The organism is Holdemanella hominis (assembly GCF_014306155.1).
GTDB lineage: Bacteria > Bacillota_I > Bacilli_A > Erysipelotrichales > Erysipelotrichaceae > Holdemanella > Holdemanella hominis.
In genome coordinates this window covers 1-57671 of the sequence record NZ_JACRWH010000003.1, presented here as the reverse complement: position 1 = coordinate 57671, position 57671 = coordinate 1, and the positions used below count along the sequence as shown (strand labels likewise).

Here is a 57671-nt window from a genome sequence, read left to right as displayed (position 1 = left end):
ATATTGCCTTAATGGCAGAAATGGGGTTCAAGACATATCGTATGAGCATTGCGTGGTCAAGAATTTTTCCAAATGGAGATGATTTGGAGCCGAATGAAGAGGGTTTGAAATTCTATGATGATGTATTTGATGAATTATTAAAGTATGGTATTGAGCCATTGGTGACAATGTCTCATTATGAACCACCATTAAATTTAGTATTAAACTATGATGGTTGGTATTCTAGAGAAGTGATTGGTTTCTTTACTCGTTTCGTGGAAACAATTTGTACTCGATATAAAAATAAAGTGAAGTATTGGCTAACTTTTAATGAAGTGGATAGTATGATTCGCCATCCTTATACGACGGGTGGACTTGTTGAAGATCGTTTTGAAGGTAAAAACTTCGAAGAAGTGATTTTCCAAGCTATGCACCATCAATTTGTGGCGAGTGCTTTGGCAACAAAGATTTGTCATGAAATTGTTCCAGATTCAAAGGTGGGTTGTATGTTGACTAAACTTACATATTATCCATATACTTGTAAGCCAGAAGATGTATTGGCTGCGCAACAAAAGATGCGTTCTACGTATGCCTATAGTGATACGCAGGTATTTGGTGAATATCCAGCTTATTTATTGTCTTATTTTAAAAACAACAATATTAATATTGTCAAAGAAGCCGATGATGATCGTATTATGAAGGAATATCCTGTAGATTTCATTTCATTCTCTTATTATATGTCTAGTTGTGAAGCTGCAGATAAGACGGGTTTGGATGTAACTCCTGGAAATACGATTTTGGCTGTTAAGAATCCATATTTGGAAACAAGCCAATGGGGTTGGCAAATTGATCCATTGGGATTGAGAATTTCATTGGTTGAATTGTATGATCGTTATCGTAAACCATTATTTATTGTTGAGAACGGTTTGGGTGCAAGAGATGTATTAACCGAAGATAAAAAGGTGCATGATCAGTATCGTATTGAATATTTGAAAAAGCATTTTGAATGTATGTTAGATGCGATTGTAGAAGATGGTGTTGAACTTATGGGCTATACTTCATGGGCATGTATTGATTTGATTAGTGAATCAACAAAACAAATTTCAAAACGCTATGGATATATCTATGTGGATATTGATGATTATGGAAATGGAACTTATAATAGATATAGAAAAGATAGTTTCTATTGGTATAAGAAGGTTATCGAAAATAATAGTGTAGATTTTGAATAATAGTAGAATGGAGCAGGGAAATGAATTACGTAATTAAGAAAGTTTTAAATTCAAGCGTCGTTCTTGTGAGTGATCATGAGAACAATGAGTTCATCCTGCTTGGTAAAGGAATTGGTTATGGCAAAAAGGTTGGTGAAAGCATAGATCAAAGTGCTTCAAATCAGATATTTGTTCCTGTGGAAAACACAAAGTCTAAACAGTTTGAAGAATTGATGGATGATATTCCAATCGATATTTTGACGATTACACAAGAAATCATTGTGGAGGCACAAAAGCTTTTGGAGTGTGAGTTCAATAAAAGTCTATACTTGATTTTGGCAGATCACTTGAATTTTGCGGTGCAAAGAGTTCGCGATGGGATTGTCATTACCAATCGCGTGTTTTGGGAAATTAAAAATTATTATCCAAAAGAATTCAAGGCTGGTTTAATGGCTATCTATATGTTTGAGGAAAAGCTTGGCATTACACTTCCTGAAGAAGAGGCGGCCAATATTGCCTTCCATTTTGCGAATGCGACAATGGGTAAACAAGAGAGTCATGATACGATGAAATATGCCAAAGTCATTGGTGAAATTATCAATATTGTGATTTTTTCGCTGAATCGAAATGTGGATCGGCAGAGCGCTCACTATATGCGTTTTGTCACACACATTAAGTTCTTTGTCGAAAGATATTTCACAAATAGTATGTTGAATAATCAAAATGATTTGTTGTATAACCAAATGAAGAGTGCGTATCCAAAAGAGATGGCCGTCGCATTAAAAATTAAAGCTTTCTTAGAACAAAAGTATGGTACTCCATTAACGAATGAAGAAGTAACATTCTTAGTTGTTCATATAGCACGTATTATGAAAGGGTAGAATTAAGCAATTTAGTTCTACCTTTTCTTTTATCTTTCTTAAATCGAGAAAAAAAACAATAAATTTACTGGATTTAATGTTGTTTTCACATGAACTCTTTATAATTAAAAGTGCTACTGGATGTAGTAACGGTGAACCCTCTGAATGAAAAGGATGATATCTTGAGTTCTCGATGATTCCGATTTTGCAGGAGGACGTGTTGTATGTATATTTATCTATACATTGATGTAGCCATGTGTTTAATGGTCATAGTAGAAATACTAAGAATTGCATTATTAATTATAGAAAAATGTAAAAGACACTAGTTCACGTATTGAGCCACGAATTACTAGTGTCTTTTGACATAAAATAATTCAGATGGACCACTGCATCCAGTAGTCTTTCTGTATTTGTATTATAGCTATAAATAGAGGATTATGCAAATGAGGTAGTTCTTTTGATTAGAGTTTGTTAATTATTATAAAGGTCATATAAATATAAGGAGAAGGGGTAGACATGAACAATGAAATAATTAAGTTTAATAATGGAAATTTAGAATTAGACGTTACGGTAACTCCAGATAAAGATACTGTGTGGTTATCTGCGAATCAAATGGCATTGTTGTTTGATCGTGATGCAAAAACAATTCGTAAGCATATTAATAACATATTTAAAGATCGAGAAGTTGAAAAAGAGAACAACACGCAAAAAATGCGTGTTGTTGGAGTTAAGCAATCTGTTCCATTTTATTCTTTAGATGTAATTATTTCCGTTGGGTATAGAGTAAAATCACAAAACGGAATTATCTTTCGTAAATGGGCAACATCTATATTGAAGGACTATATGATAAAGGGATTTACAGTTAATGAAAAGAAACTTGAGGCTTTAGATAAAACTATCCAAATACAGTCTAGAATGCTTGCTTCTGCTTTAAACATTGAAGAAAAAGAAGTGTTGAATGTTGTTGATGCCTATTCGAATGCATTAACTCTTCTAGATGATTATGATCATGGAACGATTCCTAAACCGGATGACATTGCTTCTGTTTATCAGTTAACCTACGAAGAAGTCGTGAATTGATTGATTCTATGAAATATGGAAACTATTCAAATGTGTTTGGTGTTGAAAAAGAGTATGGAAAGCTTAATGGAATCTTAGCGGCTATCTATCAATATGTTTTTGGAACTGAATTGTATCCAAGTATTGAAGAAAAAGCTGCAAACCTACTTTACTTTTTAATCAAAGATCATCCTTTTGTGGATGGTTGCAAACGTATTGGTGCATCCATATTCTTGGAATTTCTAAATAAGAATAAACATCTGATTATCGATGGAAAACAGATTATTTCAGACAGTGCTTTAGTTGCAATTACATTAATGATTGCGAGTCTAGACCAGAAGAAAAGGAAACGATGGTCAAACTTGTCATGAATTTTTTGAAATGTGAATTTTAAAAGACATTATTTCGTGTAAATTAGTATCTTTTGATAGGGTGTTGTGATTTAAAAAGAGGGTTGTTCAAGATTGACAACAAGTCTTAAATTCGGAAAACTATCATCAGTTAGACATCTCTGACAAGAGGTGGAGGGGTTGGAAGTGCAGTGAGTGAAGTACTTGCACCTGAAGGAGTCGTATGCAGACAATATATGTTAGGTATGCAAAATGTGTTTGGCAGAAGTGGTAATCCTAAGGATTTATTGGATACTATGAGTTGGACGCTAAGCATATCGCAGATAAAATAAAGAAAATTGCAGAAAAGTAATATTTAATATAACAAGTCACCTGATAACCGGGTGACTTGTTTAATGTTTATAAAAATTTTTTAGAAATTCATGCGATTTAATAATGTTTTCACATTGAAGTTTTATAATTGGAATTGGCTACTGTGTACAGTAGGGTGGTACCTCTGAAATTAAAAGTAATTTAGCTTGCGTTCTCGGCTCGATTCCGTTTATTGTAGGAGGTTGTCATATGTATATTTATCTTTATATTGACGTTGCCATGTGTTTAATGGTACTAGTAGAAATACTACGACTTATGTTAATGATTATAGAAAAATGCAAAAGACACTAGTCCGCCCAATCGCAAAGGAATTGACTAGTGCCTTAGCATTAGAATGATTTCAGAGCAACCACTGTATCCAGTAGTCTTTCTGCATCTGTATTATACCGATAAAGGAATGTTTATGCAAATCTGTTGGTTGATAGTGTGATGCTATACACTATTATAGAAAAAATAAAAGACATTCGTTCATCCAACTCGCAGCGTATTAAACCAGATAAAGGAGCGCATGTCTAAACTGATTGTGTTGACAACAAGGCTTAAATTCAGTAGTATAATCATCGGTTAGTCACCTCTAACAAAGAGATGGCTTCTTTTATGGAACAAGAGTTAGTATTTTCTAACTTGGAGGCATAGTGAAAAAGATTCTATATATCATGATTGGATGCATATCATTAGGGTTAGGGATTATTAGTGTAATATTACCGATTCTTCCAACGGTTCCTTTTGTGTTGCTTGCAGCTTTTTGTTTTGCAAAATCAAGTAAAAGATTGGATGGTTGGTTTAAGAATACGAAGTTGTATGAAGAGAATAATATTAAGAGTGGTATGACGAAACGAGCAAAGCTTCGTATTATGTGTTCAGTAACTTTATTAATGAGCATTGGATTTATCATGATGGGATTGAAGGGTATTGTGGTTGGCAATATTGTTTTATTGATTGTTTAGATTTTTCATATGGTTTATTTTACATTTGGAGTAAAGACTATATGAGAAGGGTTTTGAATTATTTACTCGCAATTAGCTTTGTTTTGACTATTATGGTTCCAATTACAGGAATCATAGTTCATAAATTGGCTTCTACATTATTCTTAGTATTGGCTTTGATTCATGTTTTTCTATATAGAAAGAGATTGGATTTGAAGTATTGTATTAACCATAGTATCCTTTGTTTTAGGGATACTAGGATTGATTATGGTTGAATATCCAATGATATTAATTCTTCATAGAACAGTGTCGATTGTATTAATAATCTTATTAGCTATTCATATATATAAGTTTCATAGAAGACTTGCCGTTGCATAATGTGACGGCTTTTATGATGCTTAAGGTAGATGACAGATGAGGATTATGAATTGTAGGAATGTGTATTGAATAAGCTAAAATAGTAGTGATGTAGTACTGGATTGTGAAGAAGTAAGAGTGTTAGTGGGTGAGTTTGAAAAAGATCGTAATGAATGGATAAGAGTTCTATCGTAAAAGACTGAATGATTCAAAAAATGACAAAGTTTTTGATGTGTTGGATGATAACGTTTTATATATTCTGAGAAAAATTTGTTTGATTTAGGATGGTATTATAATTCTAAGATGTTTTCAATTTGAATTGCCAAATTTTTGGGGTAGGAGTTTGTTCTTCTCAAAGAGAAAGTGAGCAAATAAAAACAAATTAATTATGTCAATTTTGGGGATGATATTTTGTATTCAGAACAAGAATATATAAATTGGATGTTTCGTATCGTGTTGGCTACTTTATGTGGTTGTGTTATTGGTTATGAGAGGACGAGTCGAAATAAATCGGCGGGCATTCGAACACATGCGATTATTGCACTAGGATCTTCAATGTTTATGATTATTTTTAAATATGCGTTTTTTGATGTGTCGACGGCGGATGGAGCTAGAGTGGCAGCACAAATTGTTAGTGGAATTGGATTTCTTGGTGCTGGCGTAATCTTTGTGAAAGATGATTTGATTCAAGGGCTCACTACAGCAGCTGGAATGTGGACTACTTCTGGCATAGCTGCATGTATTGGTACTGGATTGATTTTTATTGGTGTTTTTGCGACATTATTTCTAGTCGTTCTTCAAAAGATATTTCATTATCCTTTCTTTAATCAAATTGATCATCCTAATGTATTGATTCAGACAAATATTGTTTCTGACAAAGATGAAATATATAAAATATTTGAGAAGTATGGTATAGAGGTCAATGAAATAAAAATTGATAGGAATCTAGATTTAATGACTTTTGATACAAATAATAGGTGGATTGAACATAAAAATGAATTGTATCAGGATTTGATGTCAATTGATGCAGTAACAAAAATATCTATTCTCTAATTGATAAAGAGACAATGTTGTTCCCTTTTTCATTTATGTATCATTGTGTGTAATAAACAAACTATAGGATGGAGATGTGTTATTATGATGACAGCTGAGGATTTTGATTTCTTAGAGAAAGTATTTAATAAGCTTAGGAGTGCTAGAAATACTAAGAGTAGTGTAAGGCTGAATCGTGCAGAGATTAAGATCATATTAAAGAATCAAGAGGATATTATGGATATGTTGCCTGATATGTTTGATGATGATGAGGATAAGCCTGGTTTGTTGAATTAGAGGTATGGATCATGTTGAGTGATAAGGATTATGAATTGTTGGACGAAGTATTTCAAAAATTAAAACAGGCTGATAATACTTGTAGTGATGTAGTACTAGATTCTGAAGAAGTAAGGGTTTTAGTGGATGAATTTGATGATTTCAATCATGAGTTGGTTGAGATTAAGAAGATTGTTGATGAGTTTGAAAAAGAGATAGGCATGAAGGAATAATAAAGAGGTTGCAGCTATGTTGTTACAACCTCTGTTTTTATAGATATTTCATTTTGAATGGTTTGATCATACTGATACATATGACATCATCTAAATTCGCATATTTTACTGGGCAGATCTTATTGAATTTAGTTTGATCTGCGAGAATAAATGCTTTGTTTGATTGATGAATAACTTTTTCTTTAACAGCAGCTTCCCATTCGTTTGTAGTAGTGATTTGAGCTTTTTCATGAATTCCATTAACACCTAGAAAAGCACAATCAAAATAGAAATTGTCTAATTGATTGAATGTTTGAGCACCCGTGATAGCTTCCGTACTTTTACGGATAAAACCAGGTAGAACGATTGTTCGAATATCTTTTTCCATTAATAGGGAGAGGTGTGGAATTCCAATTGTGACAACAGTGATATTTTTACTATGGATAAAAGGAATCATTTCATAAGTGCTGCTTCCAGCGTCCAAATAAATCGTTTGATTATCTTTGATTTGAAGAGCTGCTTGTTTAGCTATCCATGTTTTTTCACTAATTTGTTCATTGGATCTATAAACCATAGGAAGTTCATTAGCATCAGGGTTCAGTGTTACACCACCATGGAATCGTTGTACGAGTTTTAAATCTTCCATTTGTTGAAGGTCTCTTCGAACTGTCGCAATGGAAGTTTTACATGCGATTTTTAGATCTTCGTTATATACTTTTTTATTCTTTTGACATAAATCGATAATGATTTTCCATCGTTCTTGTTTTACCATAATTCAATTATAAATATAAAACGATCAAATACAATGATTGTTTTCTTAAAACAATTGATATTTGATTGTTTTTGTATTTAAATGGCATTAATTAAATTATTAGTAGAAACAATAAGAGGTACAATATGAAAAAAATAATGGTAAGAGCCGATGACTTAGGATTTTCTAAAGCGATAAATTACGGTATTTATGAAACAGTAAAGAATGGTGTTATTAAGAATATTGGATTTATGGTCAATATGCCAGACAGTCTTCATGGTTATGAATTAGTAAAAGATTATGATATTTGTCTAGGCCAACATACAAATGTATGTGTGGGAAACCCTATTAGCGATTCTGAAAGTATTCCAAGTTTAGTCCATGAAGATGGAACTTTTAAAACAAGCAAGATGTATCGTAGCACAAAAGAAGATTTTGTGAATTTAGATGAAGCTATTCTTGAAGTGGAAGCGCAATATAATCGTTTTAAAGAAATAACAGGAAAAGAACCGGCTTATTTTGAGGCGCATGCTGTAATGAGCGAAAACTTAAATAGGGCCATTGAAATTGTGGGGAATCGGCACAATTTAAAAACTTTGATTATGGGATGTGAAAAGGTGAATGGGCAAGATATGCATATGTATATGGACAGTATGTTTCCTGGTTATGATCCAATGGTATCCTTTAAAAAGATGGTCGATGAGGCAAAAGATGGATTTAATATGATGGTTTGTCATCCTGGTTACTTAGATCAATATATTTTATCGGTTTCCAGTCTAACAATGCCTAGAGTATTAGAAGCGGATTTTTTAACGAGTGAAGAATTAAAAGCATATGTAAAAGAAAATAACATTCATTTATATACATATGATGAGGTATAGTGCATGGCCCATTTAACATGTAACTTTTTTTCAAAATCACTCATGCGCACAGTCGATATTGCGGTGATTTTGTGCTTATAAAGTACATGAATGTCTGCATTAGATGAGACTGTTATGGTTGTAAGTATAGAAAGCGAAGGTAAAGTATGATATATACAATAACTTTTAATCCAGCATTAGATTATGTTATCCAGGTGGATCATTTTAAAGCTGGTCAAATTAATCGAAACAAAACAGAAAATGTGTATTATGGAGGAAAGGGAATCAATGTTTCATGTATATTAAATGAATTATCAGTTCCTAGTACAGCATTGGGATTTATTTGTGGATTTACAGGTAAAGCATTAAAGGATGGTTTGCATGGTTTGGGTATTCACACAAATTTTATTGAAGTTGAAAAAGGAATGACCCGAATAAATATTAAGATGAAATCGGATGAGGAAACAGAAATTAATGGAAAAGGTCCAGTGATTGAAAAGAAAGATTTTGATGCATTATTGAAAATTGTTAAAACATTTAAAAAAGGCGATATGGTGATTTTATCAGGAAATATTCCATCGAGTCTTCAATCAGATTCGTATCAAAGAGTTATTAAGGTTTTAAATGAGGGTGTTGATTTTGTGGTGGATGCAGAAAAAGATTTATTGATGAAGACATTACCTTATCATCCATTCTTAATTAAACCTAATAACTTAGAATTAGAAGAAATTTTTGGCATAAAATTAAAAAATAAAGAGGATATTGTAGCTTGTGGAAAAAAATTACAGTCATTAGGAGCTCGTAATGTATTAATTTCAATGGCAAAAGATGGTGCGATTTTAATTGATGAAAATGGTACAATATATCAGCAAGGAGTTTGTAGAGGTACGGTTGTAAATTCAGTAGGTGCCGGGGACTCAATGGTAGCTGGTTTTATAGCAGGTGTGTTAAAAGAAAGAGATTACTCTAAAGCATTAAAACTTGCGACAGCTTGTGGTGGCGCAACAGCATTCCATTCTGGTTTAGCAACATATCCGCAAATCATGGAGGCCATGAAAACATTGGAGTAGATTATGGAAACAAAACTTAGTGAGTATATAAAGGAAAATACAATTAGTGGAGAATATGAAAAAAACAGTGCGCTTATTGTAGGTAAAGTATTGGGGTTTTCACGAAATTGGGTCTCACAAAATTTGAATGATTACTATAATACAGGGGCTTTAATTAAAATTAATTCTCGCCCAGTACTCTTTTTGGATAAAGAAGTAATTTCAAAACAATATAATACTTCTCTTCCTAAAAATATTTTTGGATCTATTGAAGAATTAATGGAATTTTTAGAAGTGGAAGATAAAAAAGATTTTCAAGCTTTGAATGGATATGATGGTTCTTTAAGAGGCGTTGTTGAAACTTGTAAAGCTAGTATTAGTTATCCACCTAATGGGTTACCAACATTATTGTATGGGCAAACAGGAACAGGAAAGAGTTTGATTGCAAGAAAAATATATGAGTATGGAATCAATCAGGGGATTTTAAAAAAGGATGCTGAATTTGTCCATGTCAATTGTTCAGAATATGCCAATAACCCAGAACTTTTAACCGCCTATTTATTCGGATATAAAAAGGGAGCTTTTACTGGTGCAGACCATGATAATCCTGGCTTGATTCATCAAGCGGATGGCGGTGTGTTGTTTTTAGATGAAGTGCATTGTTTAAAACCTGAATGCCAGGAAAAGTTATTCTTGTTTATGGATAATGGAAGTTACAGGCAGATTGGTGATAATGAAAATGTTTATCATTCAAATGTGTTTTTAGTGTTTGCGACAACAGAAGATCCAAAGAAAGCTTTATTGAAAACATTGTTAAGACGTATACCTATTCAAATTCATATACCATCTTTGGAACAGCGTGGATTAAAGGAAAAGGCGGATTTGATTGTTTATTTACTGGAATATGAATCAAAACAAATCCAAAAGGAAATTAGAATTTCTTCATTGGCTTATCAAACGTTATTAAATACTGTTTTTGAAGGGAATGTTGGAGAATTAGAAAACTGTATTCGACAAACATGTATGACAGCTTTATTTATGAATAAGAATAAAGAATATATCGAAATTAATAATTTACATTTACCGAATACATTGAATTTTGCGAATCGCACGATTTCTTTTATGGAACATCATGTGTTGACAATTGATCAATTAAAAGAGGAATCGAAAAAGGATACAGATAAAACGGTATTAAAAGAAGTAGATAAATGGACGGTTAAGCTTCAAAATAATGAAATCTTGATTGATGAGTATTTTGATCATATTTATTTACATGTAAGTAAACAAATTAATCAGATTTTATTCTCTGATCAGAGTGAACTATATGCTTCAAACATAAATATTATTGATTCTTTAAAAGCAATCATTGAAATGGTGAATCAAAAGTATCGATGTAATTTAAAAGATAAAGATATTAATGTGATTTGTATGTATTTAGTGGATTATTTTTCTAATTATTCTACATACTCTAAATTAAATACAGATTCTTATGATGTTTTTATTGGTTTAATCAAGAAATATTATGTGAATGAATATAAACTTGTTTCAGCAATGAATGAATTGATAGAATCACATTTAAATTTATATGTGAATGAGTTCTTCTTGTCGTGTTTAGCGTTATATTTATCTAAAGCTTTAACATTATCTGAACAGCAACAAAGAGTAGGTGTGATACTTGCCCATGGATATGCGACAGCTTCTTCAATAGCTTCCAGTGTAAATGAGATGTTGGGGCAATATGTGTTTGAGGCAATTGATATGCCTTTGGATACAACAACAGACCAAATATTGGTTAAGTTAAAGTCTTTTATTGATAGATATACGAAAATAAAAGATTTGATTTTATTGGTGGATATGGGATCTTTAGAAAAAATATATGATCATTTATCACATATAACCAATTTTAACATTGCCATCGCAAATAATGTTTCAACTAAATTTGCGTTGTTCGTTGGTGAGGGCATAAGTAAAAATGAGCCATTGAAGCACATTTTTGATGAGTCTATTGGAATGTTGGATACAAATTACAAAATTACAGAACGCAAAGAAAAAGAAAAAATTATTTTATGTTCTTGTGCAACGGGAATGGGTACGGCTGAAAAATTAAAAGAGATTTTAGAGGAGTCTTTACCTGAAAAGATTCCTGTTAAAGTCTTGACGTATGATTATTCTACGTTGGTAAAAAATCAATTGGAATCGGATTTCTTTGATCGTTATGAAGTGATTTGTATAATTGGAACATTAGATCCTAAGATTCCTAATTTAAAGTTTGTCTCTCTAGAAAACTTTATTATGAATGAATCATTCGATTTTCTATGGACTTATTTTGAAGGTATGATTACACCTGCAGAAATGAATCAATTCCAACAAAACTTATTAAAGAACTTCTCTTTAACGAATATTATTATGAGTTTGACTTTCTTGAATCCAGATAAGTTATTGGAATATGTAGCGGATTCATTGAATGTTCTTCAAAGGGAGATGAACATAGTATTCTCTAACAATATCTGTTTTGGATTATATGTACATATTTGTTGTTTGATTGAAAGACTTGTATTGAAAGAAGGCATTGATGTATATACAAAATCAATCGACGAGTGTTCTTTGTTGTTTAAGGAATTTTATTACCAATTAAAAGAGTCATTCCAAAAAGTAGAAAAGTATTATCGTATAGATATTCCTGTAGAAGAAGCGGAATATATTTATATGTACATCAATAACATGAAAGAGTCACAATCAAATGAAGATGATGAATAAATTCATTGTGAATGGCAATGAAGTAAATGCATATTACAGTTCAAATGATATAAATGATGTATTGATTCCATTACTTAAAAGATGGATTCATATATATGAAACAAAGAAAAAAAGAGTCATAGTATATTTGGCAGCTTGTCCAGGGAGTGGAAAAAGTACTTTGGCTTTGTTTCTAGAAGAGTTATTTAAATCATTAAATGCTTCTTGTACATTTCAAACAATTGGAATGGATGGATTTCATTTTTATAATGATTATTTGAAAAAACATGATTTATTGAATGAAAAAGGGAGTCGTAATACGTTTGATGTAGAAAAATTAAAATCTTATATTTTAAAAACAAAAGAGGAAGATTGTTTCTGGCCAATATATTCTCGAATGGTTCATAATCCAATTGAAAATCAGGTGTATATTCAAAGTGATATAGTACTAATTGAAGGAAACTATTTATTATCTAAAGATGCACCTTGGAATGAGTTGTTACCTTTGTGTGATGATTCAGTATTTCTAAATGTAGATCCAAGTATACTAAAAGAGAGATTGATAAAGCGAAAGAGTTTATCAATTGGACTGGATAAAGCCATTCATTTTTATGAGCAATCGGATTCTAAGAATATTCAGTATGTATTGAATTCTAAACAGTGTCCAAATATTGAAATTGAACTATCGACAAGGTAGTTCTTTTTAATTTAGAATAGAAACGAACGACAGAATAGAAATTAGTGTCTGTGATTAGTGTCTGTGGATGGAATTTAGAGTGTTAAAAAAATAATTTTAAAAAATTTTTGAATAAAATAATCGCTTTATTAGGCTTAAAATGAATGATTTTGATTCAAAAGACACAAGTTGGCACGACTTTTGCTATATAAAGGGTGAAAACAAGAAAGGAGATAATTAATATGAGTATTGTTTTAGGAAGAATTGATTATCGTTTATTGCATGGAATTGTAGCCACTATGTGGGCACCTCAATCAGGAGCACAACGTGTTATGGTTATTGATGATAAGACTGCAAATGATCCTGTCATTAAAGAAAGCATGCGATTAGGAAAACCAGCAGGTATGGCTTGTTCTATCATCACTGAGGAAACAGCTATCAATAATTTCAAAGCTGGAAAATATGATAGTCACAAAGTTTTCATTGTTTGTGAAAAGCCTGAAATATTTTTGCGCTTACAAGAAGCTGGACAAAAGATTCCTCGTATCGTAGTGGGCATCACTCGTAACAATAAGACAGAGGGAACTCCAGTAAGTTCACGAGCTAGTATTTTGGATTCACAAAAGGAAACATACAAAAAGTTAATTGAAAATGGTACAAAAGTAGATGTTCAATTTACAACTACGGATAAGGCTGAGCCATTAACTTCAAAAATCAGCTTATAAAATTCATAAAGGAGAAGAGTAAAAAATTATGACTGCCGTTCAAATTATTTTAATTACGTTGGTCGCGTATTGGAAAATGACTGATACTGTGACCCTTCAATTGTTTGCGTTTAATACAATTGTTTGTGGTTGGTTAGTAGGACTGATCATGGGAGATGCTGCAACAGGTTTATATATTGGTGCAACACTTCAGTTAATGTCTATGGGAGTTGTAGCTGTTGGTGGATCTTCAATGCCGGATTATCCTGTAGCTGCTATTATTGCAACGGCTATTGCATGTTCGACAGGACGTGGAATGGAAGCTGGTTTAGCAATTGGTCTTCCAGTTGCAATGTTAGGTGTAAACTTCGATGTTATTTATAAAATTTTCAATGGTTTCTTAATGCACAAAGAAATGAGTTTAATTGATGAAGGTAAATTCAAATCATTCTTAAACTTAGTTAAAGTATCACCTTTATTCTATGGTTTATGTTCAGCATTACCAGTATTCTTATGTGTTGCGATTGGTCCAACAGTTGTAAATGCAGTGTTAGACTTCATGCCAGCATGGTTCACAACTGGTTTATCAGTTGCTGGTGGTGTTCTTCCTGGTGTAGGTATGGCAATGTTATTGATGTACATGCCACTTTCTAAATATTGGTCATTCTTAATCATTGGATTTGTTTTAACAGCTTATTTAAATGTTCCAGTATTAGGTGTAGGTGCAGTTGGTTTAGCTGCTGCTTACGAAGTTTATAAAAAAGAAATGAGAGCTGCAACTGCTCCAGCAGGTGCTGCTAGTTCTTTAGGAGATCTAGAAGATGAGTAAGGAAAAAGTTTTAACTAAAAAAGATTGTCGTCAGGCCGCTAAACGTTGGTTGATTGGTATTTCAACTTTTAACTATGAAACACAATTAGCTCCTTCTTATGCATTTGCAGTTTATCCTTTATTACGTAAAATGTATCCAAATGATGAAGATTTTAAAGCTTCATTAAACAATGCAATGAAGTACTATAATACAATGCCTTGGATCTCACCATTTGTTATGGGTGCTGCTTTAGGTATTGAAGACGAGGGTGGAATTGATTCACTAGAAGCTGTAAATAACTTTAAAGTAGGTATCATGGGTCCTTTAGCTGGTATTGGTGATACAATTGGTTGGGCAATGATTCCAACAATCTTCGGTTCTATTGCTGCTAGTATGGGTATGCAAGGAAATCCTCTAGGTATCATCATGTGGGCTGTATTCACATTCGCATTCTTAGCTATTCGTATTCTTGAAGTTGAATGGGGATACAACATGGGTATTAATGTTGTTACTAAATTAGGTCAAAAAATCACTGTATTTACTGAAGCTTGTTCTGTACTAGGTTTAACTGTTGTTGGGGCATTGATTGCTTCTGTTGTTAACTTGTCAACAGGTTTATCATTCACAAATGGTGATGTAACAATGAATGTTCAAGATTTAATTGATGGAGTAATGCCTAAATTATTACCAGTTGTCGCAGTTGCTTTAATTTATTTCTTCATGAATAAAAAACAAGTGAAGATGACAAAAATGATTTTAATCATCATCATTTTATCTTGGGTTGGAGCTGCAACTGGAATATTTACTGCTTAATAACAAAAGTAGCTAAAGGAGAAGCGCTCCTTTAGCTATTTATTTGTGAAGAAATAGGGGAGGATTACAATGAGAAGATTTATATTTGCATCTCATCATAAATTGGCTTATGGGCTGAAAGATACTGTTGATTTTTTAACAGGAGCAACAAAGACTATTTATGATATTAATGCATATTTGGATGATGAAACAAAAGACATTGACACAGTAGTAGCTGAATTATTTGCTTTTTTTGATGATGAAGATGAAGTTGTTGTACTCGTTGACATGATGGGAGGAAGTGTTTATCAAAAATTCTATCCTTACATGTCAGACAAAGTTCATGTGATTTGTGGAATGAACTTGCCTATGGCTTTATCTCTTGTTTTAGCTCCAGAAGATGAGTGTTTAACTTCTGAAAAAGTAGAACAAGTATTAATGGACTGTAAAAATCAATTGGTGTATGTCAATAAAATGGCTGCTAGTGTTGATGAAGATGATGAATAGGAGGCAACTATGCTAATTAATCAAATGATTGAAAATATTAAAAAGTATCATAAAGGATATGGAACGATTGATGAGGCAACTACGAGAGATCAAATTCTTTATGGGGATGCCAATCAAGAGTGTACAGGTGTTGTAACGACTTGCTGGGCTAGTGTGGATGTAATTCGTTTTGCGATTGAAAAAGGTGCTAATTTTATTATTTGTCATGAAGCCTTGTTTTGGAATCATGGTGATCATACAGATTGGCTAGAAGAATCTAAAAATGAAGTATATTTAGAGAAAAAACAATTGTTGGATGATCATGGAATTGTGGTTTGGAGAAATCATGATTACATTCATTCAGGAATTCCATATAACGGATCTTATATTGATGGTATTTTCCTTGGATTAGCTAAGAAGATGAATTGGGATAAGATGATCAAAAACACAGTAAATTCAATGGATGATACGCTTGAGTGTTCTACAGCATATGAATTTGATCATGCGATTGAGGCTACAGATTTAGCTAAGCAATTGGTTGATACTTGTAATTTGAATGGTATTAAATTAATTGGAAATGATCAGGCTAAAATTAAAAAGGCTGCTGTATTATTCCATGTATTTGGTGATGCTAAAGAACAAATTGTGAATACGGATAAGAGTGATATTGACTGTTTATTAACTATGGAATTGATTGATTTTACTTATGCAGAATATATTCGTGATAGTGGCTGCTTAGATAAGAATCGTGTTGCACTAGGTATGGGACACTTTAACTTGGAAGAGCCTGGAATGGAATATATGTTAACGTATTTGGATGAGGCTGCTCAGTGTCATGTTCCTGCTTGGTTTAAACAGAGTGGTGACAACTATAAATATATTGTGAAGTAATATGAGATTTTCAAATTTTAGAGATTTACATGATGTATATCCAAAAATAAGAGAAAAGAAATTATTTCGTTCAGAAGCTCCATTTGATTTTCAAAAAGAAGATTGGGATGAACTTTATAATCTTGGTGTTCGTACAATAATTGATTTTCGTTCAGACTCAGAAAGAGAAGAAGATAACTATGTGTGTGATCCAAGATTTACGCGTCATAATTGGTGTTGTTTAATGCCAGAAACAGGAATCAATGATTTTTATTTTCCTAGACTTGTGACAAAACAATCTTCTACGGAGGAAATAATTGGTTTATCTTCTTTTATAGTCAATGGATATAAAGTTATTCCTTTCTCAAATACGGCTTACCAAAACATGTTTTCATTAATGGAAACAACAGATGATGGCATTTTATTTCATTGTGGTGGAGGAAAAGATCGTACGGGTATATTTGCAGCATTGGTTTTATCTTTGTTTGGTTGTGACAAACAAACAATATTCGATGATTATTTAAAGAGTAATGAATCGGTTAAAAATCATTTAATGCCTAAATTACTACAGTCTGATTATCCACAACCAGTAAAAGATACTTTGATGTATGTATGTTCGGTTCATACTGAATTATTGGAATCTTCATTTGAAGCCATATTACAAAAGTATGATTCATTAGAAGAATACTTTGATTCGGAATATAAATTGAATCGTGATTTATTGTTTAAAAAATATGTAATCTAAAAATAGGAGGACGAATATGCAGGATCCTAGATATATCAAATCGGATTTAAAGACAAAATTATTGAATCCAGAAAAAGAAAAACCATCAAGATGGTCATTTTTAAAAGTGTTGCGTGAATATAGTACTTTAAAGCAATTTTATCCAGAAATTAATCCATATGCAGAAGTTTATAAATTTAGAGAAGATGTATATTGTATTTTCTATGATGGTATTCGTACTGCTGAAATGTGGTGTTATTTAATTGATGGACCAGAAAAAGCGTTGTTAATTGATACTGCTTTTGGATTGGGTGATTTAAAAGGTTTAATTCATAAATTAATTGGTGATAAAGAAGTTATTGTTTGTAATACACATGCTCATGTGGATCATATTTCAGGTAATAGTCATTTTGATAAAGTGTATTGTCATTATGCAGATCAAAAGACGATTCAAGAACACCAAAAACCTGAAGATACACTGGATTTCATTTTGGATGAGAATAAAGAACCTTGTTATACATGGTTTGATAAAAAGGATTTGCCACCTTATACGCTTTATGAAGTTATTGGAGTGGAAAATCATCATTTGTTTGATTTAGGACAAGGACATGTTGTTGAATTGATTCATTTACCAGGTCATACGGCAGGGCAATCAGGATTTTTAGATCATAAATCAGGATGTTTCTTTATTGGAGATGTAACAAGTGCGTTTGGTGATAATAAAGAATATCCACAGTTCTGTACAATCAATTCATTAAGAGATGCAATTCAAGATTTTATGCCAAGAATTGAAGAAGTGTCAGGTCTTTTCCCTGGTCATGGAACGATTGATTTACATCCAAAAACACTTCAATATATTATGGATACCGCCAATCGTATTATTGCACATCCGGATTGGTATGATACAAAAGTAGATTTTTATGGCACAGATATGTATGCTCGTTTTATTTATCAAATGGGTAGCGATTTAAAATATACTGCTGAAGCTGTAATTCCTGAGTAGGTATTAATCATGAAGATTAAAGACGTAATTGAATGTTTAAAGAGTGAGGGTACTTGGGTACGTTGGAATCGTTGTACAAGGGATCGTGTTTTATTTGGTGATGATGATCAAGAAGTAAAGAAGATTGGTGTTTGTTGGGTGGCTACAAATAGGGTGATTGAACAGGCATTGGAAAAGGGAATTAACTTTATTGTTTCTCATGAGAATATTTTCTATACTGCGGGTACGCATTTGGAAACTAAATTAGTAGAGTCTATAAAATATAAGAAAGACTTATTAAGTAAGGGTAATATTTGTGTGTATCGTTGTCATGATGTTTGGGATTCTATTCCTGAATATGGTGTGAGTGATGTATGGGCTAAAAAACTTGGCTTTGATTTTAAGGATAGAGTGATTAACTCATATTATCAATCTGCAAATATTCCTAAACAAACTGTTTCAGAATTAGCAACGCATGTGGCTAATGTATTAAAAGAAGATGGTGAAGAGGGAGTTTATGTATTTGGAGATGTAAATAAAGAAGTATCTCATTTAGCCATTGGTACTGGTGCTGGAACGGATATCTTTGAAATGTTAGAATTCAATCCAGACGTAGTTATTGTGGCAGATGATGGAATCACAAACTACAAAGATGCTCAATATGCGATTGATCATGATTTGCCTATGATTGTAGTGAATCATGCTGGTTGTGAAATTGGTGGTTTAAAAAACATGGTGAATTATTTCAATGATAAGCTTCCGAATCTTGATGTAGAGTATTTGGAAGAAGGCTTTAAAATTTCATATTTTAAATAAAAACAAAACTAGGCGATTTGCCTAGTTTTTTAAGGGAAGGAAGATGATTTTGAATAATAAAACGAAACGTATAGTTGTATATGTTGTGGGAATGTTTATTTTAGCTTTAGGATTAACACTAAATACAAAAGCGAATCTTGGTGTATCTCCTATTATTTCAGTACCCTATAGTATTTCACAGATAACAGGATTGAATTTTGGAGATTTAACATTTATTGAATATGTAGTGTTTGTGTTTATACAAATCTGGATTCATATAAGTGAAAAAAATAAAAAAAGAATTTTATCTGATTTATTACAGTTACCACTAAGTTTAATATTTACAAGATTATTAAATATCTATTCGACTTATATTCCCACATCCAATCAATTTGGAATCCAATTACTAATCTTAGCTATGGCCATCATTTGTACAGGAGTAGGTGCTGCCATGTCATTAAGTATGCAGTTTGTCCCAAATCCAGGAGATGGAATTGTGCAAGCATTGGCGGGAAAGTTTAATAAAAGTGTTGGTCTTACAAAAAATATATTTGATTGTATATGTGTATGCATGACTATATGTATCAGCCTGATATTTGCACATACAATATTAGGAATAGGAATTGGCACTGTAATTGCGGTACTAGGAGTAGGTAGAGTAATAGCTTTATTCCATCATATGTTTGAATCACAAATCATTGAATTGGTTCAAGGATAAATAGAAAAGGAATTATAACGAAATAAGTAAAATGGTATCCATAAGGAGGACAACAACGTGACAGTTGTGATCCTTACTTGTGGGAACCGTTTTAGTTTATGTATTTTGATGCTACTCTATTGTATTTTTGCAACCTTTCTTTAATCAATTTGTGAAAGCTGTTCACTGTATTTAAATGATTGAACTTATCATAAGACTCATGACTGATTAACACTTTCTTAGTACAGTTCTTATTTCCTAAAAGTTCGTTGTAACTGTTAGAACCATCTAGTATTACAAAAGATTTTGATTCAAGACATTCACCAAATCTTAATAGATCTAGAGATGATGGCTTGCCATAATTTAATGTTCTGGCAATTGTATGACCAAATCTCTGTATTGCAGAGATGATACATACCTGGTGATTAGACAAGCCTCTTTTTGTAGCAGGTGTTCCACGATGTTTCGGTTCTACTCTATCAATTTTAATTACCTTACGATTGTATGGAGTATATTTTTATCCATTTCAACTTCATTCTACCTTGACTAACCGATAGTTTATGGCGCATATTAAAAACATTATGTTCATTCCATTTAGATTGATCTTAGTGAGAATAAAAAGTAAGCTGATCATGGTCAATAACAAAACGTTTTCCACATTCTTTACAACGAAGCATCTGCTTACCAGAGTTGGCAAAGCCACTTTTAACCAAATGAGGGTGATAACATCCGCGTTTAGGACAGTATTCAAAATGATAAGTATCCATTTTACTGCTTGTATCTAAAAAATCAGTGATTTCACAATCAATCTTTTCAATTTGAAAAGATTGTAACGCAGCAATTGTATCTTAGTTTAAATATTTTGAATTTTTTTGTCATAGGTGTATTCTCTCTTTCGGTTACACCTATACAACAAATTTTAAATAGACGCCATTAATGTCGGTTATATTGACAAGTCACCAATGTATCTGTTAAGCCTATAATTAATCTTATTATCAGTTATATTCTAAGTTTGACAGTCACTTTTTAATCATGAGATATCTTTTTTTAGAACATAAAAGTAAAAAATAACTGAGCATAGATGTTTGGAATTCTGTTTTATTTTTGTGAGTACCTATTTGAAAATTTCTAAGTATTTTCTTGCTTTCTGACCATAACAAGTTTACCAAATTTATAGCTTATTTATTAACGTTCTCAAAGTTAAACTATTAATTGGGGACGTCACGTGGTCGTATATTATATTTTTTAAATATACGTAACAGGTTACTGTTTTCACAACAAAATACAGAAAACCGTTAACCTATTTACATTTTTATTTTGTAAATTATACTAAAGTTGTATACATTAGATTAATTCTTCGAAGATTAAGTCATATTAAAAAGGAGAACAAAATAACTATTATGAAAAAATATTCGGTTGCAATTTGCGGTGGAGGAAGTACTTATACTCCAGATATGATGGAATTATTGTGTATGATGCAGAAAGATTTTCCACTTAAAAAGTTGGTACTATACGATATTGATAAAAATCGACAAGAAATTGTTGGGAAATTTGGAGAAGTAATGTTTAAAGAATATTACCCAGAGTTAGAGTATTCTTATACTTTAGATCCGAAAGAAGCATTTGATGGTATTGATTTTGCATTTGTTCAAATTCGTGCAGGTGGAATGGATCAAAGAAATAATGATGAAAAAATTCCATATGAATTTAATTGCATTGGACAAGAAACATGTGGGCCTGGAGGATTATCATATGGTGTTCGAAGTGTAGTTCAAATGATTGATTTGATAAAAGATATTCGTACTTATTCAAAAGATGCGTGGATTATTAATTATTCGAATCCTGCTGCAATTGTAGCGGAAGCAACAAAGCGAATTTTTCCATATGATAAAAAATTAGTAAATATTTGTGATATGCCTACTTCAGTTTTAGATGCATATCTACCATTGATTAATGTGAAACGATCACAAATATATCCTAAATACTTTGGCTTGAATCATTTAGGCTGGTTTACTGGTTTATATGATAAGGAAACAGGTCATGATTATTTACCTGATTTACTACAATATGTAGAATCACATTATGAACAAATTCATGAACAATTTGAAAATAAAATTAAAGGCAAGGATGATCATTGGGGAATTACTTTTTTGAATCATTTAGAAATGTTACACGATTTTCCTTATTCTCTACCAAATACATATAACTTGTATTATATTTATCCAAATAAATCATTGACTCATTATAGTTTAGAACATACACGTTATGACGAAGTTATTAATGGAAGAGAAAAAATGGTGTTTGAATATTGTAAAAAAATTACTGAATTAGGAAGAATGAAAGGAACTGAATACGACATAAGTTCGAAAATCAATCCAAATTATGCAGTTGACAATCCACAAGCTGCAGCAACTGTATACGCAGATAATGATGTGCATGCCGCTTATTTAGTTGAACTTGTATTATCCATTATCAATAATTCAAACGATATTGCATTGGTAATGACGAAAAATAATGGAATTTGTCCAAACTTAGATAATGAAATGATGTTAGAAGTTGCATGTCGTATTGGAAAAGAAGAAATTGTTCCACTGAATTATGGCACGGTTCCAGCTTTTGAAAAGGGGTTATTAGAAAATCAATTTGCATGCGAAAAACTATTGGTTGATGCAATTTTGGAAAAAAATTCTTTGAAATTGCTACAAGCGTTTACTGAAAATAGAATTGTTAGAGATGCTGAATTAGCGAAAAAATTAATTCAAAGATTTATTGATGTAAATGGCGAATACTGGCCACAGTTTAAATGATAAGGAGCTAAAAAGAAAATGAATAATTTTACAAAATGGTTAGAAGAAAAAGTCTATCCAGTTGCAGCTTTTTTTGAACAAAACAAATATTTATCATCTATTCAATATGGAATTATGTTGACGATTCCTCTATTATTGGTAGGAGCATTTGCATGTATTATTAGTGACTTTCCATTGGATAGTTACCAAAATTTAATGGTAAATATTTTTGGTAAAGATATTTGGCAAAACTGGAATTGGAACGTATTAAATCCAGCTACATTCGGCTTGATTGGAATTATTACAATGCTTGGTACGGCATATGAGTTATGTAGAAAAAACGAAATTTCTCCATTACCAGGTGTTGTAACTTCTTTAATGACTTATTTCCTATTGATTGCATTAGATGAAAATGGAATGCTATCAGTGAATGAATTTGGTGCATCTTCATTGTTTTTATCTATCATTGTTGCAATTATATCGGTTGAAATTTACACATTATGCATAAAGAAAAATATCATTATTAGGTTACCTGGGAATATTCCATCATTTGTACAAGATCAGTTTGTTGCATTAATTCCATCGTTGATTTGTGCGATTGTATTTTTGATTGTCCGCTATCTAATTATGATAACACCATTTGAAACGGCTTCAAATTTAATTTACGGTTTATTGCAAGCACCTTTAACAGGGTTAGGAACTTCTTTTGTTGGTACGATGATTGCAACATTCTTGAATTCATTCTTATGGTTCTTTGGATTGCATGGAACAAATGTTGTTTCAAGTGTTATGACTCCTGTATGGTATGCAGCACGTGATGCGAACTTAGCTGTATATCAAGCAGATCCGTTAGCCTTGAGACCATATATTGTAACGAATGATTTTTCAAATATGATTATCTTTTTAAGTGGAACAGGGTTGACTTTACCTTTAGCTGTAGAAATGGCTTTATGTTGTAAATCTGAGCGTATTAAGACTATCGGTAAAGGAGGATTAATTCCTGGAATATTCAATGTGAACGAACCAATTATTTTTGGCCTTCCTTTGGTAATGAATCCAGTCATGGTAATTCCATTTGTATTAGTTCCGATTGTATGTACTTCAATTGCATATTTTTCTATGGCTTTGGGAATCGTTCCATTACCAACTGGTGTTGCGGTTCCTTGGACAATGCCATTCTTCTTTGGAGGATGGATGATGTGTTCTGATGTTCGTGGTGGAATATTACAAATTGTAATTTTGGTTATTGCTGGTTTGATTTATTATCCGTTTATTAAAACATTGGATAAAAAATATGTAGAAGAAGAACAGGTGAATAAATAAATAAGGAGGTAGAACACAATGTTGAGACGATTTATAGCATATGTACTAGATTGGTATATTATGTATTTCATTATGAATTTAATTTTAGTTATTTCATATTATATTCAAGAAGGTATTGTTGTTAGTAATTTAATTCCAATTCAATATTTTAACTCGAGAACGCAAATACAAATATTATTGATTTTATGTGTTTTCTTTATAGTTTATACTTGTGTTCTACCTTTATTGTGGGATGGAAAAACAATTGGAAAAAAAATATGTAAAATTAAAGTAAAATCGCTTGGTAAGTTAACTTTTACTCAATTAGTTGTTCGTAATTTATTTGGAATTGTTATCCTAGAAGGATGCTTAAATCCTTTGAGCAACTATATAAGAAACGTATTTTTGTTATATGTATCGCGTGATTTAGTTCAATATATGGTTTATTTTTCGGCTTTTATTGGCATCGTTTCAATAATCTGTATGTTTGTCACTCCAAAGAAAAAAATGATTCATGATTTAATATCAAAAACAGAAGTTGGTGTGATATAATACTCCAACAGAGGAGATTTATGAATATTAAAGAGATTGCAAAACAAAACAATTTGAGTCAAACAGATTTAACGATTTTAAATGAAATTTCGAATCGAATGTTCAAAGGATATTACAAAATTCCAATTCGAGAGATTGCATCTGCTTCCTTTGTGTCAACGACTAGTGTTATTCGTCTTGCTAAAAAACTTGGATACGAGGGATATAGTGAATTATTATATGCGTTGAAGATTGATAGTACAACTAATGTTGACTATAAAGCATCTGATGCTATTCGTTCGATTATCATTGAAGAACGTTCATTAGATGTGATTGATAATTTTATTCGTGATCTTGCAAGTGGTGAATATGAGAGAATACATGTTATTGGGATTGGCTATTCAGACTATATTGCACAATATTTAAGAGATAAGCTATTGGAATTGGATTATTTTTCAACAAATAAAAGCCCTTTGGATTTTTTGAATTCAAGAAAATCTTTGATATTATTTGTGAGTGAATCTGGAGAAACGACAGATCTTATATTTATTGAAGAACGATGTAAAAAAATGAATTACAAGATATATGCGCTGAGTTCTACAATCAACAGTACACTATGCAAACATGTAAAGAATCATATTGTCATAAAAAATGGTAAAAAAAAGAACAAGGCGCCAAATTACTTTATTGGAAATAGTATAAACTTAATTGAAAGTGTATTAGCGATATTAGAGTCATATTTAAAGGAGGAAAAAGATGATTAATGTATTATTAATTTGTTCACAAGGTGCATCTACATCTATGATGTGCAAAAAAATTAAACAAGAAGCAGAAAAAAATGGAGTGGAGATGAATGTGAAAGCAGTAGCTATTGCTGTTGCTAATGATTATATTTTGGATTCAAATATTATTTTATTAGGACCACAAATTCGTTATATGAAGCAAAAGGTACAAGATGCTTCTGGTTCTATTCCAGTACTTGATATAGATATGCAAGCATATGGGATGATGGATGGATCTAAAGTTTATAAACAAATCATGGAGAATTTAAAATAATGAATGAAGTATATGAACAGACATGTTTTCAAATCATTTCGTTTGCTGGAACAGCAAAAAGTTGCTTTTTAGAAGCGATTGAATGTGCGAAAGCAAAAGGTGATCCTAGTGAATTGTTAAAAGAAGGTAATGACGCGATTCAACAAGCTTCAATTTCACATCAAAAGGCACTAACATTAGATGCAAATGGTGAACTGGAGGTTGGTTTATTGTTGATTCATGCAGAAACTATACTTTCTAGTGCTGAAACAGTAAGAGATTTGTCGCAAACAATAATAGATTTATTAATAAATAAATAAATAAATAAATCCATTATTGACTTATATTTAAAAAAGAGTTATTAAAATATAATATTTTTAATAATTCTTTTTTTGCCTATTTTATACTTTTATTAAGATTGGTTAATTAACATATATTTACTGAGTTTTCCACGCATTCAGAGACACACCGTCCAGCACTGAGAGCCACTCATTTCATCATTTAGAGCCACACAACCCATAAATCAGAGCCGTTTCTACACTTTCAGTTGTAAGATGTATTTGTAGAATATTAAGTTCTATAGATCTTGCGAATTGGAGGTGTTTTTTTTGTGCGAGATTTAAAACAAATTCTTGAACTGATGTTTGAGAATTTCTGTTTTTCATTATATTAATAAACGAAATATTGATGTAGTCACAAGATTCATTTCAGATTTTACATATGACGGAAAATGGTACGTGTGTAGCGCATCATCGGTGTATCTATAGCGGTCAACCGGTACATCAATTTTTTGATTTAATTTCTTATTGATTCACCTTTAAATTCTAGACGATATGCTTCACATATAACTCGATCTAAACACGCGTCAGCGTATGTATAATCCTTAAATAAATCGTACTATTCTTTTACTGGGATTTGAGAAACCAACACTGTCGATTTTCTTTCTTCTCTTGAATCGAGAATTTCAAATAGATGTCTACATTTTTTGGAAAAAGAAAAAGAACCCGACGCATCAGGTTCCTTCTAGGTGTTGTCCGAAGACGACCACCGCAATTCATAGCAATAATATATTACACCGAATAACATTATGCAAGAGGTTTTAAGATTGACTAATAAAATTTTGTAATTGCCGCAGGTGTGCTCGCTGCTGAGTCCCTAGAATTTGATTGCAAATAAAAATCACGGCCAATTTGATATAGCCGTGATTAAATAATGATTTTTAAATTCCACCCATATTAGAATAATAGTGTTCTAGATCTTCCTGCATTTGTGATTTAACTCTATCCCAATCTTCTTTAGTCATCTTACTGTACAGAGCATGATTCATTGCGATAATACTTAAATCTTTTGAATAATATAAGAATCTTTTTCGTTCAAATTTCTCAAATGGATTTGTTAACATATTTCTGCAGATTGCTTTTCTATCTTTTAGAGTAGTTTCATTGTATGGACATGTACTACGATCAACCTGTAGTCCTCTATCGATTCTGTCTTGATAGAATGCAATATAGTCATTCAAAACATCATCTATTTTAGCATCACCGATTGAATCAATATTTTTAACAAAGGATAACAAGAATGGCATTTTATAAGACAATGAATAATCTCTTTCTTCTAAGAATTCAAAGAAGTCTTGTTTGATTGTATCATTGTTGTGTTCTTTTATACCTAGTTCTTTTCTGTACTTTTCAACATCATCAGGACTAAATAAATATAAAGATTTACTTCCAAATTTGTATTCTACACTAGGCTTGATTTTTCCTTTTTTAATCCAACTTGTTACAGTTCCGGTATTGATAAAGTATTCTCGTGCGAGTTGTTCTTGACTTAGGTAATCACCATACTTATCTTCAAATGTGTTGATATCCACTTCAGTAATACGCTCAATTCGTTCTTCAATTCCATCCACAACTAACATCTCGCCAGGTGTGTAATTTGTTATCGTGATATCACCAAATGGTACATAATATGGATTCGCAAATATAGTATGCATATTACAAGCTTTGATCATAGCTCCATATTCATCAACAACATCAATCACAATCACATTTTTCTTTGTATCAGTTTTTCGTAGCCCTCTACCTATTTGTTGTAGATACAGAACTTTAGAAAGAGTAGGTCTAGCCATAACTAAAATGCCAAGCTCAGGATAGTCCCATCCTTCAGAAATCATGTTACAAGTACAAAGGAATCGGATTTTTTTGTTTTTGAAATCATCCATGACAGATGTAGGATTTTTTGTTTGTCCAGTATAGCTAGACGCAACAATTCCTGCTTTATTAAGAAGGCGAGCCATTTCATTTGCATGAGAAACATTAACACAAAAGATAACACCTTGGCGTAAGCTAGCTTCTCCAGAAGTGAGGTATTCTTTAAGTACATCTACAATTAATTCATTTCTAGAAGTTACTCGTATCCTTTTTTCTAAATCTGCATTTACATAATCTTTACCATTAAAACGAACTTTAGAAAGATCAATATTTGTTTCAATTCGATATACATTTGCCTTGGCAACAATCCCTTTTTCCATAGCTTCTTTTAAAGATAGAGAAGTGGAATAGCTTCCAAACACAGTCTCTAATTTTTTCTTATCTGGTCTTTGGTCTGTTGCAGTCAATCCTATTGTGAAATCTGCATTATAATATTGAATAACTCTTTTTAGTATTGGAGCCACCGCATGGTGAGCTTCATCAACAACTATATAATTATAATAATCTGAAGATAATTCTGTATAATGTCTTGCCATATATGCATAGGTTCTTATATCAATTTTATCTTCTAGTTCAGGTAAAGAATTATGCACTCTCTGATTCCAGTCTGCCAAAATATTGATTCCTGGAACTAATATTAATCCTTTAAAACTTTTCTTATTCTTGGCAAACTCACGTAAATCTTCCTCAACAATTTTTGATTTACCAGCAGCTGTTGGTAATACAATCAAAAATGCTTTAATTCCAGCATCTCTTCTTTTCTGGATTTCTTGTAAACTAATGGATTGATGTTCATATAATTCAACGGATCTGTCTATTTTTAAACCGTTATCAATAAATTTAGAAGCATCATTTCCAAAATATTGTTTAATATCATCTTCAATGCGATTTTCAAATGCACAATCTTCAGTAGAAAAACGGAATAATTTGATTCCCCATGAGGCACATGTGTTTTGTTTTGTTAATTGTTTTTTATATTTTTCTTCACCAATAATTTGAGGGTGATGATACGTTACACCGTTTTCTTCCACTGCATATTTTTCATCTTTTGTTCGCACAAAATAATCAAGGAAATAATTCTTTCCATTTTCATCACAAATACCATATTCTCTAGAAATGTATTTAAGTGCATTCATGCCATAAGCATTTGAAAAACTCTTCTCGAAATGCAGTTCTAATGGAGATACATCGGATTGTTCACTTCTGTCTCCAATACTTCTTGTATAACTAGTAGGCAATACAATTTCTTTTCTAGAAAGATATTTATCGACTTCTAAATGAGAGTAGCCTAAGAAACGGAAAACTCTATTAAACTGGTGCATATAATTATTTTGCTTATCTGTGATCAGCATATATGAAAATACAGGATCATTACTCTTGTGCTCACAAATATCTTCATCAATAATGACCATATCTTTTCCATTATCATAGAAATTAGATATTCCACCATTTGGATATTTGATTTTTTCTCTTAAAGAAAAATCAGTATGTTCAACTAAGAATGGGTCTTTTGAAGGAGTAGATTCAACCATTTTTCTTCCTCCCTTCCTGGTCTTACATCTGTTGTAATCCAGTATTCTTTAATTATTAAGGTATCTACATCATGAATGAAATCTTTGAAAATATCTAAAGTGAAATCTGTGAAGAATCTTCCATTTCTTTCACCTTCGAAATCTCCGTATTTAAAGGATGTATAAATAATTCCATCATCTTTTAAAGACTTACTCATTTTTGATAAGACATCTTTTAATTCGGATTTTGGTAAATGTAATATAGAAGAGCATGCCCAAATTCCATCATAGTAATTTTGTTTATCCAAATCTTGAAACAACATGTGTTTTACTTGAATACCAGTATATGCACTGGCACTTTTACATAATTCCAAAGATCCATCAATGGCTTCAACATCATAGCCTGCTTCAATAAAACATTTAGTATCTCTTCCAGATCCACATCCAAAATCTAATATTTTATTTCCGGATAATTCTTTTAGAAATTTATCTTGTATATCTTTTAAATCTGCTGATACAGTTCCTTGAATAAAGGATTCAGCATTCTTATTATAGTAGTCCAAAGTTTTGTTTATCATATATACCTCTAATACCATCTAATACTGTGTATATAATATCTTGAAGTTGTATTCAAATCAATTTAAAACAAAAAACAGGAACTTTGTGTGTTCCTGCATTTATAATTTTAGAATTCTTAACAAAAAATAGAGCTGGATTTGAGTAAGTTGTGAAATGGTACCAGCTCTAATGCTAAAGGGTTGATTATTTAAAATAACCAACATTGATATATTACCATAATATTAATTTTTCATCAGCAAAAAAAACATTTTTTGTGACAAAATAAAAGGACCGGAATGGGCCCGGTCCAGAAATGGGAATGTTGAGAAAGTTAATTGAAAGGGTTAGAGTCTTAACTTAATCAACATAATTACTATAACACGTTTCTATAGGAAAAGAAAGCATATTGTTATCAAATGTACACTTGAAAATAAAAATAAAAAATGTAATCATTTACAAATTGCGGTATTATAGCTTCGGGAAGAGTAGGTAAAAAATTGAAAGATCAAAATTGTGCTTATTGCATGGAAGGTGAGTTAGTCGCTGCTTTCGGAATTAAAATTTGTGAACTAGAAAGTTCAAAAGTGTATTTGTTTAAAGAACAGTCTCATCCTGGTCGTGTGATTGTGGCTCATAAGAAGCATGTGAGTGAAATTACAGAGTTGACGGCCCAGGAAAGAGCTGCTTATATGGAGGATATTAATAGGGTAGCTTGTGCTATGCACGAAATCTTCATTTCCATTTAGTTCCTAAATATAAGGATGGATATGAATGGGGCGGTGTATTCGCTATGAATCCAGGCGAAAAAAGTTGTCGGATGAAGAATATCGGGACATTGTTGAAAAATATCGTGCTGTATTATGTAAATAAAGGAGCAGTCGCTCCTTTTTCTATTGTTCACTATGATTTTTTCTAAATTGAATAGGTGAAATGCCTGTTGCTTTTTTGAAGGCTTGGGCAAAATAGGATTGGCTTGTAAATCCTATGATGATGGATATTTCTGAAATTTGAAGATTGGTTGTAGAAAGTAGAACTTTAGCTTCTTGAATCCGCTTTTGAATCATGTAGTTAATGGGGGAGATTCCCTTATATTGTTTAAAGGCATGTACAATGTGATATTTATTTAAGAAAGTGAGTTCACTTAAAGTGTCTAGTGTGATATCTTCTTTAAAGTGAGCATCAATATATTTTTCAATATAGACACAGTCTTTGTTGGCTTTATTAACGGGTGAAGATTTTAAACTAATGTTGGCCCTACGCATCAGGTTGATCAGTAATACTTCTAGTAAGTTTTGGCATAAGGATTGATATTCAGTATCTCTAGCCTTAACTTCCATTAGAATGGTTTTTAGATAGAATAGTACTTCGTGTTTGTATTCATAATAGTTGGCAATACTGCAACCCTGTTCTTCATATTCTTCTTTTGAAAAGAAGGTGATGCCTTCAATTCCCATAACAATGTATTCGAAGTTGACATTTTCAATACCACGCTCGGTATGGGATACCAATGGATTGACAATAACGAGGTCGTCTTCTTTTACGGGATAGTTTTTGTTGTCTAAACTTAAAAGTCCATGGCCCTTTGTCACATAGAACATTTCTGTGTATAAATGGGTATGTAGGGTGGAATTCCATTCGTGATCGAACTTGGATTCGGTTATATATAGTAGTTTTGGTCGGGCTTTGTTGAAGTCGACTTGGTCAATTTGAAAGCGTTGTGTACTCATAAAAACACCTCTTTTTGTATTATTATATATTATTTTCTATTGTTTATCAATTTTGTTGTCAAAATTATTAAATCGCAATATATCTAAAATATAGAGCTATATTTTTATGATAAATCGCTTTCAAATAGACTATACTAGACTTGTCAAAAGAGGTTCATACGAATTTATGAGGAGGTAAAGTATGAAAAAAGTTATAACTGCTGGGTTATCATTTGCGATGGCAGCATCTATGCTAGCAGGATGTTCTAGCAAACCAGCTGAAAATTCTGATTCTGGAGATAAGCGTGTATTAAAATTTGATTCTTTCTCTGGTGGTAATGGTGAAGAAGTATTCACAAAATTGGCTAAGGCTTTTGAAAAGGCAAATCCGGATGTAGATGTTCAATTGCGTTTTGAAAAAGAATTGCCTGATGTATTGAATAAAGAAAATGCGAAGGGTGAATATTCTGATGTTGTTTACTATAACTTAGGTCAGCCTTCTGGATATACTGAAACTCAATTAAATACTCATGAAGTATTGGATATTTCAGATGTAGTTGAAGAAGTTGGTATGGATGAAAACTATGCAAATAGTAGTATCGTACAATATTATGGTGATGGAAAATCTTATTTGATGCCACTTAAGACAACTCCAGCTGGATTCTTCTATAATACTGAATTGGTTGGAGAAGGAAAGAAATATGAACTTCCAACAACTTGGGAAGAATTCTGGGCTTTAGGTGATCAAGCTAAGAAAGATGGTATCGCATTATTTACTTATCCAACAAATGGTTATTTTGACAACACATTAAATGCATTGTTGAAAGAAACTGGTGGAGAAGAATTATTAACGAATGTATTAAATTATGACAAGGATGCTTGGAATACAGATGGTGCTAAACAAGCTATCGATATTTTAACTAAATTAGTAAGTCCTGATTATTTATATTCTGATACAGTCGCAAATGCGAATGCGAAAGATGGTTTCACAATGAACCAACAGGCTGTCATTGATGGAAAAGCGTTATTCATGCCTAATGGTGACTGGGTAGTTAATGAAATGGCAGATACAACTCCTGAAGATTATCATTGGGGATTACTTCCATTGCCTGCATTAGAAAAAGATGGTGAACGTTTTGTTGGTTCTATGACTGAACAAGTATGGATTCCTGCTCAAGCTAAAAACGTAGATGATGCGAAAGCATTCTTGAAGTTTATCTATTCTGATGAAGGTGTTAAGATCATGGCTGAAGGTGGAAACATTGTTCCAACTACACATATGTCAGACACAATTGCGGCTATGGAAGATGGATATACAAAAGAATTCTTCTCTGTATATGACACTGCTTCTGCTGCATTAGGTGCATTTGCTCCTTACAACACAGATAACTTACCAGACTTTGACCGTGCTGCAACAGTATTTGGTTCAATTGACTCTTTAGCTACTGGTGAATTAACTGCAAAAGATTACCAAAGCAAATTAGTAGATGCTTGGGCTAAATTATCTAAAAACAAAGCTGTAACTGAATAATTAAACTGAAAGCGATGAGCAAATTGTTGCTCGTCGCTTTTTAAGAGATGGGAGGTAAACTCATGAATAAAAAGAAAGCACAAAATCGTTTCGTATTTGCGTGTCTTGCACCAGCCGTTATTCTAGTCGTCATTTTCATGGTGATTCCAACAATTGATGTATTTAAGACAGCATTCTTTAAAAAGAGCAATTTCGTAAGTGATGCCACTTTTGCCGGGTTCTTCAACTTTAAGGTTCTTTTTAACGACATGCGTTTTATTGAGGCTATGCAAAATACAATCTTGTATGTTGTATTGATCACGATCATCACTTTGGTGTTGGCCGTATTGTTTGCGACATTATTAACTCGTGAAGAGTTTGTTGGAAAAAACTTCTTCCGTGTTATTTTCTACATTCCAAACATTTTGAGTATTGTTGTTATTGTAGGTATTTTCTCAGCTATTTATCAACCTACGAATGGTATTTTAAATACGTTCTTTGGTATGATTGGACTTTCGTCTTTACAACAACAATGGATGGGAAATCCAGATGTTATTAACTATTCTATAATTGGTGCCCTTGTATGGCAGGCCATTGGTTATTATATGGTTATGTATATGTCGAGTATGTCGAGTATTCCAGAAAACCTATATGAGGCTGCAAGCCTTGAGGGGGCTAGTAAAGTCAGACAGTTCTTTATGATTACTTTACCTTTGATTTGGGATAACATTCGTACAACTTTAACTTTCTTCGTAATTTCTACAATCAACTTATCATTTATGTTCGTTCAATTGACAAGTGAGGGAAATCTAGGAAGTGAAGTGGCATTGAACTATATGTATAACAATGCGTTCGCTGGTAAATACGGATTTGGTATGGCCGTTGGAGTATGTATCTTCGTATTCTCATTTGCCTTATCAGCCATCATAAATAAGATCACTGAACGTGATGTATTACAGTATTAGGAGGATGAGATATGAAGAAACATAATTTTCCTTTATACAAGATCTTTGTTTATGTGGCACTGATCACATTAGCTATTTCGATTATTGTACCCATCGCATGGGTATTCCTTGCATCTTTAAAATCGCAATTGGAATTGGTGAGTGGAAATCCATTTGATCTTCCAAAACAAATATTGTGGTCAAACTTTGCGGATGCCTTTGTGAAGGCAAGAATGGGTGATTATTTATTAAATACAATCATTGTAACAGCACTATCATTAGTCATTCTATTGGTGGTGGCTCTTCCTGCATCGTATGTTTTGGCACGATTTGACTTTGTGGGAAAGAAATTCTTTAATGGACTTTTCATGGCTGGACTTTTCGTAAATGTGAACTATATTGTTTTGCCAATTTTCTTAATGTTATTTAATGCGGATATTAAGCTTGGAATTGACTTTTTCTTAAATAGTAAGTTCTGGCTTTCTGTCGTGTATGCGGCAACGGCCCTACCTTTCACAATCTATTTGTTGACAGGTTATTTTAAAACGTTGCCTAAGGCGTATGAAGAGGCGGCTCGCATTGATGGTTGTGGCTACTTTAAGACAATGACTAAGATTATGATTCCCATGGCAAGACCAAGTATTATTACGGTTATCCTATTTCAATTCTTGGCTTTCTGGAATGAATATATTATCGCATTTACTTTTATGGATAAAGAAAATGCTACGTTGGCCGTTGGTGTTAAATACTTAATGGCGGATGCGAAGTCACAGGCAAACTTTGGTGTCATGTATGCTGGGTTGGTAATTGTTATGATTCCAACGTTAGTTCTTTATATTTGTGTTCAAAAGAAGATTACACAGGGCATGAGTATTGGTGGAATGAAAGAGTAAGGTGTCTAATATGAGAGATGAAAATAAAGTAATGAACATAATTATGATCGTTTTATTCTTTGTGTTCTTAGGTATGATCATTTGGGCACAGAAGACGGTAAGTGTTCGTAATTTAATGATCGAAATCGTTGGATTGACAGGCTTACTAACATTATTGTTTCTATACAATCGAAAACATAAATAGGAGGAAGAAGTATGGCAGAATTATCATTGCAGCATGTTGATAAAATATATGACAACAATGTTCAGGCTGTATTTGACTTTAATTTAGAAGTGAAAGATAAAGAGTTTATTGTGTTTGTAGGACCAAGTGGATGTGGTAAATCAACAACACTTCGTATGATTGCTGGTTTGGAAGAGATTAGTGCCGGTGATTTCTACATTGATGGAAAAAGAATGAATGATGTGGAACCAAAAGATCGTGATATTGCGATGGTATTCCAGTCTTATGCGTTATACCCTCATATGAGTGTATATGAGAATATGGCCTTTGGTTTGAAATTACGTAAGTATAGTAAGGAAGAAATTGATAAGCGTGTGCATGAAGCTGCTCGTATTTTGGAGATTGAACCTTATTTGGATCGTAAACCAAAAGCTTTATCAGGTGGTCAAAGACAGCGTGTTGCCTTGGGGCGTGCTATCGTTCGTAATGCGAAGGTATTCTTAATGGATGAGCCACTTTCAAACTTGGATGCGAAATTGCGTGTACAAATGCGTTCGGAAATCATTCAGCTTCATGAACGTATTGGAGCTACTACCATTTATGTAACACATGATCAAACCGAAGCCATGACGATGGCCGATCGTATTGTTGTTATGAAAGGTGGTTATATCCAGCAGATTGGTACGCCTAAAGAAATTTACAATAATCCGGCAAATTTATTCGTAGCTGGATTCTTGGGTGCGCCTGCAACGAACTTTGTTAAGGGTACGTATGCAAATGGTTTCTTCCAAGTGGAGGATATGAAGATTGAAATTCCTTTGATGTATAGAGAAAAACTTTCTAGTTACCAAGGAAAAGAAATTATCATGGGTATTCGTCCAGAAGATTTGCATGGTGAGGGTATAGTGGCCGATACATATCCGAGTGCTAACTTTGATTTTGAAATTGAAGTGGCCGAACTATTGGGCCATGAATATATTTTGCATGGTACTTTAAATGGACAAAAAATGTGTGCCAAAGTAAATTCTCGTTTGGAACCCGAAGCACATTCAACAATTAAATTAACAATGGATTTATCAAAAATACATTTCTTTGATATGGAAACTGAAAATAGAATTGACTAGTTTAGGAGAAAATAAAATGATTGAAACAGGCAGAGTAACTGTACCGACAGATGTTGATGTAATTGATGCAACAATTGAGATTATTAATCGATGGAAAGCCGATGCCATCCGTGACTGTGACGGAACGGATATGCCAGAAGAATTGCGTAAGATGGATATTAAGCAATATGCGACTTACTATACGACAAGAAAAGATAATGCGTGGGCAAAGGCAAATCCAGATGAAATCCAACAGATGTATTTGATGAGTGATTTTGTGACCGCAAAGTCAACCGAATTAAAAATTCAAATCATGCAGCATTTCTATAAGGATCAATTAAAACCAAACACAAAAGATAATCACAGATGGTGGGAAGTCATTGACCGTACGACGGATGAAGTCATCACAAATTGGGATTATGATGAAGAAACGGGTGAAGTGATTATTCATGATACAATTCCGTATCATGCGTATACTGTCAGTTTCTTGGCATTTGTGATTTGGGATCCTGTACATATGTATAATGCTCTAACGAACGATTGGCAGGGTGAAGAACATCAAATGACTTTTGATGTTCGACAACCTAAAACACAAAAATATGTATTGGATAAATTTAGAAAATTCTGTGAAGAAAGAGATGATGTAGACGTTGTTCGTTTTACAACTTTCTTTCACCAATTCACGCTTCAATTTGATGAATTTGCACGCGAAAAATTTGTAGATTGGTTTGGATATAGTGCTTCTGTATCTCCATATATTTTGGAACAGTTTGAAAAAGAAGTGGGCTATCCATTTAGAGCTGAATATATTATCAACAAAGGATTTAATAACTCAACTTTCTGTGTTCCAACTAAGGAATATCGTGATTTCATGGATTTCCAACAACGTGAAGTTAGTAAATTAGCGAAGAAATTTGTAGATATTTGTCATGAATATGGAAAAGAAGCCATGATGTTTTTAGGTGATCACTGGATTGGTACAGAGCCATTTGGAAAATATTTTGAATCCATTGGATTGGATGCGGTTGTAGGATCGGTTGGTTCTGGTACAACACTTCGTTTAATTTCCGATATTAAGGGTGTCAAGTATACAGAAGGAAGGTTCTTACCATACTTCTTCCCAGATGTTTTCCATGAAAATGGTGATCCATTAAAAGAAGCTAAGGTCAATTGGGTAACGGCTCGTAGAGCTATTTTACGTAGTCCAGTCGATCGTATTGGTTATGGTGGATATTTAAAATTGGCATTGGATTTTCCTGAATTCATTGACTATATTGAAAAGGTATGTGACGAATTCCGTACGCTATATTCTCATGTGAACCAACAAGTTCCATTAAACTTATTAAAAGTGGGTGTAATTAATAGTTGGGGAGAACTTCGTCGTTGGGGAACACACTTGGTTCACCATGCCATTTGGTACAAACAAATCTATTCATATACAGGTGTAATGGAGGCGTTGAGTGGTTTCCCATTTGATGTTCATTTCATTAGTTTTGATGATATTCGTAAAGATCCAACAATCTTAGATGATATGGACGTTGTGATGAACATTGGTTCTGCATACACTAGCTTTAGTGGTGGAGCCGAATTTGATGAACCCGTGATTACAGCTCTTCGTCGTTATGTAGACCAGGGTGGTGGATTCATCGGTGTTGGTGAGCCAACAGCTATTAACCGCAACGGTAAATTCTTCACTTTATACGATGTGCTAGGTGTGGATAAAGAATTAGGTTTTACAATGCATACAGACAAATACAATTGGCAAGTACATCCAGACCACTTCATTACAGAACAATTAGAACATGAAGATTGGGGAGAATGTGTAAATGATGTATATGCTCTTCCAGAAACCGAAATCTTGGCTGAAAAAGATCTACATGTTAATTTAGCTGTAAATGAGTATGGAAAAGGTCGCGGTGTGTATATGAATGGTCTTCCATTTAGTTTTGAAAATGTAAGACTATTGTATCGTGCAATCTTCTTTGCGGCACACAAAGAAGAAGAAATGAAACGCTGGTATTCCGACAACTACAATGTGGATATCAACGTATATCCTTCTACAAACAGTTTCTGTGTTGTCAATAATACATACGAACCACAGACAACTACCGTGTATAAGGGTGATGGAACAAGTTTCGAAGTTGAATTGGATGCTTGTGAAATCAAATGGTTTGAAATTTAAGAATCAGTCAATCAAAATCAGAACGAGCCAGCTGGTTTTGAAAAGCTTTGGAGCAGAATATCTGCTCCTTTTGTCATTTGTGACTTGCATCATATAATTTTTGAATGTCACTAGGAAGCTTGTCTGGAAGCATAGCCTGAAGGTATTCTTCTGTACCATCCTCCATAGCTTTTGAGTAGTACCAACATTTAAATTCTAATAAAGATAGTGTTTCTTGAAGACTTTTGATTTCAGCTTCTACAGCCTCTTTTCGAGCTTTAAACAACTCTTTTCTCTTTTCAAAACTTGCACTTCCTTCAGAAACCCAACTAAAGAATTGATTGATTTCTTTAATGCCAAGACCAGATTTCTTTAAACACTCAATAAGATGTAAAGCTTCAATTTCATGATTGCTGAAATAGCGAATATTGCCTTTGCGAACTAAATGAGGGAAAAATCCTTCTTTATCATAATATCGAAGGGTAGAAATGGGTAAATCAAACATTTCAGATACTTGTCCAATTGTATACATAGTGATTCCTTTCTCGACCTAAAGTCAGATTTAGGTATTATACTAATATCAGGAGGTAATTGTGTCAATAAGGTTAAGATGACAAAGAGGCGCTATTGATGAGGGGCATGATAAGGAAAGTCAATTCAGTATTGTATAGGTTGCTTATCTTGTATAAAGAGTGGTTGTTGTGTATTAAAAGATGATGTGGCAGACATTATGGAAAAGGTAAAGGAAGCTGAGATCATTGTATATGCAACGCCTATCTACTATTATGAAATGTGTGGTCAAATGAAAACATTACTAGACCGTTTAAATCCACTTTATAATAGTGATTATGCATTTAGAGATATCTATATGATTGCAACGGCTGCCGAAGATGAGGAAAGTGCATTTGAGAAAGCTTATAATGGACTTCAAGGTTGGGTTGACTATTTTGAAAAGGCAGAATTAAAAGGGATTGTGACTGGTGCAGGTATTGGTGATGCGAACGATGCGATAAATCATAAAGAAGTCATGAAAAGAGCAAATGAGCTTGGTAAGAACTTGTAATGTTCCGTTAAATGGCTTTGGATTGTTCCGATAAAATGATTAACAATAGTCCAAAATAGTTTGAAATTATGCTAATTTGGATTTTTTCTTGTGTGTATAAATATTACGAGAAGTTGATGATTTATACACAACAAAACAAAAAGATAAAAATAGGGAACATTTGCGTGTAATATGATTATAAAAGTTCCCTAAGTTTTAATTGTAGTTGTTGCGAAAAGTTGAAGTTCTTAGATGACTCATGATATAATACATTCGAATGGCGAGGAGCTAAATTCAATTTAAATTAAAATGCAGGGTGAGGAGCCCGAACCGAGGATGACTTAGAACTCATCCTCATTTTTTTAATTAAGTACAAGAAAATATAGGGAACTTATTAAGTATTATATGTAATAAAAGTTCCCTAAGGAGTGAAATTATGAATGATTTGGTTAAAATACAGGCGTTATTAGAAGCTAAAGCGGATTGTCAAGCTAGATTGAACTTATTACCTTATGATGGTTCTCCTGAAATAAAAGAACAAAATGGTTTCGTTATATTTAAGTGGCTTTCATCTCCACAGCAAGCTATGGAGTTTTCGCCACTTAATTATAACAATATTCTTGTCGATTTTGTTAGTGATTATCCACAGATTGGTTCAGATTGCTAAAGCAATTTTAAATCTACTTCATATAATTGAAGATATGGACAAACAAATACATAAAATGAAAAGACATAAGAAAAAACTACCTCGATATTCCGGCAAGAAATTAAAGTAGTTTTTTCATAACTATACATTTTCTCAAGGAGAACTCCTTATTAGGTGCTCTCTTTTCATTTATATTGTACCACATTGAATTGTTTTATCAATGGAAATACTAAAATAAATATTGCATTGATGGAGATAATATGGTGATATAATACCTTATTGTAGAGGGCATGAAATGAATTTTAAAAGGGCATTAAATAAGGAACAAACAACTTGTATCAATGGAATTTTTGTGTTGTTTGTGTTCTTATCACATTTTGGACAATATGAAACTATGCCATGGAATAATCTTTTATTGGCAATTGGACAACTCATGGTTGCACCATTCTTGTTCTATTCGGGATATGGCATTATGGAACAAATTAAAAGAAGAGGTATTGTGTATATTGACAGCATGCCAAGAAAAAGGATATTGAAGTTTTATATTCACTTTTGTATGGCATTATGTATTTACTTGTTTTTATCATTCTTATTAGGAAAGGATTATTCCTTTGTTCGTATTGTATTCTCATTTACGGCATTAAGTTCGATTGGAAATAGTAATTGGTATGTGTTTGCGATATTAGCAATGTATAGTATTGTATATATCTCGTTTAAACAATGTAAGAAACATAGTATGACTTCATGTATAGTATTTACCATTCTATATATAATTTTGATGGATGTAATAAAGAATCAAGCTTGGTGGTACAATATCATTCTTTGTTTTCCTGCAGGTATGATTCTATCTAAATATAAAGATCGGGTTTGTTCCATCATTCGAAAACCTGTATTCTTTGTATTTATGATTACTTTAGCTTTTAGTTTATATTGTCTTCACTTACCAATACTCGTATATGAAATAATTTCGATTGCGTTTTGTTTCTTGATTGTGGATATATGTGCATATAAAGAAATTAAAAATAGTTTATTTCATTTCTTGGGTCAATATGTATTTGAAATCTACATACTTCAAAGAATTTCAATGAACTTGTTTGATCGATATTTAAATGACTGGATCTATCTAGTGATGTGTATTCTAGTCACTTTAATTCTTGCCTATTACTTTAAAAAGCTAGAGACAAAAGTGGATGGGTTACATTTTTTTAAAAATTTTAGTTGACAAAAAATATCATTTTCCTGTATATTTTTTTGTGTACAAATCGTACAGAAATTGACCGCCTAGATATAGGCTAAGGCTACACGGACGCCCGGGTCAAATGCCGAAGACTTGTTGAAGAAGCAAGAACCGTATTTAGGGAATACGGAAGGGTGTTTACCCTTATTGATTGAGTTAAAAGCTCAGTTTTGTAAAGTACAATATACCTTATAAAATGGTCAATAAGCTGGAATTTCTGTTACGAAAAGTATGCAGATAGATGATGGACGAAGATAGGTGTATATTGTGCGCCTATCTTTTTTTGTTTAGTAAAGGAGAAGAGGAATATGAAAAAGATTTTACAAGCAAGCCTTAGTGCAGTATTGGTGTTGAGCCTAGTGGGTTGTGGTTCGACAAAAGATGAGGCCATCTATCAAGATTCGATTGATGCCTACGTGAATGAAATTGATATGGACTATGCGTATGACTTCACAAAAACATTGTCTACAGATACTTCATTACATGATAATTCACTTGGATTTAGAACGAGTGGTTCCGATGCAGAACATAGAACCGCCAATTATTTGGCCAAGGAAATGAAGGCCATTGGTTTAAAGAATGTAGAAAAGATACCTGTGAATGTGGATAAGTGGCAGTATAATGATGCTTCACTTACGATTGAAGGAACAAATATTGATTTGATGTCCGTATCGTATATGGTGAATGGTACAGATGAAAATGGGATTACAGCACAAATCGTAGATTGTGGTACTGGTTTTGCGAAAGACTATGAAGGCAAGGACGTTGAAGGTAAGATTGCGTTAGTTGGTGTGGATCAATTTAATGAGTCTTGGATTGGCGGCTATATCTATGAGGCTTATGAACATGGCGCAAAAGCATTAGTCACATACGATTTGGATGGATATGGAAGATTTAGTGATGATGATCATCAGATTCAGGATGTTTGTGCAGAAGATATTATGCCTACGACAATCATCACAATGAGTGAGTACAAACAAATCAAAAAGGCTTTAAAGCAAGGTCATGATATGGTCACTTTAAAAGTGGATAGTGTGATGGAAGAAGGCAATGGTACAAGTTATGATGTGGTTGGCTATATTCCTGGTAAATCACATGATCAACAAATTATTTTTGCCGGACATTATGATATGTATTTTACTGGTTTTCAAGATGACTGCAGTGCTATTGGAACCATTATGTCAATGGCTAAGACAATGATCGATAGTGGCTATGTGCCTGAAAATGATATAGTGGTTGTTGCGCATGGCGCTGAAGAATGGGGCGCAACAGGCACTGAATTTGACTGGACAAGAGGAGCCTATGAATTGATCAACAATGTACATCCTGAGTAGGCTAATAAAACTTTAGCTTTATTTAACTTTGAATTGGATGCCTATGATAATGGTTCAGATACATTCATGGTGACTTGTGTTCCTGAATATGCGTCTTTAGTGAAAAGCTTAGTCGATTCAGGTGCATTGGATGGTGCTGTAAAAGAATATAAGAATGGTATTTCTGCAAAGACATATGATACAACGACAATGGAAGATGGTGTTTCCTATAGGAATGCGGGAGTTCCTTATTTCTTGAATACAACTGATACTTGTTCTGGAGAAACAAAGGATGATGGTGAATATACTTGGACACAACTTCATTATCATACAGAATCCGATAATACGGATACGTATAGTGAAAAGGTGATGAAGGCTAATATTGCGGTATTTGGAAGTATGGCTATCGCTATCGATCAGCTTCCAGCTATGTCTTTAAATATGCAGGCTACCATTGATGATTTAAAGGAAAGCTTTAATGAAGATTTAGCTTTGGAAGCGGGTGTTTCTAAAAAGGATTGGGACAAGGCTTTAGCTGTTTCCGAAAAAGAAGTGGATGCACTAAATAAAGAGGGGCAAGACATTAATGATCGTTATGTAAAGGCGATAAACTCTAAATTGGATATTACTTCGATTCAAAAAGAAGGAAAACCCTACAATGAAAAAGTATTAGACTTATTTAAATACGTACAGGATAACTTTGTCGGAATTGTATTCTCGAGTGATGTTGTGATGAAACACGTGGGATATCAAAACAACATTGAATATATGGATGAAATTATTCAAGATTTGAAGAAAGACAAAGTAAGTGATGCATTGGATGTGGCATACCAATTAAATGGTTTGTGTGAATACAATTATTACTTATTCTCACCAAATGCGGCTGCTAAAATTGATGCGCATGCAGATAAGGCGGTTGAAAACAATAAGTGGTGGGGCAATGATAAAGGCTACTATTTCACAAATACAAAAAACGCTACAACATCTTTATTAAATAAAGAAGATGGAGATGATGTAAGTGAAGAAATTAAAGTATATGAAAGTGCTAGAACGAAACAGTTAGATTATTATAAAGAAGTGCTTGAAAATGAAATCTTGGCAATGAACAAGATAGATCAATAAATACAATGGCTTGGCTATATATGCCAAGCTTTTTGGTGTGTGCCGGGCATGGCATGAGTTCAGTTGGAGATAAACCAACCACAGGTAGTTACCGCCAAGTGTAGTGAACCACAAGCCGTTGACAGTGATGTCATGGGTGAAGAAAGTGGTGTAGCAATTCTTTTGAGCGTACGCACAGAAACTTGATGAGGCCAAATGGTGGATGAGATTGCATTACAAATCGAAGTCCAAAAGGTAAACGTAAAACCAAGACAGTAAATCAAAACGTTGTGAAAAAAATAGGACCCATGTCTTACCCCGGGAGGTCTCATGGACAAGGAATTCTAGTAAACTTTAAAATCAGTTGAGATGGTACTAATATTGTGTAAAAGGATGATTTTGTGTTCTTTTAGAATGCTAAATCGTATCTAATTCAACGAAAATAATACGTTTTAGATCAAATAGGAACTATTGAACGTAATTCACAATGCTTTCACATTGAAGTTTTATAATTAGAAGTGCTACTGGATGTAGTAACGGTGAACCCTCTGAATTAAATAAAGAAATCTGCTTGAGTTCTCGGCAGATCCTTCAATTTATTTCAGGAGTACGTGTTTTATGTATATTTATCTATACATTGATGTTGCCATGTGTTTAATGGCACTAGTAGAAATACTTAGAATCACATTATTGATTATAGAAAAATGTAAAAGACACTAGTTCACATCACCACAATGGATTACTAGTGTCTTTTGACATTGTAAATTCAGAGTGACCACTGCATCCAGTAGCCTTCCTGTATCTGTATTATACCGATACAGGAAAGTTTATGCAAATGATGTTTTTGCTAGATGGAGTTTTCAACTTTAATATGATAAATTATATAAAAGTGAGGCTTTTGACTATGAAGAAAGTGCTTTTTATCTGCCATGGGAGGAGTTTCTCTTTTGCCTAAATCTTCTTATTTTATGCGGTTTTCCACACGATAGGAGAGTACATTACAACGATTTTACAACTTTTGAAAAGTGTTCCGATATGATTTAATATAGAGATGTTTTCAGCATAAAAAAGAAAGTTATATGCAGGTTATATATACAAAATTCGAAATGAAATTAGTATAGGTAGGTGAAACGATACAAAGAATGAACGAATATAAAAAAATGGCTATAATGGATATTATACAATCCTCGAATACAATTGAAAAAATAGAAAAATTTAAGGCATATAAATTCCTATTAGGCGATTGTCGAATATTTTTGTTTGATGAAGAAGGTTCGAATTTCGATGATTCTGTAAAAAATAAGAAGATAGGAAAGTTTGGGATTTGGGGAATAGGAGATTATACGAAAACATGGATTTTGGATTCGAAACATCTTTTCGAAAGAAGTCTAGTACGTGTTGGTAAAACAATAGATTTTGATTTAAATATTCTTACATATTTAAACAAAGTAATGATGGGACATAAAATAAATCTTGATGAAAATGAATTTTTGAATTATCTTAGTCATTTAAAAAATACAGGATTTCAAATCGGAATGACAACAGCACTTATGGAGAGAGTGCAAACCAAGATTGATTTGAGGATTCTTTCAGAGATGATAACATCTTTTGTGAAGTTAGATAATATTTCAACGATTAATAAAGATATGGGAAATATTTATTTATCGGAAGATGATTATATGAGAATAAAACAAATATATGATATGGCACTTGCTCAAGAAAAAAATTTAGAGCAATTTAATATAGTATGTTGCTGTATTATGAAAGCATATTTAATAAAAACTTACGATAACTCAGAAAAAAACAAAAAAGTTGATATGTTTATAAAATATTGTTTAGATGTCTTGAATTGTTATTTAGAAAAAGAAATTGTAATATTATCTTTATATATAATGGATGATAATAGAACTCATAAAGTATTTAAAAAAATAAAAAATAATAATGATGTGATAAAAAATATCTTAAATGTTGCATGGGATATTTATCATATTAGGTTGGTAGAACAGATTATGTTAAGAGATAATATGAAAAATACAGAACAAGTTATTCTTTCGTTCTTTGGAACTGCAGATAATGGAATTATTGATGCTATGCAAGTTAATCCAGTAAAGGCTTTTGTTATAGAAAATGATTATCCGATTTCAATTCATCAAATGAACATTAACGATATATGTAAAAATCGAGAACTTTTGGATAGTGGATACTTAAATGCAAGTGTAAGGGCAGAAAAAATTAAGAATTTAGATTTTAAGCAAATTAGAGAACGTTTAGAAACAGAGATTTTAGAAAAAATAATGTAGTTGATAATGTGTTTTTGTATGATAAAATACTATCTGTTTTACAACTTTTGACTGCCCAAACATGAGAATTTATAAGAAGATACAGAAACTACAAGAAAAATGAAAGTTGTAAAAAGCCTTTAAATACAAGGAAATACGACGATTTAAGGAGATATAAGAACATGATTAAAATACTTTTCATCTGCCATGGGAACATCTGCCGTAGTGTTAGTGCTGAGTATATTATGAAAGATTTGGCAAAGAAAAATGGAGTCGAACTATATGTTTCTAGTGCAGCTACAAGTCGTGAAGAAATTGGTAATGATATCTATCCTCCGGCTAAGCGTAAACTAAAAGAAAAGAGGATTCCATTTTCTAGACATTACGCAAGACAAGCTACAATGAGTGATTATTTGTCGTATGATTATTTAATTTGTATGGATGAAAATAATATGCGTAATCTAAATCGTATGTTCAATAATGATCCTGATCACAAGATTTATAAATTATTATCAAGAGATGTTTCGGATCCTTGGTATAGTAATGATTTTGAAAAAGCTTATAATGATATTAATGAGGGTTGTAAAGCCTGGTTGGAGAAATTATCATGAAACAGAATCTACATACGCACTCCATCTTTTGTGATGGAAAAGATACGATTGAAGAAATGACTTTAGAAGCCATCTCAAAGGGCTTTGACATTCTTGGGTTTTCAGGTCATGGATATTTGGACGTGGATACAAGTTCCATGCGAGATACTTCAGGATATATTTCAGAGGTTGAGAGAATTAAATTGAAATATTCTTCATCTATTCAAATCCATTTAGGCATTGAAGAAGATATGTTAGGAAGAATTGCTGAAAAAGCTCCATTTGAATACGTGATTGGAAGTAAACACTTTTTAGGTGAGACTGCTGTGGATTATTCAAAGCCTGTATTTGATTCTTTATTTGAATCCTATTCTGGTGACTATAAAAAGATGTGTAAAGACTACTATTCAGACTTATCGGATATGTATGATTGGCAAGAAGTGGATATCATTGGACATTTGGATTTGATTACCAAATATAATGAGGACGAGTCTTATTTTCAATTTAATGATAAAGACTATATGAATATTGTTTGCGATTGCATTGACCGATTGTTGATCAACGATAAGATTTTTGAAGTGAATACAGGAGCTATCGCCAGAGGCTATCGTAAAACACCATATCCATCTAAGAATATATTGGAATATTTATACGCAAAGAATGCGCGTATTTGTCTAAACAGTGATTGTCATGATAAGAACTATTTGGATTGTGCTTTGGAATCTAGCTTAGACTTGATTCAATCTTGTGGATTTAAAGAACTACAGATATTAACCAATGATGGTTTTGTACCAGTTAAAATTAAATAGAGTAGACAGTGAAGGTGTTCTTGTGATAATCAATTAGACCTTCACTTTTCATTTTGGAAAGCTCTTTTGATAAGGCACTTCGTTCTACGTTTAAATAGTCAGCCATCTGTTGACGATCAAGCGGAATCTTAAAGGTAGAATTTTGTGTTTCTAGTTTCATAAACGATAAGTATGACAACACTTTATTGCGAATGGTTTTGTTGGAAATATGGAATATGTGTTGTGACAACATCTTGTTTTTATTTGAAAGTATTTGAATCATTTGATTCTTTAATTCTGGGGATTTTTCTAAGGCTTGAACATCTAAAAATTGAATCGTACAATCCTCGATGGCTCTTACATATACATACATAGGTGTTTTGGTTAGGGCATAGCTTTCCGCAAACATTTGATTGGGACCTATACGTGACAATAGGGAAACATTGCCTAAAAAGTCTACAGTTTCTATGACAACACTTCCTTCTTTGACAATGCCAATGGCTTGAGGAATATCTTCTATATGATAAATAATTTCATTTTTCTTGTATTTTTTTAATTGTAAATCCATAAATATCTCCCTTTCGTGGTTTAAACAACATAAATTTAATGTATTATACACTAAAATAAGTTCATAAGAAATGAGGATGATTCTATGTTAAGAAAAATAATTCAAATTGATGAAGATAAATGTACAGGATGCGGTATCTGTGTGGATGCCTGTCATGAAGGAGCCATTGGCTTAGTGAATGGAAAAGCGAAATTAATGCGTGATGATTATTGTGATGGACTAGGGGATTGTTTACCAACATGTCCTACAGGTGCTATTTCATTTATTGAAAAAGATACTCTAGCTTATGATGAAGAGGCGGTAAAAAAGAATATGGAAAAGCGCATGCAAGAATCGGGCACCATGCATTCAGGATGTCCTGGGTCTATGATGCATACACTGAATCCAGTTGTATCAAGTCCATCGATTGATGTATCAAGTCCATCGATTGATGTATCAAGTCAACTAACATCTTGGCCTGTTCAAATTAAGCTAGCACCTATCAACGCACCATTCTTTCAACATGCTAAGCTTTTAATAGCTGCGGATTGTACTGCTTATGCCTATGCCAATTTCCATCAGGAATTTATGAAAAATAAAGTGACTCTAATAGGATGTCCAAAACTTGATGGTGTGGATTATTCAGAAAAGCTTTGTGATATTATTCGTATGAATTCGATTGAAAGTGTAACCATTGTTCGTATGGAAGTACCTTGTTGTGGTGGACTTGAAAATGCGGTTAAGAAAGCTTTGCAGGAAAGTAAAAAGTTCATTCCTTGGCAAGTCGTAACCATTTCAATTGATGGAAAAATTTTAGATTAAACCTTAAAAAAGTGCAGTTAACGTTACAGATACTGCACTTTTGTCATTTTCTGACACGTTAAACAAAAAAGTATCACCGTAGTGATACTTCAATGATTATTCCTTTGTGATTTCTTTATAGCTAGCTAGACCATAAGCACTATCTGCAAGTGTACCTGCATTGACAATAGCTTGTTCCATTGCTTTTACGGCCATGATTCCAACTAGATCTTGTTCTGCAGGAACTTTATTCGATGTCATCGCAAAAATAGTATCTCCATCACTTGAAGTGTGGACTGGACGGATACATCTTGCATATCCATTATGCGCCATACTCGCAATCTTATTCATTTGTGCTTTATTTAAATCCGCATTTGTGATGATACAACCAATTGTCGTATTCATACCACAAGAATTGATCATCTTTTCAGCTGCCTTTAAGATTTCATCTTCACTAAACAATCTTGTGTTTGTGTTTTTATCGTAGATACCTGCAATTGGTTTGTCTGAATTAGGATAGAAAATATCACCACACGCATTCACAGCTACAATAGCTCCTACTTTTAATGGACCCATTTGTAGGGCTGAAAATCCAAGTCCTGCCTTCATCGCATATTGAGGGCCAAAGAATTTACCAACACTAGCCCCTGTTCCTGCACCTACATTTCCTTGTTTTGGATCATTTTTTTCAGCTTCCATACAAGCATCATAACCCATTTGTTTGTTTGGATACGCTTTAGAATTACCTACACCACAATCAAATAGACAAGCTTCACATACGATTGGAATATAGATATTTTTCATGTCAAAACCAATTTCGTGTTCGCTCAAATATTGCATAACACCACTACTTGATTCTAAACCAAAAGCACTACCACCTGATAATGTAACCGCATGAATCTTTTGAACCATGTTCTTTGGATTTAATAAATCTGTTTCACGAGTGGCTGGACCACCACCACGTACATCTACACCAGCTGTGGCTCCTTCTTTACATAAGATGACTGTACAGCCAGTCGCATTTTCTATATCTTGTGCACTACCAATTTGAAATCCTTCGATCTCATTGATTTGAATTGTCTTCATTTTTTGATCTCCTTTAATTCATATAAATCATTTCTACGTACCTTCCAATAAGGCATCCTTTTTCTTACTTTTTCAATGTCGTTTAAATCGATATCTACAACTTTGTATGCTTCTTCTTCACCCAACTCCACTACAACATTGCCAAAACCATCCACAAGAATAGAGTGGCCTCCTGAAGTATAGTTTTTATACGTGTACTTAGCTGGGGCAACCCCACACAAAAAGACTTCATTTTCTAAGGCGCGTGTTTGAGTAAATAGCTTCCAATGTTTCTTTGTAGCCTGCTCATTAAAGGCAGCCGGACAAAATAGAATTTGTGCTCCATTTTGAGCTAGAATCCTAGACACTTCTGGAAAGCGAATGTCGTAACATAATAAAATGCCACATCTTCCCCATGGCGTATCAAAACATTGTAGGTGATTTCCTGGTACAAACACTTCATTTTCGCAATAATCCTGTCGATTATGAAATTCAAAAAGATGTGTTTTATCATACGAACAAACAATGTCGCCATCACAATTTAATATGTAACAGCGATTGTATTTGTCAGCACAAATGGAACCAGCCACAATCCATATCCTATGCGATTTAGCTAGTTTTTTTAAAGCCATCAAACTTTCATCATGACGCAAATACGCTGTTTTAAGTGCATCATTATGATAGGGACAATTCCACATTTCACAAAGAACTAAAATATCACAGTCTGGAATATTTTTTAGTTTAGCTATATTTTGTTGGTTATCCATTGAAACAGACATTTGGTACATACAGATCTTCATATAGATTATGATAGGCGAAAAGTGACTACTTTTCAAGGTGTGCAAAGACTAACATGTGTTTATTTACTACTGGTTTGAAATCGTTTACAATGATTTTAGGAGGTTTGTATCATGTATAAAATTATAGAAGTAAAACAAAGTGTATTTGAAGATAATAATAAAGATGCGAACAAATTAAGAGAAGAATGTAAAGATAAAGGTGTGTTCTTATTGAATGTTATGTCAAGTCCTGGAGCAGGGAAGACAACAACTCTATCTAGAACGTTAGAAAGACTAAAAGATACAATGAGAATTGGTATTATGGAAGCGGATATTGATAGTGATGTAGATGCCAAAACCATCAGTGAATATGGCACACGCACGATTCAACTACATACAGGTGGTATGTGTCATTTAGACGCAGATATGACTCGTCAAGGATTGCATGAAATGGGTATGGAAGATTTAGATTTGGCTGTACTTGAAAATGTAGGAAATTTAGTATGTCCTGCTGAATTTGATACGGGATCCACTAAAAATATGGCTATCTTAAGTGTTCCAGAAGGAGATGACAAACCTTTAAAATATCCATTGATGTTTCAAGTGTGTGATGTGGTTTTAATTAATAAAGTGGATGTATTGCCATACTTTGATTTTGATGTAGAAAAATGTAAAGAGAATATTTTGTATCGTAATCCAAATGCGAAAATTTTTGAGGTGTGCGCAAAAACGGGTGAGGGAATTGATGACTGGTGTAAGTGGCTTGAAAATGAAGTAAAGGCCTGGAAGGAATAATATGACATATCGAGATAATATTGATAAACTGGCAAGGCGTATCACGGATCGTATTCCAGCTAAAGTAAAAAAATTATCCCAAACAGACCCTGAATATGAGTGTTTAAATGAAATCTTAAATGATGAACAATGCGATTTATGTTTGTGTTTTGAAGTGCGTAAACCACTTTCTTTTGAAGAAGTAGTGAAAAGAAGTGGATGGCCAGCGGGAAGAGTAAATCGTGTATTAAATGAAGTATGTGACATTGGAATGATTGAATACAACTGGGAAAATGAGAATCATCATAAACAGTTTGTGCTTCCTCAATTTGTTCCTGGAGCAGCTGAATTTATGGTTATGAATAAAGATCTTGTGGAAGAACATCCAATTGTTGCGGATTTCTTTGAAAAGATGACGCGATTACCACTTGAAAAGGTAACGCCAATGGTTCCACCTGGAGGAGCGGGTATTGGTATGCATGTTATTCCTGTGGAAAAGGCGATTCATGCAAATCAGCAAGCGGTAAGTGTAGAAAAGATTTCGCATTGGTTGAATAAATACGATAAATACGCACTTTCTCCATGTTCATGTAGAAGACAACAACGTGTTAGAGGTGAAGGAACTGGTGATGTTGAAGCGGATGTTTGTATTGCGGTAGGTGATATGGCAGATTATGTTGTACAGACAAACAAGGGTGGACATTATTGTACGTATGAAGAGGTTATTGAGACTTTAGAACGTTGCGAAAGAAAAGGTTATGTTCATCAGATTACCAATATTGATGGAGAAGATAAGATTTTTGCGATATGTAACTGTGCACATGGCGTATGTAATGCATTAAGAACGAGTCAATTGTTTAATACCCCAAATATGTCGGCAAGTGCTTATAGGGCTCATGTGGATAGTGAAAAGTGTGTTGCGTGTGGAAAGTGTGTGGAAATTTGTCCTGTAGGAGCGGCAAAATTGGGTCAAAAACTTTGTACAAAAGCTGGACCTGTATCGTATCCTAAACAGGAACTTCCTGATGATGTAAAGTGGGGCCCTGAAAAGTGGAACTGGAATTTTAGAGATACAGCTAAAGTCAACTGTTATGAAACTGGAACATCACCTTGTAAGAGTGCATGCCCTGCACATTTACCGGTTCAAGGCTATATTAAGATGGCGAAAGAAGGTCGCTATTTGGATGCATTAAAGTTAATTAAAGACTTTAATCCATTTCCAGCCGTATGTGGAGCTATTTGTAATAGAAGGTGTGAACAACAGTGTACGCGTGGATTGATTGATGAGCCTTTGGCTATTGATGAAATCAAGAAGTTTATTGCCGAACAAGAACTTTATGAAGATAAGCGTTATATTCCTTTATGTGAAAATGTCGAAGGAAAATTTTTCACAAATAAGATGGCCATTATTGGTGCAGGTCCTGCTGGTATGAGTGCCGCTTATTATTTAAGAATAATGGGCTATCCTGTCACAATATTCGAAAAGGAAGAAAAACCAGGCGGTATGTTGGCATATGGTATTCCTTCTTTTAGATTAGAGAAGTCTGTGATTGAAGCTGAAATTGAAGTGTTAAAAGCTATGGGTATTGAGTTCAAGTGTGGCATAGAAGTAGGTAAAGACATTTCGTTGGATGATTTAAGAAATGAGGGATATGAAGCATTCTATGTGGCCATTGGTGCTCAAGGATCAAGAAAATTAAATATTCCAGGAGAAGATAATGCGATGGTTGAATCTGGAATTGATTTCTTGCGTAAGGTGAATAAAACAGAAAATCCAAATCTAATTTCTGGCGATGTGGTTGTCGTTGGTGGTGGAAATGTTGCGATAGATGTAGCTCGTGCCGCTTTAAGAAGTGGGGCTGAAAAGGTACATTTATATTCTTTGGAACAAGAAGCTGAAATGCCGGCAAGTTTTGAGGAAGTACAAGAGGCAAAAGAAGAGGGAATTCTTCTTCATTGTGGAGGGGGTCCAAAGGAAATCTTAGAAGATTCAATTGTATTTAAACAATGTGTAAGTGTAAAGGATAAAACAGGAAGATTTAATCCAAGCTATGATGAAAGTGTTTTGGAAACTATACAATGTAGTCATGTATTACTTTCAATTGGACAAAGTATTATTCCAATTCAAGGATTGGATGTAGAAGTAAATACAAATGGAACAATCAAAGCAGATGGTACAACACTTCAAACATCTGTTGAAGATGTATTTGTGGGCGGTGATGTGTATACAGGTCCAAAATTTGCGATTGATGCGATTAGTCATGGTAAAGAAGCAGCTGAATCTATGCATCGTTTTGTTCATAAGGGGCATTCTCTAACAATTGGAAGAGACTTACATTTATTTAATGAATTTGATAAGAATAACGCATTGATTGATATTGATTTTGATCATGCCAAACGACAGATACCTGGTATTAAAAAGGGGTTTGGTGAAAAATCCTTTAGAGATTTACGTTCAACATTTACAGAAGAACAAGTTAAGATTGAAGCCAATCGATGTCTTGGATGTGGTGCAAGTATTGTGGATACCAATAAGTGCATTGGTTGTGGTTTGTGTACGACAAAATGCGAATTTGATGCGATCCACTTAACGCGTGATATCAAAGATGGCGCAAGAATGGTTAAGGCGGAAGATAAGATGAAAGCTATCTTGCCGTATGCAGCTAAACGCCAAATCAAGATTATTCGCAATAAGAAGAAATAGTATGCATGAATTAGGAATTGTTGTACATATTTCAAAAACATTGGAAGAACTTGCACAAGAAAATAATATTACAAATATTCGTAGAGTGACTTTGCAGATAGGAAAAGTAAGCGGAATTGTTCCTGAGTATTTAGTGGATTGTTGGAAATATTATAAGAAAAAAGTTCCTTTAATTGAAAACTCAACACTAGAATATGAATGGATTGAAGCCATTACGATTTGCGATGAATGTGAAAAAACATATGATACGATTCAATATGGAAGAGAGTGTCCATATTGTAAGAGTGAACATACAGTTCTTTTTCAAGGTAATGAGTGTCTCATTAAGGAGATTGAAGCCGAATAAGCGTCGAAAGGCGCTTTTTTTTGCTTTTTTTAGAAAAAGTCTTTTTTTTTGCGTATATGAGTATGTAGGAAATGCCTACTAGAATTGAGGTGCTCATGCGTAGTGCAAATTTATTAAATGATTTCGCCTTCAAGTATGTTTTTGGCGAAGATTGTAAAGAGGCTAATGATGCCTTAAAATCATTACTTACGGTATTTTTAGAAAGGAAAGTCCATCATGTGGTTGTTAAAAATCCAAGATTGGATTTGTTAGTTGAATTTGATGATCGAACGATGGTGGATTTAGAAATGCAGTTAAGACAAACTCAAGATCATCTGCCGATTCGCTTTAGTTATTATTTGGCTAGACTTCATAGTTCTCAAGAATTGGAAGGAAAATATTATGGAGAGTTAAAGGAAACAATTGTCTTAGTGTTCTTTAATGTGAATTTAATTGATAATAATAGAATGTGTAACACATTCACATTGAAAAATGAGGATGGCTTATCTTTTGTGAAAGAAACAGAAGATCGTATGAAGATACGAACGGTTGAAATGGCAAAGTTGGATGTAAACAAGCCGCTTAAAGAAATGAATGAACAGGAAAAGATGATTTATTACTTTTTGAATTGCCACAAGGGAATGGATGATAGTAAAATTAAGGTCATGATAGAAAGTGATGGGGTGATTCAAATGTTAGAGAAGCGTGTAGAAACCATATCTGATGATGGTTGGAAAAAAATAATAGAAGATTTTAGAAAACTACATGAAAATGAAGAGCGAATGGAACGACAACTTGAAGAGGCTCATAAAGCACAAGAAGAAGCCAAAAAGGCATTACAAGAAGCGAATAAATTAAGCCAAGAAGCTGATAAGAAAGTAGAAGAAGCAAATAAACAAGTGAAACAAATGGTTCGTAAGATGTATGAAGATGGTTTTAGTCTTGACCAAATTTCTGAATATTGTTCACTAAATGTGGATGAAATTCAGGTGTTGATAAAATCATAAATTTTCTGTTGCATTTAAAAAAATGTTTGTTTATAATAAAGCCATCCTTTGTAAAGGCAATGAAAAGAAGAAGTAGTCGTGGATGCTGCTGATAGTGAGTTCCTGATGGTGGAAATGGAACAGTAAGCACAGGGTGAACGTGTCTTAGAGCTAAGCTTTCGAAGATTGAGGAAGCTTCGGATACTCCCGTTATGAGTTAAGGGCTTGTACATTAGTGCAGGAAATAAGGTGGTACCGCGATTTTATAGTCGTCCTTGTATATTCAAGGACGGCTTTTTTTTATTAGAAGGGAATGGTAGATATGAAAAAAGGATTTAAATTAATTTCGGCATTTTTAGTAAGTTTTATGATCATGATGTCTAGTGTTATGCCTGCATTTGCCGATGAAACAGATACATCAACAACAGGCGATTTATTAGACAAGATTCAAGAAAGAGGAGAATTGATTGTAGGTACATCTCCTGATTTTCCACCTAATGAATTTATTGACTCAACAAAAACAGGACAAGCGCAATATGTAGGTTCTGATATTGAATTAGCAAAATATATTGCGAAAAAGATGGGTGTTAAATTAACAATCAAAGCCGCAAGTTTTGATACAGTTTTGGCAAATCTTCAAACTGAAGAAATTGATTTAGCAATTACTGGATTGGCTTATACACCAGCACGTGCGCAACAGATGGAAATGTCTATTGGATACAATATGACAGAGGATACTGGTGGGCAGGCTGTTATTATCGCAAAAAAAGATGCAGATAAATATAAGAAGTTAACTGATCTAACTGGCTTAAAGGTGGCTGCTCAACAAGGATCAATCCAGCAGCAATATACAGAAGATCAAATTCCGGACGCAAAACTACAATCCATTTCAAGTATTGATGATGGTGTTGCCCTATTAAAGAATGGTACGGTACAAGCTGTTGCATGCTCTGAAGGTACAGCTGATGAATATATTGAAAAGAACTCTGAACTTGCGAAGTTAGATGAATTATTCAATATTGATCAAGATTATGCAGGTAATCGTGTAGGTGCTCCTTTAGGTGAAAAGAGATTGATGAAAGAAGTCAATAAAATTTTAAAGGAAGTCAATAAAAAAGGTTTATATGAAGAGTGGTATAAAGCGGCTAAGAAACAGAGTAGTGAACAATTTACTTTAACAGCGACTGGATTCTTTGGAACATGTGTTCAAATTGTTCAATATTGCTGGCCACAATTATTAAAAGGTTTAGGAATCACTTTAGGACTTGCTGCTATTACTGTTATTTTTGGTACAATTATTGGTGGATTATTTGCCCTAGTAAAACTATCAAAGAATAAAATCGTACAAGCGATTGCGGGTGTATATGTAGAATTGATTCGTGGAACACCACTATTACTACAATTATGGTTGTTCATCAATATTTTCTCTTATTTGACAAATGGAAATATGCCAATGATCGTTAGTGTGATTATTGCCCTTGTCATTAATTCAAGTGCATATGTGGCTGAAATTATTCGTTCAGGTATTCAATCTGTGGATAAAGGGCAAAGAGAAGCGGCTAAATCACTTGGTATGTCAAATGTACATATGATGACTAAAATCATTATTCCTCAAGCTATCAAGAATATCTTGCCTGCCTTAGGTAATGAATTCGTTATGATGATCAAGGAAACATCTTTGGCAAGTACATTCTATATTGGAGAATTAATGACTGTTAACAGTGTTATTAAATCGGCTACTTATAAATCCATTGAACCATTAGTAATTGTTGGTTTGATCTACTTTATTGTTACATATTCATTATCAAAATTAATTAAATATATGGAAGGGAAGTTGAGTGTCAGTGACTAAGGAACTAATTGTTGTAAAAGACTTACATAAAAATTTTGGAGATCTTGAAGTATTAAAAGGAATTGATCAAACAATCCATCAAGGAGAAGTTGTTAGTATTATTGGACCTAGTGGTTCAGGAAAATCTACTTTCTTACGTTGTCTTAACTTATTAGAAAAACCATCTAGTGGACAAATTATTTTCGAAGGTATAGATATTGCAGCTGAAAATGTTGATATTGATACACATCGTAAAAAGATTGGAATGATCTTCCAACACTTTAATGTATTTCCACATTTAACAGTTTTAGAAAATATTACCATCACACCAATTCTAGAACTTAAAACACCAAAGGCCCAAGCTGAAAAAGAAGCAATTGAATTGCTTAAAAAAGTAGGCTTGGAAGATAAGAAGGATGAATATCCAAGAAAATTATCTGGTGGACAAAAACAGCGTCTAGCTATTGTTCGTGCTCTAGCTATGCATCCAGATGTAATTTTATGTGACGAACCAACAAGTGCATTAGATCCAGAAATGGTAAAAGGTGTACTAGAAGTCATTAAAGAATTGGCAGATCAAGGAATGACAATTGTGATCGTAACACACGAAATGGGATTTGCTCGTGAAACAAGTGATCGCGTATTATTTATGGATGAAGGTATTATTCAAGAACAAGGAACTCCAGAAGATATCTTTGAACATCCACAAAATCCAAGAACCATCAAATTTTTATCGCAAGTACTATAAGCTTGGGCACATGCTCAAGCTTTTCTGTACGACAGGCAGTCGTGCTTATAGTTGATAATCAATCACCGATTATCAACTGTTTTATTTTAGAGACAATAAAGTACAAGATACTCGTAACACTATACAAAAGTCATTGA

The 57671-nt window shown here is 33.1% G+C and carries 59 protein-coding genes and 1 other annotated feature (1 of these 60 running past the window's edge); of the genes, 50 read left to right on the top strand and 9 right to left on the bottom strand.

Going from position 1 to position 57671, the window contains the following annotated elements; translation table 11 throughout:
* From H8911_RS01700 to H8911_RS01660, 9 genes are all read left to right on the top strand, one after another.
* Positions 1-1211 carry the 3' portion of a glycoside hydrolase family 1 protein gene (locus H8911_RS01700; RefSeq protein WP_186998506.1) on the top strand. It extends 256 nt beyond the left edge of the window, so 1211 of the gene's 1467 nt are visible here — the last part of the coding sequence; its start codon lies off the left edge, out of view; its stop codon occupies positions 1209-1211.
* Positions 1212-1231: 20 nt separating this feature from the next.
* Entirely contained in the window at positions 1232-2071 is an 840-nt protein-coding gene (locus H8911_RS01695) for a PRD domain-containing protein (RefSeq protein ID WP_186998505.1), read from the top strand.
* A 495-nt stretch (positions 2072-2566) separates the two neighbouring features.
* Positions 2567-3130, top strand: coding sequence for a RhuM family protein (rhuM, locus tag H8911_RS12610; protein WP_255466247.1), 564 nt, complete (start codon positions 2567-2569; stop codon positions 3128-3130).
* The gene (locus tag H8911_RS12605) at positions 3127-3480 is read left to right on the top strand and encodes a type II toxin-antitoxin system death-on-curing family toxin (RefSeq protein ID WP_186998550.1); all 354 of its coding nucleotides are present in this window, start codon (positions 3127-3129) and stop codon (positions 3478-3480) included. Before rhuM ends, H8911_RS12605 begins: the two co-directional genes overlap by 4 nt.
* 170 nt (positions 3481-3650) lie before the next feature.
* On the top strand, positions 3651-3791 hold the full coding sequence (locus H8911_RS01680; protein ID WP_186998504.1) for a hypothetical protein: 141 nt from the start codon (positions 3651-3653) through the stop codon (positions 3789-3791).
* Positions 3792-4466: 675 nt separating this feature from the next.
* Positions 4467-4778 carry a YbaN family protein gene (locus H8911_RS01675; protein ID WP_369410289.1) on the top strand — a complete coding sequence of 104 codons (312 nt, stop codon included), beginning with the start codon at positions 4467-4469 and terminating at the stop codon, positions 4776-4778.
* A gap of 777 nt (positions 4779-5555) precedes the next feature.
* Positions 5556-6167: an MgtC/SapB family protein gene (locus tag H8911_RS01670; RefSeq protein WP_186998503.1), complete on the top strand. Its 612-nt coding sequence runs from the start codon at positions 5556-5558 to the stop codon at positions 6165-6167.
* 84 nt (positions 6168-6251) lie between these two features.
* The gene (locus H8911_RS01665) at positions 6252-6443 is read left to right on the top strand and encodes a hypothetical protein (protein WP_186998502.1); all 192 of its coding nucleotides are present in this window, start codon (positions 6252-6254) and stop codon (positions 6441-6443) included.
* Between the two features lie 11 nt (positions 6444-6454).
* Complete coding sequence (locus tag H8911_RS01660; RefSeq protein ID WP_186998501.1) at positions 6455-6655, top strand: hypothetical protein; 201 nt, start codon at positions 6455-6457, stop codon at positions 6653-6655.
* Between the two features lie 37 nt (positions 6656-6692).
* On the opposite strand, the gene H8911_RS01655 is transcribed toward H8911_RS01660, so the two are convergent.
* Complete coding sequence (locus H8911_RS01655; protein ID WP_186998500.1) at positions 6693-7406, bottom strand: DeoR/GlpR family DNA-binding transcription regulator; 714 nt, start codon at positions 7404-7406, stop codon at positions 6693-6695.
* 125 nt (positions 7407-7531) lie between these two features.
* Here H8911_RS01655 and H8911_RS01650 point away from each other — a divergent pair, with 125 nt between their 5' ends.
* The 13 genes from H8911_RS01650 to H8911_RS01590 all read left to right on the top strand — a co-directional run bounded on the left by H8911_RS01650 (position 7532) and on the right by H8911_RS01590 (position 19586).
* Positions 7532-8266 (top strand): ChbG/HpnK family deacetylase, encoded by a 735-nt coding sequence (locus H8911_RS01650; RefSeq protein WP_186998499.1) that lies wholly within the window; start codon positions 7532-7534, stop codon positions 8264-8266.
* Between the two features lie 146 nt (positions 8267-8412).
* Positions 8413-9315: a 1-phosphofructokinase gene (pfkB, locus tag H8911_RS01645; RefSeq protein WP_186998498.1), complete on the top strand. Its 903-nt coding sequence runs from the start codon at positions 8413-8415 to the stop codon at positions 9313-9315.
* 3 nt (positions 9316-9318) lie between these two features.
* Entirely contained in the window at positions 9319-12051 is a 2733-nt protein-coding gene (locus tag H8911_RS01640) for a sigma 54-interacting transcriptional regulator (protein WP_186998497.1), read from the top strand.
* A complete protein-coding gene (locus H8911_RS01635) occupies positions 12035-12727 on the top strand; it encodes a nucleoside/nucleotide kinase family protein (protein ID WP_222620926.1) in 693 nt (230 codons plus the stop codon). The genes H8911_RS01640 and H8911_RS01635 overlap by 17 nt, the downstream gene beginning before the upstream one ends.
* 221 nt (positions 12728-12948) lie before the next feature.
* Positions 12949-13431: a PTS sugar transporter subunit IIB gene (locus H8911_RS01630; protein ID WP_186998495.1), complete on the top strand. Its 483-nt coding sequence runs from the start codon at positions 12949-12951 to the stop codon at positions 13429-13431.
* A 28-nt stretch (positions 13432-13459) separates the two neighbouring features.
* Complete coding sequence (locus H8911_RS01625) at positions 13460-14239, top strand: PTS mannose/fructose/sorbose/N-acetylgalactosamine transporter subunit IIC (RefSeq protein WP_186998494.1); 780 nt, start codon at positions 13460-13462, stop codon at positions 14237-14239.
* Positions 14232-15032 (top strand): PTS system mannose/fructose/sorbose family transporter subunit IID, encoded by an 801-nt coding sequence (locus H8911_RS01620; RefSeq protein WP_186998493.1) that lies wholly within the window; start codon positions 14232-14234, stop codon positions 15030-15032. Before H8911_RS01625 ends, H8911_RS01620 begins: the two co-directional genes overlap by 8 nt.
* A 69-nt stretch (positions 15033-15101) precedes the next feature.
* Positions 15102-15518, top strand: coding sequence for a PTS sugar transporter subunit IIA (locus H8911_RS01615; RefSeq protein ID WP_186998492.1), 417 nt, complete (start codon positions 15102-15104; stop codon positions 15516-15518).
* A 9-nt stretch (positions 15519-15527) separates the two neighbouring features.
* On the top strand, positions 15528-16388 hold the full coding sequence (locus H8911_RS01610; RefSeq protein ID WP_186998491.1) for a Nif3-like dinuclear metal center hexameric protein: 861 nt from the start codon (positions 15528-15530) through the stop codon (positions 16386-16388).
* 1 nt (position 16389) lies between these two features.
* The gene (locus H8911_RS01605; RefSeq protein WP_186998490.1) at positions 16390-17112 is read left to right on the top strand and encodes a tyrosine-protein phosphatase; all 723 of its coding nucleotides are present in this window, start codon (positions 16390-16392) and stop codon (positions 17110-17112) included.
* Positions 17113-17128: 16 nt separating this feature from the next.
* Positions 17129-18094, top strand: a complete 966-nt coding sequence (locus H8911_RS01600) for an MBL fold metallo-hydrolase (RefSeq protein WP_186998489.1) — start codon at positions 17129-17131, stop codon at positions 18092-18094.
* A gap of 9 nt (positions 18095-18103) precedes the next feature.
* Entirely contained in the window at positions 18104-18889 is a 786-nt protein-coding gene (locus tag H8911_RS01595; RefSeq protein ID WP_186998488.1) for a Nif3-like dinuclear metal center hexameric protein, read from the top strand.
* Positions 18890-18938: 49 nt separating this feature from the next.
* The gene (locus H8911_RS01590; RefSeq protein WP_255466244.1) at positions 18939-19586 is read left to right on the top strand and encodes a YczE/YyaS/YitT family protein; all 648 of its coding nucleotides are present in this window, start codon (positions 18939-18941) and stop codon (positions 19584-19586) included.
* A gap of 584 nt (positions 19587-20170) precedes the next feature.
* On the opposite strand, the gene H8911_RS01585 is transcribed toward H8911_RS01590, so the two are convergent.
* A complete protein-coding gene (locus tag H8911_RS01585; RefSeq protein ID WP_186998487.1) occupies positions 20171-20332 on the bottom strand; it encodes an IS1/IS1595 family N-terminal zinc-binding domain-containing protein in 162 nt (53 codons plus the stop codon).
* Between the two features lie 633 nt (positions 20333-20965).
* On the opposite strand from H8911_RS01585, the gene H8911_RS01580 reads away from it, so the two are divergent.
* The 6 genes from H8911_RS01580 to H8911_RS01555 are packed head-to-tail and all read left to right on the top strand — an operon-like array spanning position 20966 to position 25539.
* Positions 20966-22372: a family 4 glycosyl hydrolase gene (locus H8911_RS01580; protein WP_186998486.1), complete on the top strand. Its 1407-nt coding sequence runs from the start codon at positions 20966-20968 to the stop codon at positions 22370-22372.
* 18 nt (positions 22373-22390) lie between these two features.
* Positions 22391-23674, top strand: coding sequence for a PTS sugar transporter subunit IIC (locus H8911_RS01575; RefSeq protein WP_186998485.1), 1284 nt, complete (start codon positions 22391-22393; stop codon positions 23672-23674).
* 18 nt (positions 23675-23692) lie between these two features.
* A complete protein-coding gene (locus H8911_RS01570; protein ID WP_186998484.1) occupies positions 23693-24205 on the top strand; it encodes an RDD family protein in 513 nt (170 codons plus the stop codon).
* Between the two features lie 20 nt (positions 24206-24225).
* A complete protein-coding gene (locus H8911_RS01565; RefSeq protein ID WP_186998483.1) occupies positions 24226-24948 on the top strand; it encodes a MurR/RpiR family transcriptional regulator in 723 nt (240 codons plus the stop codon).
* Positions 24941-25240, top strand: a complete 300-nt coding sequence (locus tag H8911_RS01560) for a PTS sugar transporter subunit IIB (RefSeq protein ID WP_186998482.1) — start codon at positions 24941-24943, stop codon at positions 25238-25240. The genes H8911_RS01565 and H8911_RS01560 overlap by 8 nt, the downstream gene beginning before the upstream one ends.
* A complete protein-coding gene (locus H8911_RS01555) occupies positions 25240-25539 on the top strand; it encodes a PTS sugar transporter subunit IIA (RefSeq protein WP_186998481.1) in 300 nt (99 codons plus the stop codon). The genes H8911_RS01560 and H8911_RS01555 overlap by 1 nt, the downstream gene beginning before the upstream one ends.
* 899 nt (positions 25540-26438) lie before the next feature.
* On the opposite strand, the gene H8911_RS01550 is transcribed toward H8911_RS01555, so the two are convergent.
* Both H8911_RS01550 and H8911_RS01545 read right to left on the bottom strand, forming a co-directional pair.
* On the bottom strand, positions 26439-28961 hold the full coding sequence (locus H8911_RS01550) for a DEAD/DEAH box helicase (RefSeq protein ID WP_186998480.1): 2523 nt from the start codon (positions 28959-28961) through the stop codon (positions 26439-26441).
* Positions 28925-29518, bottom strand: coding sequence for a class I SAM-dependent methyltransferase (locus H8911_RS01545; RefSeq protein ID WP_186998479.1), 594 nt, complete (start codon positions 29516-29518; stop codon positions 28925-28927). Before H8911_RS01545 ends, H8911_RS01550 begins: the two co-directional genes overlap by 37 nt.
* Positions 29519-29995: 477 nt before the next feature.
* On the opposite strand from H8911_RS01545, the gene H8911_RS12320 reads away from it, so the two are divergent.
* Entirely contained in the window at positions 29996-30244 is a 249-nt protein-coding gene (locus H8911_RS12320) for an HIT family protein (protein WP_222620924.1), read from the top strand.
* 144 nt (positions 30245-30388) lie between these two features.
* On the opposite strand, the gene H8911_RS01535 is transcribed toward H8911_RS12320, so the two are convergent.
* The gene (locus H8911_RS01535) at positions 30389-31225 is read right to left on the bottom strand and encodes a helix-turn-helix domain-containing protein (protein ID WP_186998478.1); all 837 of its coding nucleotides are present in this window, start codon (positions 31223-31225) and stop codon (positions 30389-30391) included.
* A gap of 181 nt (positions 31226-31406) precedes the next feature.
* Between H8911_RS01535 and H8911_RS01530 the strand changes: the two genes are divergently transcribed.
* From H8911_RS01530 to gnpA, 6 genes are all read left to right on the top strand, one after another.
* Positions 31407-32735 (top strand): carbohydrate ABC transporter substrate-binding protein, encoded by a 1329-nt coding sequence (locus tag H8911_RS01530; protein ID WP_186998477.1) that lies wholly within the window; start codon positions 31407-31409, stop codon positions 32733-32735.
* 62 nt (positions 32736-32797) lie between these two features.
* Positions 32798-33679, top strand: a complete 882-nt coding sequence (locus H8911_RS01525) for a carbohydrate ABC transporter permease (protein ID WP_117925686.1) — start codon at positions 32798-32800, stop codon at positions 33677-33679.
* An 11-nt stretch (positions 33680-33690) separates the two neighbouring features.
* Positions 33691-34551, top strand: a complete 861-nt coding sequence (locus tag H8911_RS01520; protein WP_117925687.1) for a carbohydrate ABC transporter permease — start codon at positions 33691-33693, stop codon at positions 34549-34551.
* Between the two features lie 10 nt (positions 34552-34561).
* Positions 34562-34735 (top strand): DUF6903 family protein, encoded by a 174-nt coding sequence (locus H8911_RS01515; RefSeq protein ID WP_199519828.1) that lies wholly within the window; start codon positions 34562-34564, stop codon positions 34733-34735.
* A gap of 11 nt (positions 34736-34746) precedes the next feature.
* Complete coding sequence (locus H8911_RS01510; RefSeq protein ID WP_117925688.1) at positions 34747-35838, top strand: ABC transporter ATP-binding protein; 1092 nt, start codon at positions 34747-34749, stop codon at positions 35836-35838.
* 16 nt (positions 35839-35854) lie between these two features.
* A complete protein-coding gene (gnpA, locus tag H8911_RS01505) occupies positions 35855-37999 on the top strand; it encodes a 1,3-beta-galactosyl-N-acetylhexosamine phosphorylase (RefSeq protein WP_186998476.1) in 2145 nt (714 codons plus the stop codon).
* A 73-nt stretch (positions 38000-38072) separates the two neighbouring features.
* On the opposite strand, the gene H8911_RS01500 is transcribed toward gnpA, so the two are convergent.
* Entirely contained in the window at positions 38073-38510 is a 438-nt protein-coding gene (locus H8911_RS01500; RefSeq protein ID WP_186998475.1) for a MerR family transcriptional regulator, read from the bottom strand.
* 123 nt (positions 38511-38633) lie between these two features.
* Here H8911_RS01500 and H8911_RS01495 point away from each other — a divergent pair, with 123 nt between their 5' ends.
* The 8 genes from H8911_RS01495 to H8911_RS01460 all read left to right on the top strand — a co-directional run bounded on the left by H8911_RS01495 (position 38634) and on the right by H8911_RS01460 (position 46995).
* A complete protein-coding gene (locus tag H8911_RS01495) occupies positions 38634-39041 on the top strand; it encodes a flavodoxin family protein (protein WP_186998543.1) in 408 nt (135 codons plus the stop codon).
* 415 nt (positions 39042-39456) lie between these two features.
* Positions 39457-39687, top strand: a complete 231-nt coding sequence (locus tag H8911_RS01490) for a hypothetical protein (RefSeq protein ID WP_186998474.1) — start codon at positions 39457-39459, stop codon at positions 39685-39687.
* A 274-nt stretch (positions 39688-39961) separates the two neighbouring features.
* Positions 39962-40888 carry an acyltransferase family protein gene (locus H8911_RS01485; RefSeq protein ID WP_186998473.1) on the top strand — a complete coding sequence of 309 codons (927 nt, stop codon included), beginning with the start codon at positions 39962-39964 and terminating at the stop codon, positions 40886-40888.
* 323 nt (positions 40889-41211) lie between these two features.
* The gene (locus H8911_RS01480) at positions 41212-42237 is read left to right on the top strand and encodes a M28 family peptidase (RefSeq protein WP_186998472.1); all 1026 of its coding nucleotides are present in this window, start codon (positions 41212-41214) and stop codon (positions 42235-42237) included.
* A 33-nt stretch (positions 42238-42270) separates the two neighbouring features.
* A complete protein-coding gene (locus H8911_RS01475; RefSeq protein WP_186998471.1) occupies positions 42271-43338 on the top strand; it encodes a hypothetical protein in 1068 nt (355 codons plus the stop codon).
* A 1121-nt stretch (positions 43339-44459) separates the two neighbouring features.
* Entirely contained in the window at positions 44460-45617 is a 1158-nt protein-coding gene (locus H8911_RS01470) for a hypothetical protein (RefSeq protein WP_186998470.1), read from the top strand.
* Between the two features lie 161 nt (positions 45618-45778).
* Positions 45779-46207, top strand: a complete 429-nt coding sequence (locus H8911_RS01465) for a low molecular weight protein-tyrosine-phosphatase (RefSeq protein WP_186998469.1) — start codon at positions 45779-45781, stop codon at positions 46205-46207.
* A complete protein-coding gene (locus H8911_RS01460; protein ID WP_186998468.1) occupies positions 46204-46995 on the top strand; it encodes a histidinol-phosphatase in 792 nt (263 codons plus the stop codon). The genes H8911_RS01465 and H8911_RS01460 overlap by 4 nt, the downstream gene beginning before the upstream one ends.
* On the opposite strand, the gene H8911_RS01455 is transcribed toward H8911_RS01460, so the two are convergent.
* Positions 46988-47542 carry a Crp/Fnr family transcriptional regulator gene (locus tag H8911_RS01455; protein WP_186998467.1) on the bottom strand — a complete coding sequence of 185 codons (555 nt, stop codon included), beginning with the start codon at positions 47540-47542 and terminating at the stop codon, positions 46988-46990. The genes H8911_RS01460 and H8911_RS01455 overlap by 8 nt on opposite strands.
* 84 nt (positions 47543-47626) lie before the next feature.
* Here H8911_RS01455 and H8911_RS01450 point away from each other — a divergent pair, with 84 nt between their 5' ends.
* Positions 47627-48343 carry an ATP-binding protein gene (locus H8911_RS01450; protein ID WP_186998466.1) on the top strand — a complete coding sequence of 239 codons (717 nt, stop codon included), beginning with the start codon at positions 47627-47629 and terminating at the stop codon, positions 48341-48343.
* 96 nt (positions 48344-48439) lie between these two features.
* Here the strand turns inward: H8911_RS01450 and H8911_RS01445 are convergent, their stop codons facing one another.
* Together H8911_RS01445 and H8911_RS01440 are read right to left on the bottom strand one after the other, a co-directional pair.
* The gene (locus H8911_RS01445) at positions 48440-49408 is read right to left on the bottom strand and encodes a P1 family peptidase (RefSeq protein ID WP_186998465.1); all 969 of its coding nucleotides are present in this window, start codon (positions 49406-49408) and stop codon (positions 48440-48442) included.
* Positions 49405-50154, bottom strand: a complete 750-nt coding sequence (locus H8911_RS01440; RefSeq protein WP_222620923.1) for a nitrilase-related carbon-nitrogen hydrolase — start codon at positions 50152-50154, stop codon at positions 49405-49407. Before H8911_RS01440 ends, H8911_RS01445 begins: the two co-directional genes overlap by 4 nt.
* Before the next feature lie 144 nt (positions 50155-50298).
* Between H8911_RS01440 and hypB the strand changes: the two genes are divergently transcribed.
* The 6 genes from hypB (at position 50299) to H8911_RS01410 (ending at position 57534) form a co-directional block, all read left to right on the top strand.
* A complete protein-coding gene (hypB, locus tag H8911_RS01435) occupies positions 50299-50961 on the top strand; it encodes a hydrogenase nickel incorporation protein HypB (RefSeq protein WP_186998463.1) in 663 nt (220 codons plus the stop codon).
* A gap of 1 nt (position 50962) precedes the next feature.
* Positions 50963-53644, top strand: coding sequence for an FAD-dependent oxidoreductase (locus H8911_RS01430; RefSeq protein ID WP_186998462.1), 2682 nt, complete (start codon positions 50963-50965; stop codon positions 53642-53644).
* A gap of 1 nt (position 53645) precedes the next feature.
* Positions 53646-53990: a hydrogenase maturation nickel metallochaperone HypA gene (locus H8911_RS01425; RefSeq protein ID WP_186998461.1), complete on the top strand. Its 345-nt coding sequence runs from the start codon at positions 53646-53648 to the stop codon at positions 53988-53990.
* Between the two features lie 95 nt (positions 53991-54085).
* A complete protein-coding gene (locus H8911_RS01420; RefSeq protein ID WP_186998460.1) occupies positions 54086-54976 on the top strand; it encodes a PD-(D/E)XK nuclease family transposase in 891 nt (296 codons plus the stop codon).
* A 50-nt stretch (positions 54977-55026) separates the two neighbouring features.
* Positions 55027-55235: a binding site (T-box leader), on the top strand.
* A 42-nt stretch (positions 55236-55277) separates the two neighbouring features.
* Entirely contained in the window at positions 55278-56807 is a 1530-nt protein-coding gene (locus tag H8911_RS01415) for an ABC transporter substrate-binding protein/permease (protein WP_117925703.1), read from the top strand.
* Positions 56800-57534 (top strand): amino acid ABC transporter ATP-binding protein, encoded by a 735-nt coding sequence (locus H8911_RS01410; RefSeq protein WP_117925701.1) that lies wholly within the window; start codon positions 56800-56802, stop codon positions 57532-57534. Before H8911_RS01415 ends, H8911_RS01410 begins: the two co-directional genes overlap by 8 nt.
* The last annotated feature ends 137 nt before the right edge of the window (positions 57535-57671 follow it).

Excerpts from the sequence above, each read along its gene's own strand:
- H8911_RS01695 (WP_186998505.1), top strand. The coding sequence starts at position 1,232 with ATGAATTACGTAATTAAGAAAGTTTTAAATTCAAGCGTCGTTCTTGTG.
- rhuM (WP_255466247.1), top strand. The coding sequence starts at position 2,567 with ATGAACAATGAAATAATTAAGTTTAATAATGGAAATTTAGAATTAGAC.
- H8911_RS01670 (WP_186998503.1), top strand. The coding sequence starts at position 5,556 with ATGTTTCGTATCGTGTTGGCTACTTTATGTGGTTGTGTTATTGGTTAT.
- H8911_RS01665 (WP_186998502.1), top strand. The coding sequence starts at position 6,252 with ATGATGACAGCTGAGGATTTTGATTTCTTAGAGAAAGTATTTAATAAG.
- H8911_RS01660 (WP_186998501.1), top strand. The coding sequence starts at position 6,455 with ATGTTGAGTGATAAGGATTATGAATTGTTGGACGAAGTATTTCAAAAA.
- H8911_RS01655 (WP_186998500.1), bottom strand. The coding sequence starts at position 7,406 with ATGGTAAAACAAGAACGATGGAAAATCATTATCGATTTATGTCAAAAG.
- H8911_RS01650 (WP_186998499.1), top strand. The coding sequence starts at position 7,532 with ATGAAAAAAATAATGGTAAGAGCCGATGACTTAGGATTTTCTAAAGCG.
- pfkB (WP_186998498.1), top strand. The coding sequence starts at position 8,413 with ATGATATATACAATAACTTTTAATCCAGCATTAGATTATGTTATCCAG.
- H8911_RS01640 (WP_186998497.1), top strand. The coding sequence starts at position 9,319 with ATGGAAACAAAACTTAGTGAGTATATAAAGGAAAATACAATTAGTGGA.
- H8911_RS01635 (WP_222620926.1), top strand. The coding sequence starts at position 12,035 with ATGAAGATGATGAATAAATTCATTGTGAATGGCAATGAAGTAAATGCA.
- H8911_RS01630 (WP_186998495.1), top strand. The coding sequence starts at position 12,949 with ATGAGTATTGTTTTAGGAAGAATTGATTATCGTTTATTGCATGGAATT.
- H8911_RS01625 (WP_186998494.1), top strand. The coding sequence starts at position 13,460 with ATGACTGCCGTTCAAATTATTTTAATTACGTTGGTCGCGTATTGGAAA.
- H8911_RS01620 (WP_186998493.1), top strand. The coding sequence starts at position 14,232 with ATGAGTAAGGAAAAAGTTTTAACTAAAAAAGATTGTCGTCAGGCCGCT.
- H8911_RS01615 (WP_186998492.1), top strand. The coding sequence starts at position 15,102 with ATGAGAAGATTTATATTTGCATCTCATCATAAATTGGCTTATGGGCTG.
- H8911_RS01610 (WP_186998491.1), top strand. The coding sequence starts at position 15,528 with ATGCTAATTAATCAAATGATTGAAAATATTAAAAAGTATCATAAAGGA.
- H8911_RS01605 (WP_186998490.1), top strand. The coding sequence starts at position 16,390 with ATGAGATTTTCAAATTTTAGAGATTTACATGATGTATATCCAAAAATA.
- H8911_RS01600 (WP_186998489.1), top strand. The coding sequence starts at position 17,129 with ATGCAGGATCCTAGATATATCAAATCGGATTTAAAGACAAAATTATTG.
- H8911_RS01595 (WP_186998488.1), top strand. The coding sequence starts at position 18,104 with ATGAAGATTAAAGACGTAATTGAATGTTTAAAGAGTGAGGGTACTTGG.
- H8911_RS01585 (WP_186998487.1), bottom strand. The coding sequence starts at position 20,332 with ATGGATACTTATCATTTTGAATACTGTCCTAAACGCGGATGTTATCAC.
- H8911_RS01580 (WP_186998486.1), top strand. The coding sequence starts at position 20,966 with ATGAAAAAATATTCGGTTGCAATTTGCGGTGGAGGAAGTACTTATACT.
- H8911_RS01575 (WP_186998485.1), top strand. The coding sequence starts at position 22,391 with ATGAATAATTTTACAAAATGGTTAGAAGAAAAAGTCTATCCAGTTGCA.
- H8911_RS01570 (WP_186998484.1), top strand. The coding sequence starts at position 23,693 with ATGTTGAGACGATTTATAGCATATGTACTAGATTGGTATATTATGTAT.
- H8911_RS01565 (WP_186998483.1), top strand. The coding sequence starts at position 24,226 with ATGAATATTAAAGAGATTGCAAAACAAAACAATTTGAGTCAAACAGAT.
- H8911_RS01560 (WP_186998482.1), top strand. The coding sequence starts at position 24,941 with ATGATTAATGTATTATTAATTTGTTCACAAGGTGCATCTACATCTATG.
- H8911_RS01555 (WP_186998481.1), top strand. The coding sequence starts at position 25,240 with ATGAATGAAGTATATGAACAGACATGTTTTCAAATCATTTCGTTTGCT.
- H8911_RS01550 (WP_186998480.1), bottom strand. The coding sequence starts at position 28,961 with ATGGTTGAATCTACTCCTTCAAAAGACCCATTCTTAGTTGAACATACT.
- H8911_RS01545 (WP_186998479.1), bottom strand. The coding sequence starts at position 29,518 with ATGATAAACAAAACTTTGGACTACTATAATAAGAATGCTGAATCCTTT.
- H8911_RS01535 (WP_186998478.1), bottom strand. The coding sequence starts at position 31,225 with ATGAGTACACAACGCTTTCAAATTGACCAAGTCGACTTCAACAAAGCC.
- H8911_RS01530 (WP_186998477.1), top strand. The coding sequence starts at position 31,407 with ATGAAAAAAGTTATAACTGCTGGGTTATCATTTGCGATGGCAGCATCT.
- H8911_RS01525 (WP_117925686.1), top strand. The coding sequence starts at position 32,798 with ATGAATAAAAAGAAAGCACAAAATCGTTTCGTATTTGCGTGTCTTGCA.
- H8911_RS01520 (WP_117925687.1), top strand. The coding sequence starts at position 33,691 with ATGAAGAAACATAATTTTCCTTTATACAAGATCTTTGTTTATGTGGCA.
- H8911_RS01515 (WP_199519828.1), top strand. The coding sequence starts at position 34,562 with ATGAGAGATGAAAATAAAGTAATGAACATAATTATGATCGTTTTATTC.
- H8911_RS01510 (WP_117925688.1), top strand. The coding sequence starts at position 34,747 with ATGGCAGAATTATCATTGCAGCATGTTGATAAAATATATGACAACAAT.
- gnpA (WP_186998476.1), top strand. The coding sequence starts at position 35,855 with ATGATTGAAACAGGCAGAGTAACTGTACCGACAGATGTTGATGTAATT.
- H8911_RS01500 (WP_186998475.1), bottom strand. The coding sequence starts at position 38,510 with ATGTATACAATTGGACAAGTATCTGAAATGTTTGATTTACCCATTTCT.
- H8911_RS01490 (WP_186998474.1), top strand. The coding sequence starts at position 39,457 with ATGAATGATTTGGTTAAAATACAGGCGTTATTAGAAGCTAAAGCGGAT.
- H8911_RS01485 (WP_186998473.1), top strand. The coding sequence starts at position 39,962 with ATGAATTTTAAAAGGGCATTAAATAAGGAACAAACAACTTGTATCAAT.
- H8911_RS01480 (WP_186998472.1), top strand. The coding sequence starts at position 41,212 with ATGAAAAAGATTTTACAAGCAAGCCTTAGTGCAGTATTGGTGTTGAGC.
- H8911_RS01470 (WP_186998470.1), top strand. The coding sequence starts at position 44,460 with ATGAACGAATATAAAAAAATGGCTATAATGGATATTATACAATCCTCG.
- H8911_RS01465 (WP_186998469.1), top strand. The coding sequence starts at position 45,779 with ATGATTAAAATACTTTTCATCTGCCATGGGAACATCTGCCGTAGTGTT.
- H8911_RS01460 (WP_186998468.1), top strand. The coding sequence starts at position 46,204 with ATGAAACAGAATCTACATACGCACTCCATCTTTTGTGATGGAAAAGAT.
- H8911_RS01455 (WP_186998467.1), bottom strand. The coding sequence starts at position 47,542 with ATGGATTTACAATTAAAAAAATACAAGAAAAATGAAATTATTTATCAT.
- H8911_RS01450 (WP_186998466.1), top strand. The coding sequence starts at position 47,627 with ATGTTAAGAAAAATAATTCAAATTGATGAAGATAAATGTACAGGATGC.
- H8911_RS01445 (WP_186998465.1), bottom strand. The coding sequence starts at position 49,408 with ATGAAGACAATTCAAATCAATGAGATCGAAGGATTTCAAATTGGTAGT.
- H8911_RS01440 (WP_222620923.1), bottom strand. The coding sequence starts at position 50,154 with ATGGATAACCAACAAAATATAGCTAAACTAAAAAATATTCCAGACTGT.
- hypB (WP_186998463.1), top strand. The coding sequence starts at position 50,299 with ATGTATAAAATTATAGAAGTAAAACAAAGTGTATTTGAAGATAATAAT.
- H8911_RS01430 (WP_186998462.1), top strand. The coding sequence starts at position 50,963 with ATGACATATCGAGATAATATTGATAAACTGGCAAGGCGTATCACGGAT.
- H8911_RS01425 (WP_186998461.1), top strand. The coding sequence starts at position 53,646 with ATGCATGAATTAGGAATTGTTGTACATATTTCAAAAACATTGGAAGAA.
- H8911_RS01420 (WP_186998460.1), top strand. The coding sequence starts at position 54,086 with ATGCGTAGTGCAAATTTATTAAATGATTTCGCCTTCAAGTATGTTTTT.
- H8911_RS01415 (WP_117925703.1), top strand. The coding sequence starts at position 55,278 with ATGAAAAAAGGATTTAAATTAATTTCGGCATTTTTAGTAAGTTTTATG.